General features: G+C 69.4%; 41 protein-coding genes and 3 pseudogenes (2 of these 44 running past the window's edge). 21 read left to right on the top strand and 23 right to left on the bottom strand.

Translation table 11 applies throughout. The features are described from left to right. Together AQI88_RS33795 and AQI88_RS33790 are read left to right on the top strand one after the other, a co-directional pair. Positions 1 to 323, top strand: the 3' portion of a protein-coding gene (locus tag AQI88_RS33795) for an ABC transporter ATP-binding protein (protein ID WP_067006662.1). Its footprint begins 1,411 nt before the window's first position; 323 of the gene's 1,734 nt are visible here — the last part of the coding sequence; its start codon lies off the left edge, out of view; the stop codon is at positions 321 to 323. Continuing rightward, positions 323 to 2,251, top strand: coding sequence for an ABC transporter ATP-binding protein (locus tag AQI88_RS33790; RefSeq protein ID WP_067006659.1), 1,929 nt, complete (start codon positions 323 to 325; stop codon positions 2,249 to 2,251). Before AQI88_RS33795 ends, AQI88_RS33790 begins: the two co-directional genes overlap by 1 nt. 47 nt (positions 2,252 to 2,298) lie before the next feature. Here the strand turns inward: AQI88_RS33790 and AQI88_RS33785 are convergent. The 5 genes and pseudogenes from AQI88_RS33785 to AQI88_RS33765 all read right to left on the bottom strand — a co-directional run bounded on the left by AQI88_RS33785 (position 2,299) and on the right by AQI88_RS33765 (position 9,357). After that, positions 2,299 to 3,541, bottom strand: a pseudogene (locus tag AQI88_RS33785) (RNA polymerase sigma factor). Positions 3,542 to 3,726: 185 nt separating this feature from the next. Further along, positions 3,727 to 5,622 (bottom strand): DNA primase, encoded by a 1,896-nt coding sequence (dnaG, locus tag AQI88_RS33780; protein WP_067006653.1) that lies wholly within the window; start codon positions 5,620 to 5,622, stop codon positions 3,727 to 3,729. 47 nt (positions 5,623 to 5,669) lie between these two features. Beyond that, positions 5,670 to 6,935, bottom strand: coding sequence for an NAD(P)/FAD-dependent oxidoreductase (locus AQI88_RS33775; RefSeq protein ID WP_067006650.1), 1,266 nt, complete (start codon positions 6,933 to 6,935; stop codon positions 5,670 to 5,672). 104 nt (positions 6,936 to 7,039) lie between these two features. After that, positions 7,040 to 8,317 (bottom strand): deoxyguanosinetriphosphate triphosphohydrolase, encoded by a 1,278-nt coding sequence (locus AQI88_RS33770; protein WP_067006648.1) that lies wholly within the window; start codon positions 8,315 to 8,317, stop codon positions 7,040 to 7,042. Between the two features lie 173 nt (positions 8,318 to 8,490). Next, positions 8,491 to 9,357 (bottom strand): sirohydrochlorin chelatase, encoded by an 867-nt coding sequence (locus AQI88_RS33765; RefSeq protein WP_079057977.1) that lies wholly within the window; start codon positions 9,355 to 9,357, stop codon positions 8,491 to 8,493. Positions 9,358 to 9,524: 167 nt separating this feature from the next. Between AQI88_RS33765 and AQI88_RS33760 the strand changes: the two genes are divergently transcribed. The 3 genes from AQI88_RS33760 to AQI88_RS33750 all read left to right on the top strand — a co-directional run bounded on the left by AQI88_RS33760 (position 9,525) and on the right by AQI88_RS33750 (position 13,322). Beyond that, complete coding sequence (locus AQI88_RS33760; RefSeq protein ID WP_067006709.1) at positions 9,525 to 10,202, top strand: SanA/YdcF family protein; 678 nt, start codon at positions 9,525 to 9,527, stop codon at positions 10,200 to 10,202. A 103-nt stretch (positions 10,203 to 10,305) separates the two neighbouring features. Then, positions 10,306 to 12,495: a molybdopterin oxidoreductase family protein gene (locus AQI88_RS33755; RefSeq protein WP_067006645.1), complete on the top strand. Its 2,190-nt coding sequence runs from the start codon at positions 10,306 to 10,308 to the stop codon at positions 12,493 to 12,495. A 95-nt stretch (positions 12,496 to 12,590) separates the two neighbouring features. Next, positions 12,591 to 13,322: an SDR family oxidoreductase gene (locus AQI88_RS33750; RefSeq protein WP_067006642.1), complete on the top strand. Its 732-nt coding sequence runs from the start codon at positions 12,591 to 12,593 to the stop codon at positions 13,320 to 13,322. Positions 13,323 to 13,392: 70 nt separating this feature from the next. On the opposite strand, the gene AQI88_RS33745 is transcribed toward AQI88_RS33750, so the two are convergent. After that, on the bottom strand, positions 13,393 to 14,505 hold the full coding sequence (locus tag AQI88_RS33745; protein WP_067006639.1) for a glycine amidinotransferase: 1,113 nt from the start codon (positions 14,503 to 14,505) through the stop codon (positions 13,393 to 13,395). Positions 14,506 to 14,842: 337 nt separating this feature from the next. Between AQI88_RS33745 and AQI88_RS33740 the strand changes: the two genes are divergently transcribed. Together AQI88_RS33740 and AQI88_RS33735 are read left to right on the top strand one after the other, a co-directional pair. Continuing rightward, on the top strand, positions 14,843 to 15,850 hold the full coding sequence (locus AQI88_RS33740; protein WP_067006706.1) for a methyltransferase: 1,008 nt from the start codon (positions 14,843 to 14,845) through the stop codon (positions 15,848 to 15,850). Next, positions 15,847 to 17,223: a cytochrome P450 gene (locus tag AQI88_RS33735; protein ID WP_067006636.1), complete on the top strand. Its 1,377-nt coding sequence runs from the start codon at positions 15,847 to 15,849 to the stop codon at positions 17,221 to 17,223. The genes AQI88_RS33740 and AQI88_RS33735 overlap by 4 nt, the downstream gene beginning before the upstream one ends. Before the next feature lie 72 nt (positions 17,224 to 17,295). On the opposite strand, the gene AQI88_RS33730 is transcribed toward AQI88_RS33735, so the two are convergent. Next, positions 17,296 to 18,174: an LLM class F420-dependent oxidoreductase gene (locus tag AQI88_RS33730; protein WP_067006634.1), complete on the bottom strand. Its 879-nt coding sequence runs from the start codon at positions 18,172 to 18,174 to the stop codon at positions 17,296 to 17,298. A gap of 91 nt (positions 18,175 to 18,265) precedes the next feature. On the opposite strand from AQI88_RS33730, the gene AQI88_RS33725 reads away from it, so the two are divergent. Beyond that, complete coding sequence (locus AQI88_RS33725; protein WP_067006631.1) at positions 18,266 to 19,051, top strand: aspartate/glutamate racemase family protein; 786 nt, start codon at positions 18,266 to 18,268, stop codon at positions 19,049 to 19,051. Positions 19,052 to 19,099: 48 nt separating this feature from the next. Here AQI88_RS33725 and AQI88_RS33720 read toward each other — a convergent pair whose 3' ends face one another. Then, positions 19,100 to 20,296, bottom strand: a complete 1,197-nt coding sequence (locus AQI88_RS33720; protein WP_067006703.1) for a cytochrome P450 — start codon at positions 20,294 to 20,296, stop codon at positions 19,100 to 19,102. 251 nt (positions 20,297 to 20,547) lie between these two features. Between AQI88_RS33720 and AQI88_RS33715 the strand changes: the two genes are divergently transcribed. Further along, the gene (locus AQI88_RS33715) at positions 20,548 to 21,360 is read left to right on the top strand and encodes a phytanoyl-CoA dioxygenase family protein (RefSeq protein WP_067006629.1); all 813 of its coding nucleotides are present in this window, start codon (positions 20,548 to 20,550) and stop codon (positions 21,358 to 21,360) included. 52 nt (positions 21,361 to 21,412) lie between these two features. Here AQI88_RS33715 and AQI88_RS33710 read toward each other — a convergent pair whose 3' ends face one another. Then, entirely contained in the window at positions 21,413 to 21,781 is a 369-nt protein-coding gene (locus AQI88_RS33710) for a hypothetical protein (RefSeq protein WP_159050456.1), read from the bottom strand. 56 nt (positions 21,782 to 21,837) lie between these two features. After that, positions 21,838 to 22,269 (bottom strand): gamma-glutamylcyclotransferase family protein, encoded by a 432-nt coding sequence (locus AQI88_RS33705; RefSeq protein ID WP_067006625.1) that lies wholly within the window; start codon positions 22,267 to 22,269, stop codon positions 21,838 to 21,840. A 138-nt stretch (positions 22,270 to 22,407) separates the two neighbouring features. On the opposite strand from AQI88_RS33705, the gene AQI88_RS33700 reads away from it, so the two are divergent. Beyond that, positions 22,408 to 24,057 carry a M4 family metallopeptidase gene (locus AQI88_RS33700; protein ID WP_067006622.1) on the top strand — a complete coding sequence of 550 codons (1,650 nt, stop codon included), beginning with the start codon at positions 22,408 to 22,410 and terminating at the stop codon, positions 24,055 to 24,057. Between the two features lie 77 nt (positions 24,058 to 24,134). On the opposite strand, the gene AQI88_RS33695 is transcribed toward AQI88_RS33700, so the two are convergent. From AQI88_RS33695 to AQI88_RS48875, 3 genes and pseudogenes are all read right to left on the bottom strand, one after another. Continuing rightward, positions 24,135 to 24,377: a hypothetical protein gene (locus tag AQI88_RS33695; protein ID WP_067006620.1), complete on the bottom strand. Its 243-nt coding sequence runs from the start codon at positions 24,375 to 24,377 to the stop codon at positions 24,135 to 24,137. Continuing rightward, positions 24,374 to 24,622, bottom strand: coding sequence for a hypothetical protein (locus AQI88_RS33690; RefSeq protein WP_079057981.1), 249 nt, complete (start codon positions 24,620 to 24,622; stop codon positions 24,374 to 24,376). Before AQI88_RS33690 ends, AQI88_RS33695 begins: the two co-directional genes overlap by 4 nt. A 93-nt stretch (positions 24,623 to 24,715) precedes the next feature. After that, positions 24,716 to 25,087, bottom strand: a pseudogene (locus AQI88_RS48875) (ATP-binding protein); the annotation flags it as partial. Positions 25,088 to 25,246: 159 nt separating this feature from the next. On the opposite strand from AQI88_RS48875, the gene AQI88_RS33685 reads away from it, so the two are divergent. After that, entirely contained in the window at positions 25,247 to 26,122 is an 876-nt protein-coding gene (locus AQI88_RS33685) for a helix-turn-helix domain-containing protein (RefSeq protein WP_067006617.1), read from the top strand. A 3-nt stretch (positions 26,123 to 26,125) separates the two neighbouring features. Further along, positions 26,126 to 26,317 (top strand): DUF397 domain-containing protein, encoded by a 192-nt coding sequence (locus AQI88_RS43915; protein ID WP_079057973.1) that lies wholly within the window; start codon positions 26,126 to 26,128, stop codon positions 26,315 to 26,317. A gap of 1,018 nt (positions 26,318 to 27,335) precedes the next feature. Here the strand turns inward: AQI88_RS43915 and AQI88_RS33675 are convergent. The 7 genes and pseudogenes from AQI88_RS33675 to AQI88_RS43910 all read right to left on the bottom strand — a co-directional run bounded on the left by AQI88_RS33675 (position 27,336) and on the right by AQI88_RS43910 (position 44,119). Beyond that, on the bottom strand, positions 27,336 to 33,827 hold the full coding sequence (locus tag AQI88_RS33675; RefSeq protein ID WP_107118741.1) for an RHS repeat-associated core domain-containing protein: 6,492 nt from the start codon (positions 33,825 to 33,827) through the stop codon (positions 27,336 to 27,338). Between the two features lie 154 nt (positions 33,828 to 33,981). Continuing rightward, positions 33,982 to 36,714 (bottom strand): laminin G domain-containing protein, encoded by a 2,733-nt coding sequence (locus AQI88_RS33670; RefSeq protein ID WP_244184446.1) that lies wholly within the window; start codon positions 36,712 to 36,714, stop codon positions 33,982 to 33,984. Positions 36,715 to 38,654: 1,940 nt separating this feature from the next. Then, a pseudogene (locus AQI88_RS33665) lies at positions 38,655 to 39,143 on the bottom strand (HARBI1 family protein); the annotation flags it as partial. Between the two features lie 92 nt (positions 39,144 to 39,235). Then, the gene (locus AQI88_RS33660) at positions 39,236 to 39,805 is read right to left on the bottom strand and encodes a hypothetical protein (protein WP_067006611.1); all 570 of its coding nucleotides are present in this window, start codon (positions 39,803 to 39,805) and stop codon (positions 39,236 to 39,238) included. A 32-nt stretch (positions 39,806 to 39,837) separates the two neighbouring features. After that, a complete protein-coding gene (locus AQI88_RS33655) occupies positions 39,838 to 41,397 on the bottom strand; it encodes a hypothetical protein (protein WP_067006609.1) in 1,560 nt (519 codons plus the stop codon). 12 nt (positions 41,398 to 41,409) lie between these two features. Continuing rightward, positions 41,410 to 42,873: a hypothetical protein gene (locus AQI88_RS33650; RefSeq protein ID WP_067006698.1), complete on the bottom strand. Its 1,464-nt coding sequence runs from the start codon at positions 42,871 to 42,873 to the stop codon at positions 41,410 to 41,412. Between the two features lie 109 nt (positions 42,874 to 42,982). Then, on the bottom strand, positions 42,983 to 44,119 hold the full coding sequence (locus AQI88_RS43910) for a hemopexin repeat-containing protein (protein WP_079057972.1): 1,137 nt from the start codon (positions 44,117 to 44,119) through the stop codon (positions 42,983 to 42,985). Between the two features lie 388 nt (positions 44,120 to 44,507). Between AQI88_RS43910 and AQI88_RS33640 the strand changes: the two genes are divergently transcribed. Continuing rightward, positions 44,508 to 45,044, top strand: coding sequence for a hypothetical protein (locus AQI88_RS33640; protein ID WP_067006607.1), 537 nt, complete (start codon positions 44,508 to 44,510; stop codon positions 45,042 to 45,044). 197 nt (positions 45,045 to 45,241) lie between these two features. Continuing rightward, positions 45,242 to 45,862: a class F sortase gene (locus AQI88_RS33635; RefSeq protein ID WP_067006604.1), complete on the top strand. Its 621-nt coding sequence runs from the start codon at positions 45,242 to 45,244 to the stop codon at positions 45,860 to 45,862. 16 nt (positions 45,863 to 45,878) lie between these two features. On the opposite strand, the gene AQI88_RS33630 is transcribed toward AQI88_RS33635, so the two are convergent. Next, the gene (locus AQI88_RS33630; protein WP_067006602.1) at positions 45,879 to 46,223 is read right to left on the bottom strand and encodes a winged helix-turn-helix transcriptional regulator; all 345 of its coding nucleotides are present in this window, start codon (positions 46,221 to 46,223) and stop codon (positions 45,879 to 45,881) included. Positions 46,224 to 46,321: 98 nt separating this feature from the next. On the opposite strand from AQI88_RS33630, the gene AQI88_RS33625 reads away from it, so the two are divergent. The 4 genes from AQI88_RS33625 to nirD all read left to right on the top strand — a co-directional run bounded on the left by AQI88_RS33625 (position 46,322) and on the right by nirD (position 51,532). Then, on the top strand, positions 46,322 to 47,212 hold the full coding sequence (locus tag AQI88_RS33625; RefSeq protein ID WP_067006600.1) for an NAD(P)-dependent oxidoreductase: 891 nt from the start codon (positions 46,322 to 46,324) through the stop codon (positions 47,210 to 47,212). Between the two features lie 158 nt (positions 47,213 to 47,370). Next, positions 47,371 to 48,585, top strand: a complete 1,215-nt coding sequence (locus AQI88_RS33620; RefSeq protein WP_067006598.1) for an NAD(P)/FAD-dependent oxidoreductase — start codon at positions 47,371 to 47,373, stop codon at positions 48,583 to 48,585. Continuing rightward, positions 48,585 to 51,182, top strand: coding sequence for a nitrite reductase large subunit NirB (gene nirB, locus AQI88_RS33615; RefSeq protein WP_067006596.1), 2,598 nt, complete (start codon positions 48,585 to 48,587; stop codon positions 51,180 to 51,182). The genes AQI88_RS33620 and nirB overlap by 1 nt, the downstream gene beginning before the upstream one ends. Beyond that, a complete protein-coding gene (gene nirD, locus AQI88_RS33610; protein ID WP_067006594.1) occupies positions 51,179 to 51,532 on the top strand; it encodes a nitrite reductase small subunit NirD in 354 nt (117 codons plus the stop codon). The genes nirB and nirD overlap by 4 nt, the downstream gene beginning before the upstream one ends. A 19-nt stretch (positions 51,533 to 51,551) precedes the next feature. Here nirD and AQI88_RS33605 read toward each other — a convergent pair whose 3' ends face one another. Together AQI88_RS33605 and AQI88_RS46190 are read right to left on the bottom strand one after the other, a co-directional pair. Then, positions 51,552 to 52,715, bottom strand: coding sequence for a hypothetical protein (locus AQI88_RS33605; RefSeq protein WP_067006591.1), 1,164 nt, complete (start codon positions 52,713 to 52,715; stop codon positions 51,552 to 51,554). A 9-nt stretch (positions 52,716 to 52,724) separates the two neighbouring features. Beyond that, positions 52,725 to 55,292: a type II secretion system protein GspG gene (locus AQI88_RS46190; RefSeq protein ID WP_067006589.1), complete on the bottom strand. Its 2,568-nt coding sequence runs from the start codon at positions 55,290 to 55,292 to the stop codon at positions 52,725 to 52,727. A 148-nt stretch (positions 55,293 to 55,440) separates the two neighbouring features. Here AQI88_RS46190 and AQI88_RS33595 point away from each other — a divergent pair, with 148 nt between their 5' ends. The 3 genes from AQI88_RS33595 to AQI88_RS33585 form a co-directional block, all read left to right on the top strand. After that, the gene (locus AQI88_RS33595) at positions 55,441 to 56,025 is read left to right on the top strand and encodes a TetR/AcrR family transcriptional regulator (protein WP_067006586.1); all 585 of its coding nucleotides are present in this window, start codon (positions 55,441 to 55,443) and stop codon (positions 56,023 to 56,025) included. Positions 56,026 to 56,096: 71 nt separating this feature from the next. Next, positions 56,097 to 56,864 carry an SDR family NAD(P)-dependent oxidoreductase gene (locus AQI88_RS33590; protein ID WP_067006577.1) on the top strand — a complete coding sequence of 256 codons (768 nt, stop codon included), beginning with the start codon at positions 56,097 to 56,099 and terminating at the stop codon, positions 56,862 to 56,864. Positions 56,865 to 56,972: 108 nt separating this feature from the next. Further along, a protein-coding gene (locus AQI88_RS33585) for an exo-alpha-sialidase (RefSeq protein ID WP_067006574.1) crosses the window boundary here: on the top strand, positions 56,973 to 57,671 show its 5' portion. The gene runs 1,131 nt beyond the window's last position; only the first 699 of its 1,830 coding nucleotides appear in the window; its start codon is at positions 56,973 to 56,975; the stop codon falls past the right edge of the window.

Here is a 57,671-nt window from a genome sequence, read left to right as displayed (position 1 = left end):
ACGTCTCCGGCGGCCAGCGGCAGCGGCTCGCCATCGCCCGCACGCTGGTCCAGCGCCCGGAGATCTACCTCTTCGACGACTCCTTCTCCGCGCTCGACTACGCCACCGACGCGGCGCTGCGCACGGCGCTCGGCCAGGAGACCGCCGAGGCGACCGTCGTCATCGTCGCCCAGCGGGTGGCGACCATCCGGGACGCCGACCGGATCGTCGTCCTGGACGAGGGCCGGGTGGTCGGCTCCGGCCGGCACCACGAGCTGATGGCAGCCAATGAGACATACCGGGAGATCGTGCTCTCCCAGCTGACGGAAGCGGAGGCTGCCTGATGGCCGGGCCCATGGGACGCATGATGGCCGGGGGCGGCCCCGACCAGCGCTCGATGGACTTCAAGGGATCGGGCAAGCGGCTCATCGCCCAGTTCAAGCCCGAACGGGTCACCCTCTACGGCCTGCTGCTGTGCGTGGTCGTCAGCGTGGCCCTCACCGTGATCGGCCCGAAGATCCTCGGCAAGGCCACCGACCTGGTCTTCGCCGGCATCATCGGCAAGCAGATGCCGGCCGGGGCCACCAAGGAGCAGGTGCTCCGGTCGATGCACGACCGCGGCCAGGGCCAGATCGCGGACATGCTGAAGAGCACCGACTTCACCCCCGGCCAGGGCATCGACTTCGGGGCCGTGGGGAACGTGCTGCTGCTCGCGCTCGGCACCTTCCTGGTCGCCGGTCTGCTGATGGCGGTCGCCACCCGGCTGGTCAACCGGGCCGTGAACCGCACGATGTACCGGATGCGCGAGGACGTGCAGGCGAAGCTGTCGCGGCTGCCGCTGTCGTACTTCGACAAGCGCCAGCGCGGCGAGGTGCTCTCCCGGGCGACCAACGACATCGACAACATCGGGCAGACGCTCCAGCAGTCGATGGGCCAGCTGATCAACTCGGTGCTGACCATCATCGGCGTGCTCGTGATGATGTTCTACGTCTCCTGGATCCTCGCGCTGGTCGCGCTGGTGACCGTGCCGCTGTCGTTCGTCATCGCCACCCGGGTCGGCAAGCGGTCGCAGCCGCACTTCGTGCAGCAGTGGCGCTCCACCGGCAAGCTGAACGCGCACGTCGAGGAGATGTACACCGGGCACACCCTGGTGAAGGTGTTCGGCCGGCAGGAGGAGTCGGCCAAGCAGTTCGCCGAGCAGAACGAGGCGCTGTACGAGGCCGGGTTCAAGGCGCAGTTCAACAGCGGTGTGATGCAGCCGCTGATGATGTTCGTGTCGAACCTGAACTACGTGCTGGTGGCCGTGGTCGGCGGGCTGCGGGTCGCCTCCGGCGCCCTGTCCATCGGCGATGTGCAGGCCTTCATCCAGTACTCGCGGCAGTTCTCGATGCCGCTGACGCAGGTCGCGTCGATGGCGAACCTGGTGCAGTCGGGCGTCGCCTCGGCCGAGCGGATCTTCGAACTCCTGGACGCGGAGGAGCAGGAGGCGGATCCGGTGCCGGGCGAGCGGCCGGCCGAGCTGCGCGGGCGGGTGCGCCTTGAGCACGTGTCCTTCCGGTACGAGCCGGAGAAGCCGCTGATCGAGGACCTGTCGCTGACGGTGGAGCCCGGGCAGACGGTGGCGATCGTCGGCCCGACCGGGGCGGGCAAGACCACGCTGGTCAACCTGCTGATGCGGTTCTACGACGTGTCCGGCGGGCACATCGCCCTCGACGGCGTGGACATCCGGAAGATGTCGAGGGACGAACTGCGGGCCGGGATCGGCATGGTGCTCCAGGACACCTGGCTGTTCGGCGGGTCCATCGCGGACAACATCGCGTACGGGGCCTCGCGCGAGGTCACCCGGGGCGAGATCGAGGAGGCGGCACGGGCGGCCCACGCGGACCGGTTCGTCCGTACCCTGCCCGAGGGGTACGACACCGTGATCGACGACGAGGGTACGGGGGTCAGCGCGGGTGAGAAGCAGCTCATCACCATCGCGCGGGCGTTCCTGTCCGACCCGACGATCCTGGTGCTGGACGAGGCGACCAGCTCCGTCGACACCCGCACCGAGGTGCTGATCCAGAAGGCGATGGCCAAACTCGCCGACGGGCGGACGTCGTTCGTCATCGCGCACCGGCTCTCCACCATCCGGGACGCGGACACGATCCTGGTGATGGAGAACGGCTCGATCGTCGAGCAGGGCGCGCACGCCGAGCTTTTGACGGCCGACGGGGCGTACGCCCGGCTGTACAAGGCACAGTTCGCGCAGGCTGTGGCCGAGGTGGACTGACCCTTGGGGGACCTTGGGGGGTCGCTCACGTCAGGTGAGCGACCCCTTCAGTCCAGATATCCCCGCAACTGGTCCGCGAAGGCGTGGTCCCTGAGTTTGTTCAGGGTCTTCGACTCGATCTGGCGTATCCGTTCCCGGGTCACGCCGAACAGACGCCCTATCTCCTCCAAGGTGCGCGGGCGGCCGTCGTCCAGCCCGTAACGGAGCTGGACGACCTTTCGCTCGCGTTCGCCGAGGGTGGAGAGCACGGCCTCCAGGTGCTCCCGCAGCAGCAGGAACGCGGCCGACTCGACGGGGCTCGTGGCGTCGCCGTCCTCGATGAGGTCGCCGAGGGCCACGTCGTCCTCCTCGCCGACCGGGGCGTGCAGGGACACCGGCTCCTGGGCGAGTCTCAGCACCTCGGAGACCCGCTCGGGCGCCAGTTCGAGGTGGGCGGCGACCTCTTCGGGCGTCGGCTCGTAGCCGCGTTCCTGGAGCATGCGGCGCTGGACGCGCACGACCCGGTTGATGAGTTCCACGACGTGCACGGGGACGCGGATGGTGCGGGCCTGGTCGGCCAGGGCGCGGGACATGGCCTGCCGGATCCACCAGGTGGCGTAGGTGGAGAACTTGTAGCCGCGGGCGTAGTCGAACTTCTCCACCGCCCGGATGAGCCCGAGGTTGCCTTCCTGGACCAGGTCGAGCATGGTCAGGCCGCGGCCGACGTACCGCTTGGCGACGGACACGACGAGCCGCAGGTTGGCCTCGATGAGGCGGCGCTTGGCCATCCGGCCCAGGACGACGAGCCGGTCCAGGTCGAGCGCGAGCCGACTGTCCAGGTCCGGGGCGGTGCTCAGCTTCTCCTCGGCGAACAACCCGGCCTCCACCCGGCGGGCGAGTTCGACCTCCTCGGCCGCGGTGAGCAGCGGGATGCGGCCGATCTCGCGCAGGTACTGGCGGAACAGGTCCGAGGAAGGACTGCCGGTCTCGGCCCGGGCGGCGACCGGGACCTCGACGGGCTCGGCGGCTTCCTCCGGCGCGTCGGGCTCGTCCGGTTCCTCCGTGAGCGCCTCGGCGGGCGGCTCCGCCGGTTCGCCGGCCGCCTCGTGGTGTGCCTCCGGGGTCCCCTCCGCGGGCGCTTCCGGGGTCGTCTCCGGATGGCGGAGGGCACGGCTCTGCGGGGGCACGGCCACGAGGACTTCGCTCTCGGCGTCCGCCTCGTCGGCGGTGGTGCTGCTGTCGTTCTGCGTGAGGGTCTGGGTCTGCACGGGGGCGACCTCCAGGATGATCGCTGCTCAAGGTGTGCGGCAGCGGTACTTCGGGGGCGGAGAGTCGACGGTCTGCGCTCCTGGGGCCTGGCTGGCAGTTCCCAGGGACTCGGGCACCGCACCCAGTGTGGGGGAAGACACATCCTCGCCACGAGGGGCGTGCGGTGACTTTTTGCATCCGGTCCGTGACCGGCTGGTGACCAGGACCGGAAATCCCCGGTACGGAACTCAGAGCGCGGCGGCGCCGTTCGTCTTCAGAGCCTGGTCGTACTGCTGGAGGACCCACAGTTCGTTGCGCACGGCAGCCAGCTGGGCCGGATCGCCGCCGACTTCCAGGCGTTTGACCGTGCCCTGGATTTCCTGGATGCGTCGCTCCACAGCGCGTCGACGGACGGTCACCAGCTGTTCGCCCGCGTAGTTCTCGTCCACCGTCCTGCGCATGATCGCCTCGACCGCGAGCTCGGTGACCATCGCGCGGACCGTGTCGTCGGGGGCCGCCTCGCGGACGCGGACCAGGTACTCCTGGGCGTCCTGCATGCCGTACTCCGCGCCGCCCGCGTCCAGGACGGCCTGGCGTACGGCGGCGTAGGGGGCGGCGGTGAACTCGTCCACGCCGTAGGCGTCGAAGGCCGGGGAGACCAGCTCGGGGCGCTGGAGGGCGAGTTTGAGGAGTTCGCGCTCGGTGGCGTAGACGGGGTTGCGGAGCTGGAGCGCGGGGCCGGACGTGGCGGGCCGGGGCGCGGCCTCGTACGACTGCGAGCCGGTGGGGGCGGGGCCCTTGCCGCCGCGCTCGCGGGCCCAGCGGGCCAGCTGGGCCACCCGCTTGACCACGAACTGGGTGTCGAGGATGCCGAGCATCCCGGCCAGCTCGACGGCGACCTCGTGCTGGGCGCCGCTGTTCTTGATGCGGGCGACGATCGGGGCGGCCTCGTCCAGGGCGGCCGCGCGGCCGGCGGGGGTGTCCAGGTCGTAGCGGTCGACGATCTGGCGCAGCGCGAACTCGAAGAGCGGGGTGCGGGGCTCGGCCAGGTCGGCGACGGCCTCGTCGCCCTTGGCCAGGCGCAGCTCGCAGGGGTCCATGCCGTCCGGGGCGATGGCGATGTACGTCTCGGCGGCGAACTTCTGGTCGTCCTCGAAGGCGCGCAGGGCCGCCTTCTGGCCGGCCGCGTCGCCGTCGAAGGTGAAGATCACGCGGGCCGAGCCGTTGTCCATGAGGAGGCGGCGCAGGATCCTGATGTGCTCGCCGCCGAAGGCCGTACCGCAGGTCGCGATGGCCGTGGTGACACCGGCGAGGTGGCAGGCCATGACGTCCGTGTAGCCCTCGACGACGACGGCCCGGCTGCTCTTGGCGATGTGCGGCTTGGCGAGGTCGATGCCGTAGAGGACCTGGCTCTTCTTGTAGATCGCCGTCTCGGGGGTGTTCAGGTACTTCGGGCCGTTGTCCGCCTCGTAGAGCTTGCGGGCGCCGAAGCCGACGACCTCGCCGCTGATGTCCCGGATGGGCCACATCAGCCGGCCCCGGAACCGGTCGATGGGACCGCGGCGGCCCTCCTGGGACAGCCCGGAGAGGATCAGCTCCTTGTCGGTGAAGCCCTTGCCGCGCAGGTAGCGGGTGAGGTGGTCCCAGCCCTGGGGGCTGTAGCCGACGCCGAAGTGGACGGCGGCGGCCTGGTCGAAGCCGCGCTCGGCGAGGAAGATCCGGCCGGTCTCGGCCTCGGGGCCGGTGGCGAGCTGCTCGGCGTACCACTGGGCGGCGATCTTGTGGGCCTCGACCAGGCGGATGCGCTCGCCGCGCTGGTGGGCGGGGTTGTACCCGCCCTCCTCGTACCGCAGGGTGATGCCGGCCTGGGCGGCCAGCCGCTCGACCGCCTCCGAGAAGGAGAGGTGATCCACCTTCATGACGAAGGTGATGGTGTCGCCGCCCTCCTGGCAGCCGAAGCAGTGGAAGAGTCCCTTGCTCGGGCTGACCTGGAAGGACGGCGACTTCTCGTCGTGGAAGGGGCACAGCCCCTTGAGATTGCCGCCACCGGCGTTGCGCAGCTGGAGGTACTCGGAGACCACGGCGTCGATCGGAACCGCGTCCCGAACCGCCTTCACGTCCTCGTCGTTGATCCGTCCTGCCACGAGGTGATTCTACGGGGGTGGTGTGACAGTGCCGGTTCCCGGAGAGGTCAGGAGGCCAGGCTGTCGAGGGGTACGTGCGGGTCCGCGAGCGCTTCGGTGTTCACCCGGACCCCGGAGCGGATGAGGTTCTGGATCGGTTCTGTGACGTCCCACACATTCACGTTCATCCCGGCCAGCACCCTCCCCTCCTTCACCCAGAACGCGATGAACTCCCGCTTGCCCGCATCGCCCCGGATCACCACCTCGTCGTACGACCCCGGGGGCGCCCACCCGCTGTACTCCATGCCCAGGTCGTACTGGTCGGTGAAGAAGTAGGGCACGCGGTCGTAGGTGAGGTCCCTGCCGAGCATCGCGCGGGCCGCCGCCGGGCCGCCGTTCAGGGCGTTCGCCCAGTGCTCCACCCTCAGGCGCGTGTCGAAGAGGGCGAGCGGGAAGGAGGCGACGTCGCCGGCCGCGTGGATGTCGGGATCGGAGGTGCGCAGCCGCTCGTCGACCGCGATGCCGCCGCCGTGCGCCCGGTCGGCGATCTCCAGGCCCGCCGCCTCCGCCAGGCCGGTGCGGGGGGCCGCGCCGATGGCCGCGAGGACGGCGTGCGCCGGGTGCTCCTCGCCGTCGTCGGTGCGCACCGCGAGGACCATGCCGTCCTGGCCGACGATCTCGGTGAGCCGGACGCCGAAGTGGAAGCGGACGCCGTGCCCGCGGTGCAGCTCGGCGAAGACGTTGCCGAGCTCGGGGCCGAGGACGCTGTGCAGCGGGGTCGGCAGCGGCTCGATGACGGTGACCTCGGCGCCGTACTCGCGGGCCGCGGCCGCGACCTCCAGGCCGATCCAGCCGGCGCCCGCGATCACCAGGTGGCCGTTGTCGCGGCCGAGGGAGGCGAGGACGCCCTTGAGGCGCTCGGCGTGGGCGAGGCGGCGCAGGTGGTGGACGCCCGCCAGGCCGGTGCCGGGGATGTCCAGGCGGCGGGGCTCGGCGCCGGTGGCCAGCAGCAGCTTGTCGTAGCGGACGAGGGTGCCGTCGTCGCCGAAGCGGACGGTCTTCGCGGTGCGGTCGATCCGGTCGACGGTCTGGCCGAGGTGCAGCTCGACGTCGTTTCGCGCGTACCAGGCGGGCTCGTGCACGAAGACGCTGTCGCGCTCCTCCTTGCCGAGCAGGTAGCCCTTGGACAGCGGCGGGCGCTCGTAGGGGTGGTCGCGCTCGTCACAGATCAGTATCACCCGGCCGCTGAAGCCCTCGGCACGGAGCGTCTCGGCCGCTTTCGCGCCGGCGAGACCGCCTCCGACGATGACGAATGTCTGATCCGCGTCGACCACTTGATGCCTCCTCGTAAGGGTGCCGCCACAAGCGAGCGTCCCGCACGCAACGTGCTGCGGGAAGAGGGAGTGACCCGATCAGGCCACCCCGGGTCACGTTCCCTTCACATATGCCCCGTCAGTCTCGCGTGCAGCGAGCGGGCGGAGGCGTCGGTCAGCGAGGCGATCTGGTCGACGATCACCCGCTTGCGCGCGTGGTCGTCGGGCGCCGCGTCGAACAGCGCCCGGAACTGCGGGTCCAGACCGTCCGGCGCGCGGGCGGTGAGCGCCTCGGCCAGCTCGGCGACGACCACCCGCTGGTCGGCGCGCAGCCGCTCCTGCTCGGCGCGCTGCATGACATACCGGTCGGCGACCGCCTTGAGCACCGCGCACTCCAGGCGGGTCTCCTCGGGTACGACGAGTTCGGCGTCGTAGCGGGTGAGCCGGCCGCCGCCGTACGCGGCGCGGGTGGCGCTCTCGGCGGCCAGGCAGAACCGGCCGATGAGCTGGCTGGTGGCGTCCTTGAGGCGGGCCTGGGCGACCGCCGTGCCGTCGTAGCCGTGCGGCCACCACACCTGGTCCTGGAGTCGGTCCAGGGCGGCGGCGAGTTCGGCCGGGTCGGTGTCCGCGGGGACGTACCGGCCGATGGCCACCTCGAACACGGCTTGCCGCTCGGGTTCGGCGTGCAGGCAGTTGGGGTCGATGTGGCCGGCGTGCAGGCCGTCCTCGACGTCGTGCACCGAGTAGGCCACGTCGTCCGACCAGTCCATGACCTGCGCCTCGAAGCAGGTGCGGGTGCCGGGGGCGGTCTTGCGGACCCAGTCGAACACCGGGCGGTCGTCCTCGTACACACCGAACTTCGGGGACGCCGGGTCGGCGGGGTGGGCGCCGCGCGGCCAGGGGTACTTGGTGGCGGCGTCGAGGGCGGCGCGGGTGAGGTTCAGGCCGACGGAGCCTTCGGGGGTGAAGCGCTTGGGCTCGATGCGGGTGAGGAGTCTGAGGGACTGGGCGTTGCCCTCGAAGCCACCGCAGTCGTCGGCGAACTCGTTCAGGGCGGCTTCGCCGTTGTGGCCGAAGGGCGGGTGGCCGAGGTCGTGGGAGAGGCAGGCCGCTTCCACCAGGTCGGGGTCGCAGCCGAGGGCTGCGCCCAGCTCTCGGCCGACTTGGGCGCACTCCAAGGAGTGGGTGAGGCGGGTGCGGGGGCTGGCGTCCCATGCGTGGGCGCTGCGCTCGCCGGGCGTGACGACCTGGGTCTTGCCTGCGAGGCGGCGCAGTGCCGCGGAGTGGAGGATGCGGGCGCGGTCTCTCTGGAAGGCTGTGCGGCCTGGGCGTTTGTCGGGTTCAGGAGCCCAGCGGTCGACTGACGTCGGGTCGTAGGCGTTCGGGGGTGCGGTGCCTTCCATGATTCGACAGTAAGCGTCGGCAGTGACAATCGGGGGGTGCGGGGCGCCTAATCGTCTGCCGAGTTGGGTTGTGGGGCGCGTGCGGGTGCATGGTGGCTGGTCGCGCCCACGCGGCGGAGCCGCATGCCGAACACAGCCCCGCGCACCCGAAGGGGTTTCCGTCACCCCTTGTTTCAAGCTGAAGCCAGTTCCACTTCTGTTCTCGCCTGGGTCTGGTCGTAGCGGTGGAGGATCAGACGGGCCATGGCCGGGTGGGCGCCCAGGGGAGCCGCGGCGATCCAGGGAGCCTGGTCCGCGCACTGGGTCGCGAAGCGGCCCGGGGCCGTGAAGTACGAGGCGATCGCCACTCTGTCGCGGCCGCGCGCTGCCAGTGCGCGCAACGCCGTCGCGACCGTCGGTGTCGCCGCCGAGGCGTACGCCGGGACCACCGGAACACCCAGGCGGGCGGCCAGGAGGCGGGCCGTGCGGCGGGTGTCCGTGGCCGAGTCGGGGTCGCGGGAGCCCGCTGCCGCGAGGACGACGGCGCTGGTGCGGCGGGTGGTGTCGTCCGTGGGGGTGCTCCAGCCGGCCTCGGTCAGGCGGGCGTGCAGGGCCTCCGCGAGGAGCGGGTGGGGGCCGAGCGGAGCGGCCACGCGCGCGCGTGCGGGCGATGCGGCGGCCATCTCGGGGATGTCCTGTTTGACGTGGTACCCGCGACCGAGGAGCAGCGGGACCAGGACGGCGGGGGTGTCGCCGAGGGCGGCGAGGGTGTCGGGGAGCAGGGGCTCGTTCAGCTCGATGTGGCCCAGGTGGAGGGGCAGGGAGGGGCGCAGCTGCCGTACCCGGTCCATCAGGGTCCGTACGGTGTTCAGTGCGCGCGGGTCACGGCTGCCGTGGGCCACCAGGACGAGGGCGGGCGGGGCGGGCGGGCGGCGGCGGCCGCTGAGCGAGACGAGCCGGAGCCGGCCGGCGAGCTCGCCGCTGATGCTGTTCATGAGGTGCGCCGCCGTGCTGTCGTGGTGGATGCGGGACTCGTCACGAGAAGGGTTCGACGCCGTCATGCAAGGATCCTGACGGCCGGAGGTTGCGCCGCCGTTGCGGGGCCGTCACGGGTATTTTCCGTGGGTTCACGTCGCACGGATGCTCGATGTGAGGCGAACCGGATCGGCGTCCCCCGCGTCCTCCATGGTCGGAACCGAACCACCGGAACCGGACCATGGGGGACCGCATGAAGATCCGTCGACCGCGACTGCCGCGCACCCGTGGCGGGCAGCGGCGGCTGGTGCAGGCCGTGATGGCCGGGTGTGTGCTGGCGCTGCTGCCGGTCACCTGGCTGTTCGTGTCGACGGCGGACCGGCTGCGGACGACGGCGGACGCCCCGCGCACGGAGGTCGCCGTCGTCTTCGGGGCCGGGCTGTGGGACGGGGAGCCGTCGCCCTATCTCGCGCACCGGCTGGACGCGGCGGCGAAGCTGTACCGGGCGGGCAAAATCAAGGTGGTGCTCGTCACCGGGGACAACAGCCGCAAGGACTACGACGAGCCGGACGCGATGCGCACCTACCTGACGAAGCACGGGGTGCCGGATGCCCGGATCGTCAGCGACTATGCCGGTTTCGACACCTGGGACTCCTGTGTGCGGGCCCGGAAGATCTTCGGGGTGGACCGGGCGGTGCTGATCAGCCAGGGCTTCCACATCCGGCGGGCGGTGGCGCTGTGCGAGGCCGCGGGGGTGGAGTCGTACGGGGTCGGGGTGGACGCGAAACACGATGTGACCTGGTACTACGGCGGCACGCGCGAGGTGTTCGCGGCGGGCAAGGCGGTGCTGGACGCGGTGTTCCGGCCGGATCCCACGTTCCTCGGGCCGAAGGAGCACGGAGTGGCGCGGGCCCTGGCCGAGGGGCGCTGACCGCCGCCTCACGGCAACCGGGCGGCGGCGGGGAGGTCGGCTTCCCGACCGTGTAACAAGGAGCCGTCCCGGGCCGTAACACGCCCGAAGCACGCTGGTCCGCATGGAGACCACCTCGACGCCCACCCACTGCCCGTACTGCGCCTTGCAGTGCGGGATGAACATCACGCCCCTGCCGCAGGGGGGCGTCGAGGTGACCGAGCGGCCGGACTTCCCGGTGAACCGGGGCGCGCTGTGCGGCAAGGGGCGTACGGCCCCGGAGGTGCTGTCCTCGGCGGTGCGGCTGACCTCGCCGCTGGTGCGGTCGGGCGGCCGGCTGGTGCCCGCCTCCTGGGAGGAGGCCCTGGGCCGGATCGCCGAGCGGCTCGGGCGGACGCGGGAGCAGTACGGTCCCGACGCGCTGGGGGTGTTCGGCGGGGGCGGGCTGACGAACGAGAAGGCGTACACGCTCGGGAAGTTCGCACGGGTGGTGCTGGGCACCTCGCAGATCGACTACAACGGCCGCTTCTGCATGTCGTCGGCGGCGGCCGCCGGCACGAAGGCGTTCGGTCTGGACCGGGGGCTGCCGTTCCCGCTGGAGGACATCCCGCGGACCGGGTGCGTGATCCTCGTCGGCTCGAACCTCGCCGAGACCATGCCGCCGTCGCTGCGCTTCTTCAGCGAGCTGCGGGAGAACGGCGGCACGTTGATCGTCGTGGACCCGCGCCGCACGAAGACCGCCGAGCAGGCGGACCTGCATCTGGCACCCCGCCCGGGCACCGATCTGGCGCTCGCGCTGGGCCTGTTGCACCTGGTGGTGGCCGAGGGCCGTACCGACGAGGACTACATCAGGGAGCGCACGGCCGGCTGGGAGGAGGCCCGGGCGGCGGCGATGGGGCACTGGCCGGAGTACGTGGAGCGGATCACGGGGGTGTCCGTTCCGCAGTTGCGGGAGGCGGTACGGCTGTTCTGCGAGCCGGAGGCCGCGATGGTGCTCACCGCGCGCGGGCCCGAGCAGCAGTCCAAGGGGACGGACACGGTGGGCGCGTGGATCAACCTGTGCCTGGCGACCGGCCGCGCGGGCCGTCCGCTGTCCGGGTACGGCTGTCTGACCGGGCAGGGCAACGGGCAGGGCGGGCGCGAACACGGCCAGAAGGCCGACCAGTTGCCCGGCTACCGCAAGCTGGACGACCCGGCGGCGCGGCGGCACGTGGCCGAGGTGTGGGGTGTGGACCCGGACAGCCTTCCCGGTCCGGGACGCAGCGCGTACGAGCTGCTGGACGCGCTCGGCACGGACATCCGCTCGCTGCTGCTGATGGGGTCCAACCCGGTGGTGTCGGCGCCGCGCGCGGCCCACATCGAGGAGCGGCTGCGCTCGCTGGACTTCCTGGCCGTGTGCGATGTCGTCCTGTCGGAGACGGCGGAGCTGGCGGACGTCGTGCTGCCGGTCACCCAGTGGGCCGAGGAGACGGGGACGACGACCAGCCTGGAGGGCAGGGTCCTGCTGCGCCGACAGGCGATCAGCCCGCCGGCGGGCATCCACAGTGACCTGTACGTCCTCCACGACCTGGCCGCCCGGCTGGGGGTGGAGAAGGGCTTCCCGACCGACCCCGAGGAGGTCTTCGAGGAGCTGCGCCGGGCGAGCGCGGGCGGCCCGGCGGACTACTCGGGGATCACCTACCGGCGGCTGGCGCAGGAGAACGGGGTGTTCTGGCCCTGCCCGGCCACCACCGGTGTGACGGACGAGGACGGCGAGGACGGCGAGGACGGCGAGGACACGGTGCTCGACGGCCTGCCCGACGATCCGGCCCGGGACGCCGAGACCGCCGTACCCGCCGTGCCCTCCGTGCACCCGGGAACCCCGCGCCTCTTCCTCGACCGTTTCGCCACCGGTGACGGGCGCGCGCGGTTCGTCGCCGTGGCGCATCGGGCGAGCGGGGAGGAGCCGGATGCCGAGTATCCGCTGCTGCTGACGACCGGCCGGGTGGTGGCGCAGTACCAGTCGGGGGCGCAGACGCGGCGGGTGGCGGAGCTGAACGCGGCCGCGCCGGGCCCGTTCGTGGAGCTGCACCCGCGCCTCGCGGCCCGGCTCGGGGCAGCCGAGGGCGACCCGCTGGCGGTGGTCTCCCGACGAGGCCGGGCGGTGGCCCCCGCCCGCATCACCACTGGCATCCGCCCCGACACCGTCTTCATGCCCTTCCACTGGCCGGGCGAGGGCCGCGCCAACACCCTCACCAACCCGGCCCTGGACCCGACTTCGCGGATGCCGGAGTTCAAGGTGTGCGCGGTGCGGGTGGAGGCGGCGGAGTCGTAGGAGGGTCGCCCGGTGACCGGGCGACATGCTCGACGGTGTCCAATGGCGGGAAGAGACCTGGCGAGCGGCCCGGCGACGGGCACAGAATCCTCTGCATGCCTCCTTCCCTGACCGGCAAGGCAGCAGTGGTGACCGGCGGCTCGCGGGGCATCGGGAGGGCGGTGGTGCGCGCGCTCGCCGGGGCCGGTGCCGGTGTGGTCGTCAACTGGGTCGACGACGGGTGCGCCGCCGAGGCGGTCGTGAACGAGGTCGTGTCGGCCGGCGGCAGGGCCGTGGCCGTGCGCGCGGACGTCGCGCAGGAGGCAGCGGTGCGGCGGCTGTTCGACGAGGCGGAGGCCGCCTTCGGTGCCGTGGACATCGTGGTCGCGAATGCTGCGGTGGTGGTCACCAAGCCCTTGACCGACAGCACGGAGGACGACTTCGACCTGGTCTTCGGCACCAACGCCAAGGGCGTCTTCCTCACCCTGCGCGAGGCCGGCCTCCGGCTCCCGGACGGCGGGCGGATCGTCGCCGTGTCGACGGTGGGCACTCGGCTCTACCTGCCCAACACCCCGCTCTATCTGGGCAGCAAGGGCGCGGTGGAGCAGTTCGTCCGCTCGCTGTCCCGGCAGCTCGGGCCGCGTGCGATCACGGTGAACGCCGTCTCGCCCGGGTTCACCGAAACGGCGCTCTTCCCGGAGCATGACCGGGCCTGGGCCTCGGGCCTCGCCTCGCTCGGCCGGGTCGGCACCCCCGCGGAGGTCGCCGAGGCCGTCGTCTGGCTCGCCGGTCCGTCGGCCTCGTGGGTGACCGGGCAGAACATCGGCGCCTGCGGAGGAGTCGGGTGAGGACACGGCGCAGGAAAGGCACGGACGGCCGGCGTCCGTGCCTTTCGGTGTCGGCGCGACGGGACGCCGGTCAGCCGAAGTAGTCCTCGGCCTGCCCGGCCCGCACGGTGTCGAGGGTGAAGCAGTGGAATCCTCCGCCGAACAGGCGCCGGTGCCGGTGGCGCACCGGGGCGACCGTGAAGCCGTTCTCCTCCAGGACCTTGATGAGTTCAGGGAACAGCGAGTTGGCGATGACCGTGTTCTCGTCCACCGACAGGACGTTCATGTCGATGTACCGGGTGGTGAGGATCATGTCGTCGTCCTCGTACTGCGGGAATATGTGGTCGGTCGGCTCCGGCGGGTAGATCCGGTCCCATGACTTGAGCGGATCCGGCAGTCTCTCGGCCACCTCGGGATTCCGCACCAGCAGGGTTCCGGGGCGCAGCGGAAGTACGAGACTGTCGATGTGGTTGTCCGAGAAGCGGTACATGACGTGGAAGCGGAACTTGCCTTCAAGATGACGTTCCAGCCAGCGCACCGCCAGCGCGTGATTCTCCGTCGCGACATTCACGATCACGTCCCGGCCGAAACGGACGCACTGTGCCGCGTCCAGCAGCATCTCGAACCCGACGTCGAATTCCGAGGGCTCCGGGTCGGAGATCTCCTGAAGCGCGGGAGCATGCTGACCATTGACATACGAAATGTCGAACGACTTGTCCGTCATCACCGGGCGCGGCATGGTCGTCCATTTGGCACCCTGGGCGAAGTACCGGTAGAACACGGGTTTCAGGAGATCATTCTCGAAGTACCTGGCGCGCACCTGGGGCGGTGTTTCGATGATCTCGTCCCCGAAGACGATGGCCTGATCCCGCACGTTGAGCGCGGGTACACAACTGGCCTGCCAGTACGGCGTGCGGAAGTCGACGGACCGCGTGAGGGTCGTCGGCCGGTGCACCTTCACGGACAGGCTCTCCAGCGCTGTGACCAGCTCTTCCACATCCTCGTTGAGCTCGTCCACATACCGTTTCTTCAGCTCTTGGCGCCCGGAGACCGGAGTTCCGTACGAGGGGTAGTAGAAGGCGCCGGCCACGTCGTGGAAGAAGAGCTTGAAGGAGAGCTCCACTTCGTGGGCGTCATAGCGGACTCCGGAGCCCACGATGACCTCTTTCAGGGGCGACCATTCGTCGTAGCTGTGCACGGACATACCGGATCAGCCCTTCTTGACGGGTGAAGTGTGCCACTCAACGAGTGAACACGCCGACCGGTGACGATATCCATGGCGCCTGCCGACAATGGCCTGAAGGCAGTGGATAAATACGGTCAGGCTCGACTGGAACAGGTCATGATTCCCAGGCCACCTTGACGCTCGCACATCCCGAAGGCGACGCTCTCACAGGCCCATCCGGATGGTCTTCAGCGGGGTCCGACCGGCACGCCTAGGAGGCGCAGTGACAGCCGATCAGGTCAAAAGCACCGCTCTCTCGGGAACCGAATCCGCCGCGCGCGGTTCGGTGTACCCGGAGAACTCGGACAGACTTTCCATGATCCTGTTCGGGCATGCCGCGTTCCAGTATCTCAACGCGGCATGCGAACTCGGCCTCTTCGATCTGCTGGCGGAAAAGGGGCCGCTCACCGGAGAGGAGATCCGTACCGCACTCGACCTGGAGGAACGTGCCTGCGACATCCTGCTCCTCGGCTGCGCCGCGCTGCGTCTCATCCACCGCGACGGCCCCGTGTGCCGCCTGTCGGCCGAGATCGGCGAGCTGATGGACCGCGGCGAGTGGACCCACATCGTGAACACCGTCGCCTTCGAGCAGCACATCGTCTACGAGGGCCAGGCCGACTTCACCGAATCGCTGCGGCGCAACACCAACGTCGGGCTGCGGCGGATCCCCGGCGAAGGAAAGGACCTCTATCCCCGCCTGGCGCAGACCCCGCGCCTGGAAGAGGTCTTCTACCGCTACATGCGGTCCTGGTCGCAGCTGGCCAACCGACACCTGGTGCGCCACCTCGACCTGTCCCGGTCCCGTACGCTCCTGGACTGCGGCGGCGGAGACGCCGTCAACGCGATCGCCCTCGCCACGGCCAACCCACAGCTGCGCGTCACCGTCCTGGAGATCCCCTCCTCGGTTCCCGTGGCCGAGGAGAGCATCCGGCAGGCGGGCCTCGAGGACCGCATCACCGTACGCGGTCTCGACCTCTTCGCCGACCCCTTCCCGACCGGCTTCGACTGCGTCCTCTTCGCCCACCAGCTGGTCATCTGGACGCCCGAGGAGAACACGGCGTTGCTGCGCAAGGCCCACGACGCCCTGGCGCCGGGCGGGCGGGTGGCCGTGTTCAACTCGATGTCCGACGACAGCGGGGACGGACCGCTGATCGCCGCGCTGGACAGCGTCTACTTCGCCGCGCTGCCGGCCGAGGGAGGCATGATCTACCCCTGGTCGCAGCACGAGGCGTCGCTGCGCACCGCCGGCTTCACCGGCCTGCGGCGGATCGAGCTGCCCACCTGGACCCCGCACGGCATCCTGATCGGCACCAAGGCGATATGACGGGCCACGCGACGGCCGTCCGGACCATCCCCACCGTCGGCTCCTGGCCCGTCCTCGGCTGCCTGCCGGACCTGATACGGCGAAAGGAGTCGTTCTGGGCCGACGCCCACCGGGAACACGGGGACATCTTCCATCTGGATCTCGGTGTCACCGGCCTGGTGGCGGTCAGCCATCCCCGCCACGCCCAGCACGTCCTGATCGAGAACGCGCGCAATTACGTCGACAAGGGCGGTCCCACCGGATTCAGGGCAACGCTGCTGCCCCTCACCGGGCAGGGGCTGTCCACCATCGACGTCGAGGACGGACACTGGCGCAGCCGCCGCGATCTCGTCGGCCCCGCGTTCCGGCAGGGAGCGCTGAAGTCGATGACCGACCACATGGCACAGCTCGTCGACGCACACACCGCTGCCTGGCCCGCGGCGCCGGACGGAGCCGGCACCGGCCTGGACGTGGTCCCCCACGTCACCACCGCGGTCACCACGGCACTTGCCGAGCTGCTCTACGGGGCGCCGATCACCGGCCACGAGATACGGCGGGTCTCCCGGGCGTTCGACCAGATCATGAACTACATGTGGGTGGGGATGCTCGCCTCCGTCGTGCCGTCCTGGCTGCCGTTCCCCGGCCGCCGCCGGCAGCGGCAGGCGATCGGGGTCATCGAGGACGTCGTCCTCGGCGTGGTCGCCCGCCGGGACCGCTCCCGGGCGGCGCACGCACCGGAACTGCTCGACATCCTGTCGGCGGCGGAACGGGAGCTGGACGCGGAGGGGCTGCGGGACGAGGCGGTGTCGCTGCTGCTGGGTGCGGAGCCGCTGGCGATCTCGGTGAGCTGGGCGCTGCACCTGCTGGCCCGTCACCCGGAGGTCCAGCAGGCCGCCTTCACCGAGGTCGACGGCGTGCTGGCCGGGAGGTGTCCCCGTTTCGAGGATCTCTCCGCCCTGCCGTACGTCCGTATGGTTCTCAAGGAGGCGCTGCGCCTGTGCCCGCCCACGTACTGGGTGCAGCGCCGGGCCGCCCGCGACGACGTCATCGACGGGGTCGCCGTCCCCGCAGGCACCAACGTGGTCGTACTGATCCACCGGATCCACGCCCACCCGGGCATCTGGGAGGCGCCCGAACGCTTCGACCCGCAGCGGTTCGCCCCGGAGCGTTCGGCGTCCCGGCACCGTCAGGCATGGATACCGTTCGGCAGCGGCAGACGGGGCTGCGTGGCCCGGGAGTTCTCGATGACACTCGGACACCTGATCCTCACCGAGGCGCTCCAGCGTTATGAGTTCGCCCCGCATCCGCAGCGCACACCGGCGCTGACGGTGGCGGCGAATCTCCGGCCGCGCTCCGGTGTGTGGCTCGCCGCGCGCCGGCGCGCGGCCGGCTGACGGCGGCCCCTCGTCATGCGTGGATACGGCGGCACCGGCCGGGCCGCAGCCGGCTCGGCCGGTGCCGAGGCGTCAGCGCACGAGTCGTTCCGCGCCGACGGACATCCGGTCCTTCAGCCGTTCCAGGTCCGCCTCCTCCCCCACCTGCAGAACGATCCGGTGCACGCCGAGCGCCGCCAGCCGGGCGGCTTCCTGCTCCGTCAGCTCCGTGAGCCCGCGGTACAACGTCACCTCCAGGGCGTCGGGATCCCTGCCGTACCGCTGCGCCTCCCGGCGCATGACCCCGATCAGCCGCAGCAGTTCCGGCTCGTCGACCCCGAGGGGCTGGAACCCTTCGCCGTACCGGCCGGCTCGTCGTGCAGCAGCGGTGCTGTGCCCCCCGAAGTGGACGGGGACGCCCGTGGCCCGCCACGGGCCGGGGCGGCACAGCGCTCCCCGGAACCGGAAGAACTCCCCTTCGTGGGCGGCCCCCTCGGGGCCGGTGTCCGCCCAGAGCACGCGCATCACTTCGACCTGCTCGGCCGCCCGGCGCCCGCGCGTGGCGAAGTCCGCACCGCACGCCTCGATCTCCTCCCGGAGCCAGCCGACCCCCACGCACAGCCGCAGCCGGCCCCGGGACAGGGTGTCGAGGGTGGCCGCGCGCTTGGCCAGCACGACGGGGTGGTGGTTGGGCAGGATGAGCACACCGGTCGCGAGCCCGATGCGGGTGGTACACGCGGCGAGGTAGCTCAGCAGCTCCAGCGGATCCGGAACGGGGCTGTCCGCGGCGACCGAGAGACGTCCGGTGGGGCTGTAGGGATAGCGGCTCGACGTGCCGCTCACCATGACGGAGTGCTCGGCGGCGACGAGGGATTCGAACCCGCAGGACTCGGCATGCCGGGCGAATTCGCACACCCAGTCCCCGTCCACCACACCCTGCCCGCCGAAAGGTAACGCGATGGCGTAATCCATGCGGCCAGCGTAAGGACCGCTTCCGGCCGCCGCACAGTCTCGTTTCTCGCCGATCACACGCATTTCTTTCCGCCCACCGAAAGGTGAAGTCATGTGGCACGGAGCCCGCGACCCCGGCCTGTCCGAAATACGGTCCCGGAAACAGCACCGCGCGTACGGCATGGGACTGGGGATCATGCTGGTCGATGACGTGTATCCGGGCTTTCCCGGTGATATGCGCAATCCCAGCGCGTATCCCTTTCCCATCCAGTACGACATCGTCCGCGGAGTCGGCTTCGACGAGCTGATCTTCGCGGAGGACAAGTCGGCCTGTCTGGAGCCGGTCATCGCCTCCGCGCGCCGGCTCGAGGACCTGGGCTGCCGGGCGATCGCCGCCGAGTGCGGTTACTTCGCGTACTTCCAGCGGGAGGTGGCGGACGCCGTCGACGTGCCCGTGTTCATGTCGAGTCTGCTGCAGGCTCCGCTGGCCCGGGCCGTCGCCGGGGCGCACCGGACGGTGGGCCTCATGGTGGCGTTCAGCGGCCACCTGACAGACGATCACCTGAAGGCGGTGGGCATCGCGGCGGACGGCGGCCACCCGGTCACCGGCATCTACGAGTCCGGGCACTGCCCGACCCTGGTCCGCCTGTACGACGAGCCCGATCCCGCCTCGCGGCACGCGGAGTACGCGGTGGTGGAGGCAGAGCTGGTCACCTTGGCCGAGGAGTTCGCCCGGCAGCATCCGGACATGGGCGCGATGCTCCTGGAGTGCGGGGCGGTGCAGCCGTTCGCCCGGGCCGTCCAGCGGCGCATCGACCTGCCGGTGTTCAGCTGGGGCACGCTCCTGGACTACGCGTACTCGGTGGTGGTGCACCGCGACTACTTCGGTCACGTCTGAGGCGGCCGCCCGCCAAGGTCCGGGCCGGCGGGCGGCTTGGCCGACCGGTCAGGCCGCGGTCCAGGCCACGGGCAGCTCGCGCAGGCCGCGCACCACCAGGCCGGTCCGCCATTGCAGCTGGTCCTCGGGGACGGCGATCCGCAGGTCCGGCAAGCGGGTCACCAGGCGCCCGATGGCCACCTGGAGTTCCAGCCGGGCGAGATGAACGCCCAGACAGTGATGGATCCCGTAGCCGAACGCGAGATGGGGATTGTCGGCCCGGTCGAGGGCGATCTCGTCCGGGCGGGAGAAGACGGCCCGGTCACGGTTGGCCGAAGGCCGGGACACCATGACCGTGTCTCCCGCCCGGATCAGCTGCCCGCCGATCTCCACGTCCTCGGTGGCCACCCGGGGCAGCCCCGCGTCGGATCCCAGAGGCACGAAGCGGAGCAGTTCCTCGACGGCCCCGGGGACCAGTGCCGGATCGTCCCGCAGCCGCCGCCACAGGTCGGGCCGGCTCAGCAGGACATAGCTGAAGTTGGTGATCTGGCTGGCCGTCGCCGGAAACCCGGAGACCAGCAGGCTCACTCCGAGATGCACCAGCTCGTCGTCGGTGAGGGGGTCGTCGCCGCGCTGTCGCGGATCATGGACGAGGGCGGACAGCAGGTCGTCGGCCGGTTCGGCCCGGCGCTGCCGGAGCAGCCCGGCCATGTACGAGTCCAGGCCGGCGCAGGCCGAGTCGATCTCCTCCTGGCGGTGAGCCGTCAGCGAGAGCAGCACCTCCGACCACGGGTGCAGCACCGCGCGGTCCTGGGCGGGGACCCCCAGCATGTCGCACATCACCGTCAGCGGCAGGGGCTGGGCGAACCGCCCCACGAGATCCGCCGGTTCGCCCTCCGCCACCAGCGCGTCGAGCAGCTCGTCCGCGATCCGCTCGGACTTCGGCCGCAGCTGCTCGATGCGCCGGTGGGTGAACGCGCGGGTGGCCCTGCTCCGTATGCGGGACTGCGTGGGCGGGTCCATGTCGAGCATGAAGGTCGGTTCGACACCCTTGTCCCGCAGACCGGTGGCCAGGGTGCGGCTGAAGGCCGGATGGGTGAACACCTGACGGGTCTCCGCCCACCCCGTGACCAGCCACGCCGGGCGTCCGTCGGACAGTGTCGTCCGGCCGACGGGCTCCGTGCTGTTCTTCGCCACGAGGGCGGGGTCGACGTCCAGCCGGACCCCCTCGATCTCCTCCTGGTGCTGCCAGCGTGAATTCGTCACCCAGCCCTCCGGGATTCCCTGGACTTCTTCCACGGTTCGAGTTCCGTGACCCTGCCCGAAATCCTTCGGCGCCAACCGTCCAGGACCGTGACACAGAGGAAAGGAGCCGGAAAACGCGACCCGCCCACACACATTCGGCCATTCAAGGAATCCCTCTGTAATTATCGATGCTCGCCTCTATAGTGATTCGGGCACCGCATCACTTTCCGCCGGACGAAACGTGAAAGACGGATGTCGACGGGAGATCGGCCATGACCAGCACGTCGATCAGGCAGACGCCCACGCTCGCGGAACACGGCTACGAGGTGATTCCCGACGCCCTCACACCCGAGCAGGTGGAACGGCTCTCCAAGACGGCAGACCTGACGCAGGAGAGGTTCCGGGACCGGGCCCGCGACTACTACACCCCGCGCCGCCGGGTGCTCTTCGCGATCCAGGAACTGGAGCCCGCCTTCCTCGAACCGATGGCGCTCGCCACCACCATGCCCGCCGTGTGCGCGGCGCTCGGCTGGAACATCTTCGTCTACCACTCGCACCTCGACCGGAACGAGTCCCTGCCGGACGACGTGGTCTTCCCCTTCAACTGGCACCGGGACCTGCAGGGCATCACCTACACCCTGCCCTTCCCGCTGCCCCTGCTCTCGGTGAAGGTGTCCTACCCGCTCACCGACATCACCTGCGTCGAGGACGGCGGCCCTCTCGTGATCCCCGGCTCCCACACCGGCCCGGAAACGCCCAAGCCCACCGGACCCGAACCGTCTGGATCCGTGCCCGTCCTCGCCCCGGCGGGCTCCGCGATCGTCATCGACTCCCGCCTCTGGCACACGGTGGGGGCGAACCGCTCCGGCACCACCAGGTCGACGCTGTTCTACGCCTACGCCTACCGGTGGATCCGCCCCGTGGCGAAGTACGACCTGTCCCCGCGGCGACTGGCAGACCTCTCGCCCGTACAGCGGCAACTGCTCGGCGCCGGAGACCGGTACGAGGGGTTCCACCTGCCCGAGACCGACGAGGAGGTGCCGCTGCGGCGGATCGTGGAGAGCGGTGACTGGTCCGCACTGTGAGCCTCCACGCGGCCCGTATCACGAACGGCTGCGGGAGCAGTTCGAGGCGGTGTCAGAAGATGCTGGGCTCGACAGTGGCGTGAGCCATCGCGGGCTTGTACTTCCTGTTGCCGTAGTAGACGGCGTCGTAGCCGTTGCTGAGCGCCTTACCCCAGAGCAAGGGGTCGCCCACGTGTGATCCGGAGTCGATTAACACGATCGTCTCGCCCACGATCGGGGTGCCGAACTTGTCGAGGAGGGTCGCCCGTCCCTTGCCGCTCATCTGGCCGCCGACCGAGCCCTTCGTCGACGACGCGGTGAGCCGGGCGGGTTCCATTTCGCCCGGCGGGGGCGACTGGCCATTGCCCGACTGGCCGTTTGTCCCTCCTCGCTTTCGCGCATCGCGCCTTGCGACGACACCATCAGGTTGCCTGTGATCCATGCGCGCGTCATATGCAGCTGCGCCGATCGGGGTTGCGTGAGAAGCCGGGACGCCGGTCAGCGCCGGGTGAGCCAGTCGCCGCTCTCTATGCGCCTGCCCCGGGCGCGGAGCCGGGCGGCGACCGGCGGGGCGGCCACGTACACCCAGGCCCGGACGGCCGTGCCGTCGGTGCGTACGACGTCCCGGGCGACCCGCTCGTAGAGGTTGCGCGGGTCGCCCGGCACGTACTCCTCCAGCCGGTCCAGTTCGCCGAGCAGGCGGCCGTACGCCTCCGGGAGCGCGGTGACCAGTTCGCCGCTGATCGTCCCCGCCCCGGGTTCCTCGACGGCGTAGGGGTAGCCGGGGCCGTCGTAGAGCACGGCGCCCTGGAGGCGGGCGGGCGCCTCGGTCCGGATGCGGCCGCGCAGGAAGAGGTCATGGTTCGCCTCGCCGGGGCGCAGGGTGCCGTAGACGAAGAACGGCAGTTCCGAGGGGTCCGGAGTGGTCACGGAAACGATTCTGAACCCCCTCTGGCTCGTTACACATCTCCATGTCGGCGCTATGGACATGACATGTCAGGGGCTCTTAAATCTCAGTCAACTTCAGCGCCGCCCCCACGCCTCGAAGGCGCCTCCCCAAGGAGACAGATGAGCCGGATACGTCCGCACGTCCGAGGATCCCGTCGTCTCGCCACCGCCGGTGTCGCCGTCACCACCGCGACCCTGCTGGCCGCCGCGCTCTCCCCCGCCGCCCACGCCGACGGCAGACCGACCCCGGCCACCGCGATCGAGAACGCGGCGTCGGCCCTCGTCGCCCATGCCGCGAGTCTGGGCCTGACCTCCGCGCAGGACACCAGCGTCCGCGACGTGATCGTGGACAAGAACGGCATCCAGCACGTCCGCTACGACCGCACCTACCACCAACTCCCAGTACTGGGCGGCGACTTCGTGGTTCACCTGACGCCGAACGGCACGTACCACGGTGCCGACCGGGCGACGAGGAACCTGATATCCCTGCCCTCGATCACCCCGAAGCTGTCGGCCCCCAGGGCCGCCGACCTCGCGGTGAACGCCCTGCGCGCCGCCAACCTCGGCGAGACGCTGAGGCGGATCAAGGCCAGGCCGGAGCTGGTGGTCGACGCCCTGCACGGCACCCCGAAGCTGGCCTGGCGCACCAACGCCGTCGGCCAGGACTCGCTCGGCAACCCGGTCGCCCGCACCGTGCTGACCGACGCCCGCACCGGCGCCCAGATCGACGCCTGGGACAGCATCGAGACGGCCACCGGCGACGGCAAGTCGCTCTACAGCGGGACGGTACCGCTGGAGACGACCCAGTCCGGATCGTCGTACCAGCTGAAGGACCCCACCCGCGGCAACACCTACACCGGTGACGCGGAGAACAAGACCGACCTGTGCTTCTTCGGCATCTGCTTCAGCCGGGCCCCCGCGACCCTGTTCACGGACGCCGACAACCACTGGGGCACGGGCAGCAACTCCGACCGCTCCTCGGCCGCCGTCGACGCCCAGTACGGCACCAACGAGACCTGGGACTACTACAAGAACGTCCAGGGCCGCAACGGCATCGGCAACGACGGCAAGGGCTCGTACAACCGCGTCCACTACGGCAGCAGCTACAACAACGCCTTCTGGGACGACAGCTGCTTCTGCATGACGTACGGCGACGGTGACGGCACCACGTTCGGTCCGCTGGTCGCGCTGGACGTGGCCGGCCACGAGATGACGCACGGCGTGACGTCCAAGACGGCCGCGCTGACGTACTCGGGCGAGTCCGGCGGCCTGAACGAGGCCACGTCCGACATCCTCGGCACGATGGTCGAGTGGTACGCGAACAACCCCTCCGACCCCGGTGACTACCTGATCGGCGAGAAGATCGTGAAGTCCGGCTTCGGCAAGCCGGCCCTGCGCTTCATGGACAAGCCGTCGAAGGACGGCAACTCGGCGGACTACTGGAGCTCGTCGGTGGGGAACCTGGACGTCCACTACTCGTCGGGCGTCGCCAACCACTTCGCGTACCTGCTCGCGGAGGGCAGCGGCGCCAAGACCATCAACGGCGTCAGCTACGACTCACCGACCTACAACGGCTCGACGGTCACCGGCATCGGCCACGACAAGGTCGGCAAGATCTGGTACCGCGCGCTGACGGTCTACATGACGTCCTCCACGAACTACAAGGCCGCCCGCACGGCCACCCTCAGCGCGGCCAAGGACCTCTACGGCGCGGGGAGTGCTGAGTACAACGCGGTGGGGGCGGCTTGGAGTGCGGTGAACGTGAACTGAGCCTGCCTTGGCACGCGACAGTGGCCGCCTCGGAATTCATGCCGGGGCGGCCACCTCGCGCACCCTGTGCATACCGGTCAGAGTCCTGGAATGAGCCTGACCACGGTCACGGTCAGCACGGATCCGGAGACGTAATAGAGCACGATGGCACCGAGGACCGTGACCTCGCGTCGGTCGCGCTCACCTCTGACGGCGGTCGACCCGTGCCCGTACGGATCCCGGCCGATGGTGCCCGCCATCGCCTCCCTGAACGCATCGGCGTTCCGCATCTTGGCCAGGGTGTCGTCGGCGGGCGAGGCATAGGCGATGCGGTAGCTCAAGCGACACCCCGCCTCTCGGCCTCGTCCGCCGCGAGCCTCTGAAGCAGCGCCTCCGCCTCCGGGTCGGGGACGGCTTCGAGCATCCAGTGCCGCATCACCGCGTGGATGTCGTGCACCCCGGCCTCATTGATGGCCTGGTCGAACTCCTCGCGCCGCCCCTCGGGGAGGGCTGCGCGGATGTCGGAGATGCTGTTGGGGACCTCGACCTCGACGCCGTTGACGAAGGTCTTGAGCGGTTCGGCCATGGTCGTCCTCCTCGGTCGCGGTGGTTCGCTGCCGTCACCGTAGCGGGCTGGAACCGTCTGGCGTACGACGTCCAGCTCGGCCCAGACGACCTTGCCGGCGGTCAGCTCGCACACTCCCCAGCGGTCTGCCACCTGCCCGACGATCAGCAGCCCACGCCCGAAACTCTCGTCCGCGGTCGCCTCCCGCAGGTTCGGCCATAACTCCCCCTTCGGATCCGACACGGAGATCCGCAGCGCCCACTGCGTGAGGGCGAGCTCGACCCGGAAGAGCCGGTCGCGGAGGCACCCGTGGAGTACGGCATTGCCGCCCAGCTCGGATACCAACAGGGCGGTGTCAGCCGCGAGTTCGGGGTGTCCCCACTCGGTGAGGAGGCGACGGGCTCTTCGGCGGGCCAGGGTGACGCTCTTCGAGAACGGGGCGTAGTCGACACGGTCGTGACGCAGGGGCGTATCGGGGGCGGTCATGCCGCGCACCTCCACTGCTCTGTGATTGGTACGTCACTGAAGGTAGGGGCTCGCCGAGTTGCGGACAAGTTAGTCTCGGAAAAATTAATCCCTACGAGTTGCAGGGCGGATCGCGATCACGCCAGACTGGCAGCGCACTGACGCCAGGAGGAGCACAACATGACCACAGGTCAACCGATGTTGGGCAACAGCACATCCTCGGTATTGGGGCGTCGCCTGGGCGGCGAGCTCGTCAAGCTGCGCACCGCGGCCGGACTGACGCAAAGTCATGCCGCCAGGGCTCTGACCTCGTCCATCACAAAGGTCACGAAGATGGAGCGCGGCTGGGTACCCATGCGTGACCCGGACATCCGCGCGCTGTGCGAGCTGTACGGCGTCCGCGACCCTGGAACGGTCGGCGGCCTCTTGGAACTGGCCAGGGTCGACCGCGATCGACGCAAAGCCAAAGGCTGGTGGAACGACTACACGACCCTGGGCGACATGCAGGAGTACGTGTCACTGGAGAACGCCGCCACCGCAATCAAGGCATGGCAGCCGGCGTTCGTACCGGGGCTGCTCCAAACCCCTGACTACGTTGTTGCGTTGAGAGGCGGGGCGTCGGAGAGCACGGCAGAGGACGAGGAGTTCGTAGCGGCACGCCTGGCACGGCAGCGTCGCCTCACGGAGGATCCTCCCCTCACGCTTCGAACGGTGATCTACGAGGCCGTCCTGCGGAACCTCCCCGGCGGCCCGAAAGCCGCTCGCGGACAGCTCGACCACCTTGCGAAGATGGCCGAACAACCGAACATCACGCTGCTGATTTACCCCTTCAGCGCAGGCCCGCACAGGGGGTTGAACAGCTCGTTCAACATCATCTCGTTCGCCGAGCCCGGAGCCATGGACGTCGTATACCTGGAGATCCCCTTCACCCGCCTGTGGATCGAAGGCGGTGAAGGCACCGCGGCCCACGACGAGTTGTTCGAGACGACCGCTGGATGTTCCCTGAGCGAACAGGACTCCGTCTCGCTCATCCACCGACTCCGTAAGGAATTCTGAGCCGTGCCCGACTTCCAGTACCGCAAGTCCAGTTACAGCAACCCTGATCGAGAGTGCGTCGAAATAGCCACCAACATCCCCACCACAGTCGCCATCCGCGACTCCAAACACCCCACCGGCCCGTCCCTGCATGTCACCCCGTCCACTTGGAGAGCCTTCCAAGAATCGCTTGCAAGCGATCTAGGCTTGGTCTGACGCAGCAAGCGGCTGGGCCGGTCAGCCGAGTACGGCGTCCAAGCGTGAACGAACTTGGCTTTGTGCTGCGGGGAGGGCAGCGGCGGCCCAGCGTACGCGGCACCGAGGTCGCCGTGACCGATCGCGGCTTGCTGAGCCGTGAGCAGCAGCCGGGTTATGAACTCAGCCCTGGTCTGCCGCGAGCAGGCAATCATGCGCCACGGTCGGCGCCCTGATGAGCACATCCCCCGGAGAAGGAGGGCCTCGGCTCTGCCCTGAACTGCACCGTCCAGCAGACCAGCGCGGCCTCCTTTATCGCAATTCTCGGCTCTCTGCCGACGAGCGGTCATACGGACAAGACACCCGCCAATACCCCCGCCACCGGCCCGCCCGTCCATCACCGGCGCGTACGCGGCCGCTGCCCCGGGCCTCCTCCACATCCCCGCGAGGCCTTCACGACGCACGCGGCAGAGACAGGACTGGCCCCATACGACGTGGAAGGCGCGCTCCGGCAGACCCTGCGACACCCGCAGCCGGCGGAAGAGCTGGCGGACGGTTAACGATCCGCCTCGCCGAACACAAAGGGCCAGCGTGCCAAACTCACGGACGATAAACGCCAAGAAGCCCTCGCTTGCTCAGATACAAGTAAGCTTCCGGCGACCAAGGACTTCTTCACCTCGATCGCCGGAAACCATCTCACCCTGCCTAGATAACTCGGGATTGAAGCTTGGACAGTGAAGGAATTGAATCCATCTTCTCCTCCACCTCCCGAGGAACCTCGTTTACGTAAACGAGGACCGAGCACTGCGGAAATTCCGGCTTAGCCAAAATTCCGTCCTCATCACGCCAGTGAGACTGGATGGAGATATCCCACCCCGCTTGGTCAACGTATCGATAATATTCCCCCCCCTTATAGGAACTCTCTCTCACTTCGAATGCAACGCCCAGTACTCGACTGACGAGAGACATCGCATCCGATATCACTGCGGATTGCATTCCGTACACAAGGTACTTCACTTACGCTACTCCTGAACTAACGCTATGGCTTCATGATGATACTCGGCGCTCGGCTCGTTGCACCTCCGATTGTTCCGTACACCATGAAGTGAACATCACGTCCACCTGCTTGCTTACTGAGAGATTTACTCAGATCGCGAAGCCCCAGCGCGGCCAGATCGCCGGGCTCAAGAGGGCCGGTGCGGGTACCTTGTGAGCGCAACGGAATGCCTGCCTGCTTGGCGCGATCCAGCAAATCCGAACTCGCCAAAGCCACATCGAAGTCGCTGTGCGATCCAAATGGCCGCCCGCTCTTGAAGCTCTTACCTGTAACGGAGCTTCCCTGCATGATCGGAGTTACATCTTCATACCCGGCCTGTTGCAATCCCCCCGCAAGCTCAGACTTGAAGGCTTGGAACTCTGCGGAATTTGAAAAGCCCATGGGCATCCTGCGAGGACCCGGCATGGGAGGGCGACCAAACGGCCCTTCAGGAACCAGCGGAACTATGCCGATCTTTCCATTTTCGCACGGATACCCGGGGTTACATACGGGACCATCGATGATCTGCCTAATCAGCTCTCTAAAGCTAATCTCCGGCTGCGGTCCATACCACCCTGTATCAGGGAAATATAGGGTGCCCGTGTTTTGTTTGCTGTCACCAGGACCCGTAACCGGGCCGCTGCAGTACTGCGGCAGGCCAGTTCGCGCACAGAGCATGCCGTTGTAGCCGGAGCCGACATCTCCAGAGCTGGTCGTGGGCGCCGTACCGCCTTGATCAGTGGTCCCGCCGTAATTCGTGTGCCCGTGGCTCCGTTGCGCGCGCTTCTTTTCCCACTCTTCGACCGACTTCGTGCCACCGCACATCCCGTCCATCGTGCAAACGCCCTGACCGGAGGGGTCGCTGGAGGTGACCGGTGTGTTGTTGGCGTAGGCGTAGCCGTTGAGTGACTGGTGCTGGTCCAGGGTCAGGAGCGGGTCGACGCTGATGAACTGGCCGATGGTGGGGTCGTATTCGCGAGCCCCGACGTGGGTCAGGCCGGATGCATCGTCGGCTGGTTTGCCCAGGAAGGCCTTGTCGTCGGGCCAGGACGTGGGTTTTGTGCCCCGTGGGGCGCCGAACGGAGTGCTGTAGCGCTTGGTGATCGCGTACGTGCTCGCGTCGAGGGCGATACTGGAGGTGCCGTGGTGGTCGGCGGCCAGGAAGCTGAGCTTTGTACCGGAGACTCCGGCGACGGCTGTGCGGACGGCGATGGTCTGGCCGTTGGCCGTGTAGGAGCGGGTGCCGGACGCGGTCTTCGTGGTGCCCTTGGTGGTGAGGTGGAGTTCCGTGCCGGCGCCCAGGTAGAGGACGGTTTCGCCGTCTCCCTTGGCTCGGCGGATCAGCAGCTCGCCGTTGGCGTCGTAGAGGTAGCTGGTCTCCTTTGTGCCCTCGGTGAGCTTGGCGAGGTCGCCCTCAGTGTTCCACACCAGGCTCTGCTGGGCGGTCGGGCCGGGGCGGGAGGTGGTGTTGCCGCTGCTGTCGTAGGAGTAGGTGGCCGAGCGGGCGCCGGTCGTCTTGTCCAGCGTGTGCGGCTTGTTGTCGGTGGTGTCGTTGTAGGTGTACGTCGTGGATTTGTCGCCCGACGTGGTGTGCTGGGTCTCGGTCTTGCGCTGCCCGGCGTCGTTGTAGGTGTACGACGTCCAGTACGGGGCTGCGCCGTCGAGGTTGGAAGCCGTGCGGCCGGAGGCCGAGCAGTCCGCGGTCTTCGGTGTCCAGGCCTCGCTCATGCGGCGGTTGCCGTCGTAGGCGAAGCACTGGTTGTCGGCCTTGGCCGTGCCGCCCTGGGTGGTGGCGTCGAAGATGGAGGTGACGTTGCCGGCGTCGTCCTGGGTGAACTTCAGCTCCTGCGGCATGTAGCCGTGCACGTCGTCGGTGACGTAGGAGCGGGTGAGGCGGCGGGTCCCCTCTTCGTAGTCCCAGGTCAGGTACGCCTTCTTCCCCGAGAACGAGCCGTCCTTGCCCAGGGTGAGCTGGCGCAGGTCGCCCTGAGGAGAGAAGGCCGCGCCCTGCAGGTAGCCCGTCGTGCCCTTCGAGGTCAGCTGCTGGCCAAGGGCGTTGAAGGTGTAAGAGACCGCTTCGGCGGGCAGGCCGCCCGCTGCCGGTGCGGAGTACTGGCTGATCGCCCCGTCGAGGTTGTAGCCGGTGATGAACGACAGCGTCTTGGGCACGTAGCCGCCCGAGACGAGGGGTTCGGTGTCGGGCAGGATGAGCTTGCTGCCGGTGGCGTGGTACATCGCGTCGAAGGTGGTGACCTTCTCGGTGTACGCCTTTCCGGTCACGCCGCCGTCGTAGCGGGTGGCGGTGTCCTGCTGGCCCTTGGCCACTTCATCGAAGCCCCAGGCGGCGAGCTTGTTGGCGTCACTCTTGTCGGCCTGCCACATGCCCGTCTTGCGGCCCAGCTCGTCGTACTCGTACAGCAGTTTCTTCGAGGCGTCGCTGCTCGGGGTGGTGCTGACGACTTGGTCGAGGTCGTTGTACGCCGTCGCGGTCTTCCCCTTGTCGGGGTCGGTCGCGGTGACCTGGCGGCCGAAGAGGTCGTAGGTGTACGACCACTTGGTCTGGTCGGGGCCGGTGACCGTCTCTTGCTGCCCGGCCGGGGTGTACGTGTAATCGGTCGTCGTGAAGTTCGTGCCGGTCGGTGTGGGGCCCGCGTATTCGCGGCGCTGGGTCGTCTGGCCGAGCGCGTTGGTGACCACTGCGGTCGCCTGGCCGCCGGTCGGGGCAGTGGTGGTGACGGTGTCACCTGTGTAGGTGGTGTCGGTCGTCCAGCGGGTGTCGCCGTGGACCTTCGTCACCGCCTTCGTCGGCCGGCCCGCCCCGTCGTAGGTCGTGTCGGTCTGGACGGGCGCCTGACCTCCGGAGACCTCCGCGTCCTTGGAGCTGGGCAGTGAGGTGCTGTCCCAGATGTCGGACTGCTGGCTGACGGCGAGGCCTCGTGCGTCGTAGAGCGTCAGCGAGATGAGTCGGCCGCCCTGCGGGGTCGGCGTCTGGATCTGGCGCGAGCGGAGCAGCGAGTCGTAGAACTCGTAGGTGGTGTTGTAGCCCGAGCCGTCGTTCTTGACGGTCTGGGTGGAGACCCAGGACATGTCCGAGCTGGTGACGTTGTAGTTGTAGACGTAGTTGGGGTTTTGGCTCAGCACCTTGTAGCGGTTGGGCAGCCACAGCTTGGTGATACGGCCGAGGCTGTCGTACTCACTCTCAGTGACCTTGTTATTCGGGTCGGTGACCTTCAGCGTCGCGCCGGTCGCGAAGTCCAGGGCCGTGGTGGTCTTGTACGTCTTGGCGTCTGCAACCTCTGTCGACGTCAGCGGGCCCGAGTCCGCCGGCACGTAGGTGCTCGAGGACACCGGGCGGTCGTTGGTGTCGGTGACGATCTTGGGACGTCCAAGGGTGTCGTACGTCGTCTTGGACACCTTCTGCCAGACAGGGGCGTTGTCGCTGCCGTAGCCCTTGGCGCGTCCCTTCCAGGTGGCGTCGCCCTTGGTGGGCTTCTGCGATGCCGACCACGTGGTGGCTGAGGTGTCGTCGTAGACGGTGGCTGTGTCGGAGATGACGTCGCCCGCGCGCTTGGAGTCGGCGGGCAGGTCAAGCGCCGAGTCCGCGGTCGCGCAGGATGCGGCGACCGTACGGGTGCGGGAGACAAGGGAGTTGATGTTGATGCCCTTGTCGTCGTTGCGGGCGTACCAGGTGCGGGTGCACTTCTCGTCACCCGTGGCCGCGTCGTCGCCCTCGTCCTCGACGGTCTCGGCCATGCCGTAGTCGTCGTAGGTCGTCTTCACCGTGTGCACCCGGTCGAATGGGGTGAGCTTGCTGGTGATGGCGGTGCGGGTGCGGGTGGCGGCGGTGCGTACGTAGTACGCCTCGGTGTCCGCGTACGACTTGTGCTGGGTCGCCGTCCGCTTCGACCATGGGTCATTGATCGTGCCGCTGACTTCGGTGTCGCCGTTGTAGGTCACCGACTCGCGGGGGAAGCCCGCGTACTGCTCGGAGTCGGTGATCTCGGCGGCCTTGATTCCGGAGACCGTGACGGTCTTGCGCTTGTCACGGTCGAGTGTCTTGCCGTCCGGGCCGAGCACGCGGTCGCCGTTCATGCCGCGCAGGTAGACCGTGGTCTCCTTGCTCTGCGTGCCGGTGGAGATGCCGGTGAGGTGGGTGACCTGCCGGTAGCCGCGCCAGATGGACCAGGTGCGCTCCTTGGCGGGAGTCAGCGGGTCCTCGTCGTAGTGCCAGGCGCCGCCGCCTGTGTACCGGTAGCTGTGCTGTACGGCTTCCGAGCCGCCGTGGGGGTCGGTGGTGGATACCGAGCTGACCGGGTACTTCTGGAACCAGTCGAGCGTCGGTTCCTTCTCGCCGTTGGGCGACCAGTACACCGGGTAGCAGCGCTTGGTGTTCTCGTCCAGCTTGGGCTTGGTGCCGCCTGCGGTGCAGTCGGCGTCCATGTAGGTGACGATGGTCTGAGCGCCGGTCTCGGAGGTGACGGTCTTCAGGCGGGGCTTGTTCAGCGGCAGGATGTTGTCGGCCTTGCCGTCGACGCGGTTGGGCAACATGTCGTGGTCGAACTTGACCGGGTCGAGGGAGAGGTCAGTGCCCCGCTTGCCGGTGTGCCGGATCTCGTCCAGCCACAGCGACTCGTCGGTCGAGTCACCGGTGTCGCCTGGGTCCAGGTACTCCTGCTTGAGGGACCAGACGTCGACCGGCTCGAAGGCGGGAGTGGAAGCCGCCGCGTTCCAGGCGGAGGTGGTGATCGCCGTCATGCGCTTACGGGTGAAGAACGTCGGGCCGACGTTGCCGGTGCACTTGTCGCCGTCCTTGCAGATCGCGTCGAACGGCACGTCCGGCCAGTTGTCCCGCGTGTCCTTGGTCAGCGAGTCGCACTTGGCAACCGTGGGATCACAGCGCTCGTCGTAGGAGAAGACGACCTTGTCCGAGGCTGCCGGCGTGCCGGAGAAGAGGGAGCCGGCACGTTGGCCGTAGCGGATCTCCTTCAGGTAGCCACCGCGGACGTAGTCAGTGCCGGTGTTGTCGTCACCGAGCATGTCGTAGTTGTTGTGCTCGGCGGTGTACCAGTACGACTCGGCGTTGCCGTGGGTGTCCTCGACATAGTCGAGGTTCCAGCGCCAGGCCTGCTTCTTGTGCCGGCCGGAGAAGGAGTCCCCGCTGGTGTAGCCGGGTTCGCCCTCGTCGTCGCCGAAGACGGGCACCGTCCACACCGACTGCGTGCGGTCGTCCGCGCCGGCCCCGTCGAGCTTGTTCAGGCCGAACACGTACTTGGTGCCGTCTCCGGTGATGACCGTCCAGTACTCGCCGTCGTCGTCACCGTTGTCGGCACCGGTGGAGTGGGTGACGGTGGAGGCGTCGTCGTCCTTCAGCCGCCACGTGCCCTTTTCGTCGTCCTTGACCAGCTCGGTGGCCTGGCCGTTGAGGACGAGCGAGGCGTTGTCGTACTTCCAGCACAGGTCGTACTTGCCGTCCTGGCCGTCGTCGTCGCAAGAGCCGTACTTGCGCTCGACGTAGGACGAGGTCAGGTCGAAGCCCGTGCCAACCTGGCTGCCCTGGTTGTTCGAGTTCGCCGTCTGGCCGTCGACACTGCCCGAGTCGTACGAGATCGACAGGTCCGGCTGCGGGCCGGCGGCAGCCGGTGGCACACGAAGGGGGTACGACCAAGTGAACGAGCCGGAGGAGCCGCCGGCCTCCCATGTCGAGGAAACAGAAAGCGGCGTCGCCTTGTAGTCACCGGCGCCGGACTTGGTGCCCGCCGCGACGGCCAGCAGCATCGGCTGCCCGCCGGACGCGAGGGCCACCGGGGCGGAAATGCTGTCCTTGTCACGGTTGTTGACGGAGTCCAGGACCACGCGCTTGCGGCACTTCGCAGCAGCCGGATCCTTCGCGGCGCAGTTCGGCAGACGCGTCAGTTGCAGACGGCCGGCCCAGTCACCGCCGTACGCTGCGGCGAAGGCGGAGTAGTCGATGCCGAAGCGGGCCCTGCCGCCGGTCTCGGGGCCGGTGAGCTTGAGGACCACTCCCTTGACGCCGAGCTTGGCAGCAGTCTTCTGGTCGAGGACCTCGACCGTGACGGACTTGGCCGTTTCTCCCTTGCCGGGAGCGGTCACAGTGACGGGCAGGGAGCCCGGGTGAGCCTTGGCGGTTCCCTTGTCCGGGACGGTCAGCGACGCTTTGCCGGCGTTCGGCCAGGTGACCTCGCGCTGCTGATCGTGGCGAGCTCGGGCGGCCGCCGTCCGGTCGGCCTCGGCGGCCTTGCGTGCTTCGGCTGCTGCCTTCTTGTTCACCTTGGCGGTGAAGGGGCTGACCTTGGTGGCCTGTGATGCCTTCAGGTGCGGACGTCCCAAGGGGTCGGTGTCCGCGGCGAAGGCGACGGGAGTGAGCAGGCCGGGCAGGAGTGCCAGGCCCGTGGTCGCGGCGATGGAACGGAGCCAGCGTGTTCTGTCTCTGCCCCTGCGGCCTGGTGTCGGCCAGGGTATGCCAAAGGATTTCATGGGGGGTCTTCCTACGCGGCGCCTGGCTGTGTCACGCCGGGCGCGTGCCGTTGAGAGAAGGTGAAGGAGATGAGGCGGCGTTTTCAAACGCCAGGTGTCGGGCGGCCCGCTCAGAGAGCGGGCCGCCTACAGTCTGGTGACTGTGTGTCAGGCGTCAGGCGGCCGGCGTGTCCAGCACCTGGGAGCGGATCTGGTCGGCACTCATCGCGCCGGTCCATACTCTGAGTGATTCCAGCGAGCCGGGCAGGTAGTACCCCGTGGACCCGCCGGCTGCTCCCCTGCCCGCGGACAGCGCGCCGGTGCCCTGCTGGATGGCAGAGAACCCGGACTTGTCCTCGCCCTTGTCCTCGCCGTGCTGCTCAAGGCCACCCACGTACAGGTGCAGTCGGCCCATATGGTCCTCGGCCTTGGAGGAATCGGCCGGGTCGGTCTGCTGCCACGTCTCCTGGGCGTCGAACACACCGGTGACGTCCACCCCGGTGTTCACCTCGGCGGGATCGCCGGCTGCCACCTCCGCGCTCTGAGTGACCTTGCCGTCCGGTCCGACGGCGGTGCGGGTGAACTTCCACTGGTAGGTGCCGGCTGCGGACTTGACCACCCACAGGGCCCACGAGGACTCGTCGCCGATCGCCTGTCCCGCCACTTGGGCCTGGTAGCCGACCGGTTTGGACGCCAGCTTGTCGGCATCCAGCCTCACGTGGGCGGAGACGGTGAATGAGCCGGTCTCGTCAGTCACCGGGCCGGCCGCCGAGGCGTAGCCCGATGTTCCGTCCAGGACGAGGGTGTTGTTGTCCTCGTCCAGCACTGCACCGGTGGACGACAGCGCCAGCGCCGGCGCGGGGTAGGGGGAGATTTCCTTGACCTGGGTGCCGGTGGAGGAGGAGGCATCCCAGTCCGCAACGAGTTCGTTGGCCACCGCATCGTCCTGCATCAGCTGCGCCTCCTGAGCAATCTGCTCAGGGCTGAGCGCGTACTGCCACACCGAGACCTCATCGATGCGGCCGCGGAAGTTCTCTCCCCAGTCGCCGCCGACCCGCGAGCGGCCGAACTGCAGGCCGGCCGAGGATGTCCACGGCTGGTATGAGGTGGACAGATCGTTCAGCACCACCGGCTTGCCCTGCGGACGGCCGTTGACGAACAGCTGGATGGTGTCGTTCGTCTTGTCTGCATCACCCTTGGTGTCGAAGACGGCTGCCAGATGCGTCCACACATTCAGCGGCGGCGGCCCGGCGTCGGCCACGGACCGGAAATAGACCGGGTTGTCCTTGACGTCGGCAGCAGTGCGGTTGAACACCCACTTCTTATAGCTCGGTGAGTAGTACAGCGTGAAGGCCGAGGCGTTCGTGCCCGGTGCCGACAGCACCACATGGTTCTGCGAGGCGTCGGTCAGGTAGACCCAGGCCGAGGCGGTGAAGGAGTCCTTGGTGTTCACCGCCGGTGCTGAAGTGGCCGCATAACCGTCCCGCGTGGCGTCGGTGCTGCTGTCGTTGAGGTACAGCGAGTAGTCGGGCTCTCCCCGGCGTCCGAGAGTCGACCAGCCGGCGTGTGTGGTGTAGAGCGTGGCGTCGTGCCGGGTGCCCTCCGTGGCAGTGTCCTTGGCCACCGTGGCTTGCGAGCCGGGTGCTGCGTCGTCGAAGTGCCAGCGGCCGACGGCTCCGGCGGCCGGAGTCACCTTGAAGGTGAACTCCGCGTACGCTCCCCACCGTTTGTAGACGTCCTTGGCCCGCACTGACAGCACCTGTGTCCCCGAGAGCGGTGGTGTCACGTCCTTGACGTCGGCTTTGATCCCGCCTGTGACCTGCCGGGCAGGTGTGGACAGCAGCTTCCACTCATAGGCCGTGACGTCGGTGTGCCCGCCTTTGACGTCAGCGGTGTTGGGCTGGAAGGTGAAGGCACCCGGCACCCCGGGTCCACCCTTGCCCTCACAGACGGTGCCGCATTCGGTATAGGGGGAGCCTGCAGTGATGCGGGGTGCCTTGGGCGCACTTGAGTCGACCTTGAAGTAGCACCAGGAGCTGTAGGGCGACCACAGATCACCGCTCTTGCCGTCGTACGACCAGTGAGACTGGGTGCGGGCCCTGTAGCGGTACAGACCGCCCTCGGCGCGCTCACTGATCCGCGTCTTCTCCGGCGTCCCGTCACCATGCCAGCCCGTATCGGGCATGTGATCCGTCCACACCTGATGCCAGGCCGCGTCATCACCGCGCTCAACCACATACTCGGCCTGAAGCGCGGCTGCCGGTTCACCCTTGTGTGGCTGCACCAACGTCTGTATCCGGGCCTGCATCATGGGATCCTTGCGGGTCACGATGAGGGGATCGGTGGAGGATTTCTCGCAGTAGGTGGTGGCGCTGTCGCCGGGAAAGATGCTGACGTCGGTGGGCACGCCGGGCTTGTAGGCGAACTTGACCTGTAGCTCGGCGCTGTCGTCGAAGCGTTTCCAGGCTCGCGTGTCGCTTTCGTCCTTGGCCCGCAGCATAAGGGTGAGCCGACTGATCTTGCCGTTGGCGAAGGAGCGGACGGTACCTGTGAGGTTCTCGTCCGATTCCTTGGCGCTGTCGTTGAACTCGATCCACTTGTCGGGCTGATCCGGGCTGCACAGCTTGCCACGGCCCGCCGCGACGTTCTGGTCGCCCATCAAGTCCAGCTGCTTGGGGCCGGGCCATCGGGTGCCTTCGGAGATGTTGTCGGTGCGGACCAGGTCCAGCCAGTGGGGTTCGCAGTTGAACGACCACGTCTCATGGGCCCGGAAGGTGGCGTCGAGGACGTGCTTGCCGGCCAGCTTGGTCGGGGCGAACTCGAAGTACATGCGGTCGACGTAGCCATCGCCGCAGTAGTAGCCGTCAGCATTGCCGCACTTGCCGACACCCTTGTCCCCGTCGAACATCCAGAACTTGTCGCCGTCCGAGGAGATCTTCGTGCGTTCTGAGACGCCCAGGCCGACCGAAGGGTCGATGTAGACGGGGTAAACGGTGTTCTTGCCGCGCAGGAGGCCCAGGTCGGGGTGCACGGCGACTGTGCCGTCATCGACCTTCACGGGCAGCACCGCAGTGGCATCGCCGTCCCCCGGCTGCGACGGATCATCGTGCGCCTGCCCCTGCGCGGGTCCCCCAGCGTCAGCACGCATCAACTGGGTTTGCGGGCCTGATCCGCTGTCACCAGCCGAGTCCCACATCTGGCCGGCCGGGCCACGGAAAACGGCATTGCCGTTTTCATCGATGGCTCGTAGACCGCCGCCGGCCCCCGACACCACGGACAGGCCGTCCCCGGACGCGGTCAGCCTGACCTGTTCCAATGCCGGGTTCTGCGCCGCCTCGGGCGTCTTGACGACAAGAACTTCCCGGTAGCTCTCAGCCGTGGCTGTCAGCTGCAGGTTCACCCCGTCGAAGACATTGGCATAAGTCGCTGTCGCACCGTTCAGGGTCGGTGCCGGCAGGGCTCCAGGCCAGCCGAGGGTGACCGATCGTCCGTCCTTGCCTAGCAGGATCATGTCCGATCCCGACCCACCGCCGGAGAAGGACAGGTCCACTACCGCACCCTTGGGAGCGACCCGACCGTCCGCATGACGCTCCAGTACCGGATCGACAGCGCCCCACCCGCCGTCCTTCTCCTTCACCCGCTGAGGGGTGGTGGACTGCGTGAGCGTGAACGAGCCGTCCGGGTCCGCCCTAGTCGTGGTGTACTCGGTGCGGTCCGCCGTCACCTCCACCGGCGAACCCGACGCCTGAGCCCGAACAGACGCGGTGGGCTCGTCCACCGGCCCGGTCACTCCTGCCGTCCTCGACATCGGCAGAGCCGCCGCAGCAGGCAACCCGGGCAGTACCGACAGTACGAGCGAGGCCACGGCACCGCCCAGAAGGCATGTGCGCGCTCTTCGTGCCCTCCGCGCCGACGAGACGCCGGCCCACTGAGGCTTCACGAAATCCCCCTGTATATGAATCTTGTAAAGGTCTCGGAAAGTAAAAGACCAGTGACCGTACGCGGTCAACAGAGTGTGAGACTGCTCACGCAAAGGCACTGACCTGCACAGTTGAATCCAGCCACAAGGTCCGCGCCCGCAAACCCGGGCACCTCGAATGACTCACACGACGAGGTGGATCGGCCCTGATCGCCCCGTCCAGGGCGGGAGTTGAGCGTTCCTTAACCACCTGGTAGTGGACTCCTCTTTGACTGAGGATTTTCTCCTCGTGGCGGGATGGTTCAGCTGCTTCGGGGGCGGGCGCGGCACGGTGGTGTTACAGGCACGGCCGAGCCGTGACGAGAGCGAGAAACGGCTCGTGCATCGGCTGTCGTGGGCGCGCAAGGCGCCTCGTAATCTGGCGCTGCGAGCACGGATGGTCGAGCTGAATCGGCGACCGCCTGGCCGTCGACGTCGCCGAATCCTTCTACACCCACCTGACCACAGGCCCGGCCGGAACACTCGACCCCGATCAAGCCGCAACCGCCCTGCACCACACCATCCGGGCGCTACGCGACCGCTACCCAGCGACCCCCTCCCTGTGGGCGTCCTGCCTCCATGCCGGCGCGTAGAGGCAGCAGACAGACGCCGCCCCGGAGACCGCTGTTTACGACCCCGGCGCCGACGAGGTGGTCCGGGCCAAGCTTGCCGCCGAGGCGGCTGCTGCCGCCCGCACGGGAAGCGGAGCTGCGCCAGGCGGCGTCACCAGCGGTGTTGAGACGGTCACGGATGTCCTCCAGCGTGCGCCATTCTTCGCGTCTGGTGTGTCTCAGAGACATCGACGAGGACGAGACTCCCCAGCTCGGACTTTGATGTGACCCATCCAGCACTCACAGCCAAGGCAAGCGATGCTGAGACATTGAGCTCTTTCAGCGGTGCCGCTCCAGGGTGAGGATGGCCTTGGCGATTGACGTCATGCGGTTTGGGCTGCATCGGGCTCTGCGGAAGATTCGCCAGGATTTGAGGCGGGCGATTCCTCGTTCGACGGGTGCACGGGCCGCGGACAAAGCCCGGTTGGCCGTCTGCTCGGTCGGGGTGAGTTCGCCCTGGGGTGGCCGACGTTTGGGAGTGGTGACCCACTCGCCCGCACCGATGTAGGCCATGTCGGCGAGGACGGGGACTCCCTGGCGCTCGCAGATCCTGATGATCTTGTGGGTGCGGGCGGCGGTCAGGTCGTGCGTTCGGCCGGGCAGGGCGGGTGAGAGCCACAGGGTGCGACCGGCCGGATCCGTGATGACCTGCACGTTCACGCCGTGGCGTTTGTGCTTCGTCGAGTAGTCCGCGCGCCCGTCGCCGACCCGGTCGCACTCGGCGAGCGTGCCGTCCACGGTTATCTGGCGAAGTGGGTTCAGCACCCCTTCCCTGTCGCCGCACTGCAAGACCTCCGCCGACTGCACCTTCAGCATGACCGGTGTGAACGCCGGCACGACATGACGGTCCCGTAGAAGAGTCAGTCCCGGGTCTCCAGGTACACCTCCGCCAGCACCTGCAGCCCGGCCCCCTCTGTCGTCGTGATCTGCTCGCCCGGCCGGAGTCTTCCCGTGAGGTCGTTCGGGCGGCCGGGGAGTCGCACCGTGGTGCCCTGCTCGGCCGGCTCGCCGGTGAACTGCGCGGTCAGCAGCTGGTCGAAGTCCGGCGGGCCGGTCAGCCGGTGGGCGAGGAAGACTTCGTCGGTGCCGAACAGGACGTATTCGAGGGTGGGTTGCGGGGCGGGGTCCGGTTCCAGGCGGTGGGCCCACACCCGTTGCCGCACCCGCACGGTCACCTCGCCGAGCGGATCGCCGTCGCTTGCGAACGGCCCGAAGAAGAGTTCTCCGGGGATGTCCGCACCGGCCGCGGGGCCCTGCGGCCGGACCGTGAAGAGTGCCGAGGTGCCGTAGCGGGCCCGGGCGCGCTGGTACGTGTCCGTGCTCAGGGTCACCCGGGCCATCGCCTGAACGTCGTACGGCGGGGTGAACAAGGGCATATGGACGGCGTACACGGGGTCCGAGCCCAGCAGGATCAGGCCGTGGATGTCCATCTCCCCGTCCGTTTCCCCATCCGCTTCCCCGCTCACCACGTCAGGTCCGGGTCGGGGTCCGGGGAGCGTGGCAGTCGGCGGCAGACGAGCGCGGCGAGGAAGACGTCGTCCGGGCCGGTGACGGAGTGCTCCTCGCGCGGGGACGTCCAGCGGTACGTCACCCAGCGGATCAGCATGTTGTAGCCGTACTTGACGACCAGGACCTTGGCGAAGTTCCCCTCGCTGGTCGCCACCGCGAAGACGTCGCCGTCGACCAGTTGGTTGGAGGCGTCCGGGTTGCCGGGGATGGCGTTCTTGCCATAGGTGAAGGCCGCCAGCTGGTCCACCGTGAGGGAGTCGAAGTCGCGCACGCCCAGGTTGACGATGCTCGCCCGGCCGCTCGGCACCATCTGCGCGGACGTCTCGGTCATCCACTCCCACCAGACGTCGGCGTAGAACATGTCGCCGCCCTGCTCGCCGGTGTCGAAGTCGAAGGTCCAGGTTCCCTTCAGTGCGGTGTCGCCCTGGCCCGCGACGGCTGAGTCGGTGACACGGCGGGTGAGGTCGAGGTTGCGGGCCAGGGCCACGGACTCGACGTACGACGGGCAGCGGCCGCGCGGCGGGGTGCCGCCGTCACTCAGTGGCGCCACGCCGGCCGAGAGCTTCCACGCGCGGGAGCCGAAGAGTTCCATCGGCGGGTCCAGCCAGGGGCGGACCACCGACACCACGCGGTAGTCGAAGGCGAGGGACTGGACCGTGGGGTCGATGCCGCCGCCCAGGGCCGCCGTCAGTTCCGGTGGTGCCTGTTCGGCCAGGGAGAGAAGCACCTGCCGGGTCAGCACCACCCGTGACCAGGGGACATCGAGTGCGCCCGCCGGTGAGTAGTACGTCGGCGCGTACCGGATGCCGTTCGGCGCCGTCGAGAACTGGTCGGGAAGGTTCGGGTTGAAGGTGTCGCGGTGACGTTTCCAGATGCTGGAGGGGGCCTTCGACGCCAGCTCCGAGGTCTCCCGGAGCGCGTCCTCGACCTGGCTCTTGTGGCCGGCCGTCTGCCACGCCTCCATCGCGTCGTCCCGGACCTGCCGCAGCCGGGGCTCGTCGACGTGGGTCCAGTGGTCGCGGACGGCGAGGTCGGCGGACATGCTCGCCGTCTGTTCGCCCTGGTGGTAGTCGGTGTCGGCCTGGAGCCAGGCCTGGCGGGCGGTGCGGTAGTCGCGCAGCGCCTGGGTCGGGCCGGGGACGCCGTTCGCGTCCGTCACGTAAAGGTAGGCGGACGCGGCGTCGTAGCGCTGCCGTTCCTCCGGGGTCAGGCTGCTGTGCGCGAGGTCTGCGGAGAGCACCTCGCCGTAGACGTCCCACAGGTGCAGGGTGCTCGGAGGTGACCACACGGGCTGGGTGGGCACCCGGTTGACCAGCTCGGAGAACTCGGCGAGGGTGCCCGCCCGGGCGGTGTCCAGCGGACCGTTGAAGCGGAACTCGGCGTCCCGGTAGACCAGCGGAGTGGTCGGTACGGCGACCAGGTGGTCATCGTCGGTGAGCAGTTGCCGCATGCGGGTGGCGAGGCCCAGCAGGGCGGTGGCGTCGACGGAGGACGCGGCGGCGATGTCGGTCATGTCGGTGCCCGCTCAGACCAGTTGGCCGGGGTCGATGCCGTCGAGGAGGTTGGGGGTCTTGCCGAGCAGGTGGTTGACGAAGCCGATGATCTGCATGCCGGGGACCTTGATGGTGACGCCGTCGTTCTCCGAGTGGAAGTGCTGGTCGGACTCGGAGTGGCTGTAGCTGCCGTTGACGCTGAAGGGGCCGAAGCCCACGCTCGCATGGACGGACACGGAGCTCTGGTGGGCCTGGAAGGCCTGGGCGAGCGAGGCCGAGCGGATGGTGAGGTTCTTGATGAACAGGGCCTGGAGCGGGTAGCCGATGAAGCGCCCCTTGGGCGGGGTGCCGCCGTCGGAGGGCATGTCGTCGTAGTTCCAGCCCTCCCCCTTCCTCAGGTCCCAGCCGCGGTTCTCCAGGAACTCCGGGTAGAACCAGGGGCGCACGATCTGCACCTGGGTCATGTCGAAGGACATCTCGAAGTCCTCGAGCTGGAAGTTCTCGCTGTAGTCCGAGGAGTTCGAGGTGACACCCGCGCTGGCGCTCCACAGGCCCCAGCTGAGGCCGCCGCCCGCCGACCAGGACGTCGTCTCGTAGTGGCTGTGGGAGTCCACCATCTGGTGGTACATCGTGTAGTTGGTCCAGCCGGCGGAGGTGGCGAAGTCACCGGGGGCGACGGTGGTGTAGCAGAAGGACTGGCCGGGGCCCAGGGCGCTGGTGAGCGCCTCCTCGTAGAAGCGTTCCAGGTTCCGCTTCCACAGCAGCATGGACTTCTCGGTGGTCTGGTCGATGTAGGCGTTGATCTCCTCGACGTCGTTGCGGTAGCCGCTGGAGGTCCAGTCGTCCGCGGCGGCAGCCACCTGGAGGGAGTACAGCTGGGCGTTGGCGGCCCAGTCCGCCACCGCCTGCTTGCCCGACTCGCCGACGGCGGCCTGGGCGGCGATGCGCTTGTTGTTGTACGCGAGCGCCGCGGCGACATAGGCCTGCATGCCGGCCTTGTACGCCTTGAGCATGGGGCTGTCCTCGGTGACCTGCTTCTCCTCCTCGGTGACGATGTCCTTCACGGTGCGCGTCACCCGCAGCAGCCCGCGGAACCGCTCCAGTTTCTTCTTCTGGTCGTCGGTGAGCTGGTCGTCGATCACCTTGGAGAACTTCAGGATCTGGCCGTAGATCTCGCTCAGCCGCGCCCCGCTCGCGTTGCGCCACACGCCGTCCTGGCGCTCCGAGGAGTACGCCGAGGTCACATCCGGAATGAAGTCGACCAGGGAGGCGAAGTTGAACGCCTGCTGGAGCAGGAGTTTGTCCTCCTGGGCCGTGGCGCCGGTGCCGATGCCCTGGGCGGCGAACATGAAGTCCGCTTCCTGGTAGGGCAGTCCTGGCATGCACCAGGTGATGAAGCTCGACTTGGCCGGCGGCACGCTGCCGTCGCCGCCGGTGAGCACGTTGTACATCTGATCGCGGAAAGTCCGCCCGAGTTCCCCCAGTTGATACCCCATGGCGCTGTGCTGCCCGGGCCGCTCGGTCCCCACACGGGCGATCCGGGCTGTTCGCACTAATAGGTGAATTCCCTGTGATTTCAGGGCATTTGGGGTGACTGGGGAGACTTCAGTTGCTCGCCTCGATGGTACGCATGACCCGGGCGAGGGCGTCGTAGTAGTTCGTAGCGGTGGCGTAGCCGGCGTCCGCGACGGCGCGCGCGAACGCGTACGGGTCGTCGGTGTGCTGGAAGGCGGAGGCGTACCGGCCGTTGTCGCGCAGGAAGGTGCCGTGCGCGGTGAAGGAGTCCTCGGGGGTGGCGTAGACCCGGAACCAGTCGCGGACGACGTACACGTACTTCCCGTCGGCGCGTTGGGTCACGGAGATGACCTCGGGGAAGGTCGCGTCGGGGCGGTCGAGGACCTCCGTGGTGCGCAGCAGCTGACGTGTCTCGGGCGGGTCGGAGGCCCTGGCCTTGATGCCGAAGAAGTTGTTGCCGGGGGCGTGGGCGCCCCAGCCCGACTCCAGGGCGGCCTGGCCGAGGGTCACCAGGGCGGGCACCTGGGTGGCCGTCCGGCTGGCGTCGGCGTAGGTCCCGTAGCGGCGGCGGAAGTCGGCGGCGGTCGCCGAGCCGGTGGCGGGCGGTGCGGAGGCGGCGTTGGACCACACCGCGTCGTAGGGTCCGGTGAGGCCGGGCCACTGGTCGGCGATGGTGAGCGGGTAGCCGTCCGCCTGGCGTTTGGTCTGCCAGTCGAGGGCGACGTACTCGGTGCCCTTGAAGAAGTACGCTCGCCCGTTGCCGGGGTTCAGCGCCCCGTCGATGCCGTCGCCCGCCCAGTCGGCGGGCACGCCGGTCCAGCCGGCCGCGATGTCCTTGGGGTAGCCGGGGTCCTGGCGGTCGGCGGCGATGTCGTAGCGGACGTACTGGGCGCCGCTGAAGAAGTACAGCTTGCCGTCGCCCCAGTTCATCGCCGCGTCGACGGCGGCGAAGGACAGGCCGGTCCAGTTCTCCTGGATCGTCAGCGGGTAGCCGTCGTCGACGGTCTGCGTGGCGAACGGGATCCGTACGTACTCGGTACCCCGGAAGACGTACAGGTTCTGCTGTCCCAGGTCGACCGCCGCGTCGATGCCCTCCTCCCAGCCGGCCGGCAGCCCGCTCCACGCCGTGCCGAGCTGCCACTCCTGACCGGAGTCGGCCGCGTCCTTCTCGAGGTCGTACGGGGTGACGGTGCCGCCCACGGTGAAGTACGCCTTGTCCACGCCCATTGCCGGGTCCCCCTCGCGCTCGTCGTGTTCCTGGGGGATGGATGCTCCCGGGCCGGGCGTTCACACCTCGGGAGCGTGTCCCGTGCGGGTGGCGCGGGGGCGTGCGGACGGATGTGGATCACCCGTTCACCGGCGCCCGCCGCGCCATTCGTGTTCTCTTCGCACTTCTCTTCGTCCGTGGCCCGGTGTACGCCCTTGACCTGCCGGAACCCGGTGGCCACTAGGCCGTGTGGGGGCCGCCTCCGACACCCGTTCACCCCATTTCTGACGGGTCATCAGGAAGCGGGCGGTCCCGAATGCCACTTACCTCGATAGGGCAGGGGCGCGCCCCTGGACGAGTGGGACGAACGAGTCGATCGAACGAGTCGGACAAGCTCTGGGGAGCACCATGCCACGCACTGCCCGTCTACTGACCGGTACCGCACTCGCCGTGGCCACGGCGGGTCTCGCCGCGGCACCGGCCTACGGCAGCAGCACCGGCAGCAGCACCGGCAGCAGCCTGCAGGTGTACCCGTCCACCACGGTGCCGGACAGCCAGGTCACGGTGAACACGGCGGCGTGCGGGGACAAGGGCGCCGCGGTCGGGGACGCGGGCGCGGTCGGCGCCGGGACCTTCCCGCTGGCGCCCAGCGCGCACGAGGGCGAGGCGATCGGCCAGTTCCGGGTGCCGCCGAGCGCGCAGCCGGGGACGTACGAGATCGTCGCGAAGTGCGCGGAGGGCACCAAGCAGGTCACGGGCGACCTGGAGGTGGTGTTGAGCGCGGCGCACGAGCAGGTGCAGCCGCGGGGAAGCGTGAAGACGGGGGTCGGCGGCGCACTCGGCTCCGACCCCGTGCAGACCACGGCGGGTGTGACGGCGCTGGCCGTCGCCGCCGCGGGCGGTACCTGGCTCCTGCATCGCCGGGCGAGAGGCGACGGGATCTGACGGACACCCTCCGCTGTCCGTCCGCCGGTACCGCATTGCCCCGCCCCCTCCGGGTCCGACGCCCCTCGCGGCCCGGAGGGGGCTGGGGGTCCGCCCATCGGGCCCAGGGATCAGCCTCAGGGACCCGCTCGGGTCCCGCCTCAGGGACCCGCCCCAGGTCCCGCCTCGCAGGAGTCCGCCTCCGGAGAGGGGTTCGTATGCGCAGGATCGGGGACACCGCCATAGCTGCCGTCACCGTCGTCGCCCTGGGCGCGGGGGTGTGGCTGCTCGGCGGCGCGAGCAAAACACACGCCCCGCCGCAGCCGGCGGCCGCCGAGGGCCGGCCCGAGCCGGGCGAGGAGCGGCTCGCGAGCCCCGCGCTGGAGCCGTCGCCGCCCACCCGTATCCGCATCCCCGCGATCCGCGTGAACGCCCCGCTGATGGGCCTCGCCCTCACCCGCAGCGGGAGCCTGGACGTGCCGCCCGCCGAGAAGAAGAACCTGGCCGGCTGGTACGAGGCCGGCACCATGCCCGGCGAGACGGGCACCGGGATCGTCGCGGGCCATGTCGACAACACCGAGGGCCCGGCCGTCTTCTACAACCTCGGCGCCCTGAAACGGGGCGCCGTCATCGAGGTCGACCGCCAGGACGGCTCCGTGGCCGTGTTCACCGTGGACGCGGTGGAGGTGTACGCGGCCCGGAACTTCCCCGACGAGAAGGTGTACGGCGCAGCCAAGCGCCCCGAGCTGCGGGTCATCACCTGCGGCGGCGGCTATTCGAGGGCCACCGGCTACCAGGGAAACGTGGTGGTGTTCGCCCATCTGACGGGCGGCCGCTGAGGTACGCCGCCGAGGCTCAGTGCGCCGGCACCTCCCCGCCGAGGACGTGCTCCCTCCCCCACACACCGAGCGGCGCCAGCGCCTCGTTCAGCAGCGCGCCCCGCCCGGTCAGCGAGTACTCCACCCGGGGCGGCACCTCGTCGTACTCCTCGCGGTGCACGATCCCGTCGCTCTCCAGTTCCCTCAGCTGCGCGGCGAGCACCTTCTCCGTCACACCGGGCAGCTGCCGGCGCAGCTCACCGAAGCGGTGCGGGCGCTCGTGCAGGGCCCACAGGATCAGCACCTTCCACTTGCCGCCGATGACGTCCATCGCCGCGTCGATCCCGCAGACGTACGCCCCCGGCCGCCGCCCGATCGGCATCCTGTCCCCCTCCGTCACCTGCACCCTTCCCTGCGGGTAACCACCCACTTCGAAGTAGGTACTTACGGCGGGCGGCTCCCTGGGCGAGCCTAGTCGCCATGACCGACAACTCCCTTTCCCGCAGCCCCCGTACGCCCCTCACCCTGCTCGGCGCCGGCGCCATGGGCACCGCGCTCGGCCGGGCCTGGCTCGCCGCCGGGCATCCGCTGACCGTCTGGAACCGCACACCCGGGCGCACCGGGACGCTGGCCTCCGAGGGCGCGGCGGTCGCCGGGAGCGCGGCGGAGGCGGTCGCGGCGAGCCGGCTGGTCGTGGTGTGCCTGCTGGACGACGCGTCGGTGGGCGAGGCCCTGGCGGCAGCCGAGCTCACCGGCCGGGACCTGGTGAACCTCACCACCGGCACCCCCGGCGAAGCCCGGGAGCGGGCCGCCTGGGCGAAGACGCGCGGCGCCCGCTTCCTGGACGGCGGGATCATGGCCGTACCGCCGATGATCGGCGCGCCCGGTGCCTATGTCCTCTACAGCGGCGACAGGGGCCTGTTCGAGGAGCACGAGGACGTCCTGGCCGCGCCGGCCGGCACCGAGTACGTCGGCGCCGACCCGGGGCTCGCCGCGCTGCACGACGTGGCGCTGCTGAGCGGCATGTACGGCATGTTCGCCGGGATCACGCACGCCTTCGCGCTGGTGCGCGGCGAGGACGTGGCGCCCAAGGAGTTCGCCGCGCTGCTCGTGCCGTGGCTGACCGCGATGGCGGGCATGGCCCACGGGGCGGCCGAGCGCCTGGCGAGCGGCGATCTGACGACCGGGGTCGTCTCCCACCTGGCCATGCAGGTCGCGGGCAGCGGGACCCTGCTGCGCACGGCCGAGGAGCAGGGGGTGAGCACCGAGCTGCTGACCCCGTTCCTGGACCTGATGCGCCGCCGTCTGGCCGACGGGCACGGGGACGAGGACACCACAGGTCTGGTCGGCCTGCTGCACGCGCGGCCCTGAGCCGCGAAGGCCGATGGCCGAGTCACCGCACCTCACAGCCCTCCCCGGCGCCCGCGCGGGACCCTCACACCCGCGGCCCGCCCCCGCTGAGGGCAGCGTTCCTCGCGAGAAACAGGAGTGATGCGGCCGGGTAACGTCGGGGCCGCACGCTCCTTTGCATGACCTCGAAAACGCGTGTGGTGGTGATCGGCGCCGGCCTCGCGGGCGTACGGCTCGCCCGGCGGCTCGGCGAGCTGGGCACGCCCGCGCTGCTCGTCGGCGAGGAGGAGCACCGGCCCTACAACCGGGTCCTGCTCGCCGAGGTGCTGGCCGGCCGGTACGCCCCGGAGGTGATCGCCCTCCCCGCGCCCGGCGGCCTGGTGCGCACCCGGGTCACCGGCATCGACCGCGCGGAACGGCGACTGGACTGCGCCGACGGCTCGTCGATCGCATACGACACGCTGGTGCTGGCCACCGGCTCCAACCCCGTGCTGCCGCCGCTGCGCGGCCTGTTCACCGCCGACCACCAGCTTCCCGAGGGCGTCCACGCGTTCCGCACGATGGACGACTGCCTGGGCCTGTCCAAGGCGGTGCGTCCGGGCGTGCGGGCGGTCGTCATCGGCGGCGGGCTGCTCGGGGTGTCCGCGGCCCGCGCGCTCGCCGTGCGCGGCGCGCAGGTGGTCCTCGCCCAGCAGTCGGAGCGGCTCATGGAGCGCCAGCTCGACCCGAACGCCTCCCGGCTGGTGCTGCGGCACCTGAGGGACCTCGGTGTCGAGGTGCACACCGAGTGCCGGGTGCGGGACGTGCGCTCGGTCGGCGGAGCGGTCCGCTCGGTGGAGATGGCCGACGGCTACGCCCTCGACGCCGACCTCGTCGTCCTCGCCTGCGGGGTGCGGCCGCGCACGGGTCTGGCGGAACAGGCGGGACTCGCCGTCCACAAGGGCATCCTCGTCGACGACGAGCTGCGCACCTCCGACCCGCACATCCACGCCATCGGCGACTGCGTCCAGCACGACGGCACGGTCTACGGCCTCGCCGCCCCGGCCCTCGAACAGGCCGACGCCCTCGCCGAGTTCCTCGCGGGCGACGCGGACTCCCGCTACACCGGCACCCGTTCCCTGACCCGGCTGACCCTCACCGGTCCCGGCTCCCCCTTCGACCTCGCCGCGTTCGGTGAGACCGAGGCCCTCCCCGGCGACGACGTCGTGCAGCTCGCCGACGCCACCCGGGGCACCTACCGCAAGGTCGTCGTCCGCGACGACCGCCTGGTCGGCGGGGTCCTCGTCGGCGAACTCGGCACCGTCGGCGCACTCGCCCGCGCCTGGGAGGGAGCAGAGCCGCTCCCCGACGACGGCCCCCTGCTCCACCTGCTCACCAACGACGGAGGCTCCTGATGACCGCCACCCCGGGGGCCACCCCCACCATCGTGCTCGTCGGCCACGGCATGGTCGGCCAGCGCTTCCTCGAAGCGCTGGCCGAGCGCGGCCTGACCGCCACGCACCGCGTGGTCGTCCTGTGCGAGGAGCCGCGCCCGGCCTACGACCGCGTCCAGCTCACCTCGTACTTCTCGGGCCGCACTCCCGAGGAGCTCTCCATGACCGACATGGAGTTCATCAAGGACCACGGCATCGAGCTGTACGTCGGCGACCCGGCTGAGACCGTCGACCGTGCGGCGAAGAAGGTCACGGCCAAGTCCGGTCAGGTCTTCGAGTACGACACCCTCGTCCTCGCCACCGGCTCCTACCCCTTCGTACCCCCCGTCCCCAACAAGGACGCCGAGGGCTGCTTCGTCTACCGCACGATCGAGGACCTGCTCGCGATCGAGGAGTACGCGAAGTCCAGGGCGACGACGGGTGCGGTGGTCGGCGGCGGTCTGCTGGGCCTGGAGGCCGCCGGCGCGCTGAAGGGTCTCGGACTCACCTCCCACATCGTGGAGTTCGCGCCCCGGCTGATGCCCGTCCAGGTCGACGAAGGCGGCGGCGCCGCGCTCCTGCGCACGATCGAGGACATGGGCCTGACCGTCCACACCGGTGTGGGCACGCAGGAGATCGTGGTCGGCGAGGACGGCGCGGTCACCGGTATGAAGCTGTCCGACGGTTCCGAACTCGCCACCGACCTGGTGGTGTTCAGCGCCGGTGTCCGCCCCCGCGACCAGCTGGCCCGCGACTCGGGTCTGACGGTCGGCGAGCGCGGCGGCATCACCGTGGACGAGCAGTGCCGTACGGTCACCGACCCGCACGTGTTCGCGATCGGCGAGTGCGCGCTGGCGGCGGACGGCCGGGTGTACGGCCTGGTGGCCCCCGGCTACGAGCAGGCGGAGACCGCCGCGGCCACCATCGCCGCCGACGAGGCCTCCTTCACGGGCGCCGACCTGTCCACCAAGCTCAAGCTGCTCGGCGTGGACGTGGCCTCCTTCGGTGACGCGCACGGCACGGCCGAGGACTGCCTGGACGTCGTCTACTCCGACTCCCGTGCGGGCCTGTACAAGAAGCTGGTCATCGGCCGCGACGGCACGCTGCTCGGCGGCATCCTGGTCGGCGACGCGGAGGCGTACGGCACCCTGCGCGCGCTGACCGGTTCGGTCCCGCCCATCTCCCCCGAGTCGCTCGTCCTGCCCGCCCAAGCGGGCTCGGGGGCCCAGCTCGGCCCGTCCGCCCTCCCGGACGAGGCGATCATCTGCTCCTGCCACAACGTCAGCAAGGGCACGATCCGCGGCGCGGTCACCGAGCACAGGTGCACGACCGTGCCCGAGGTGAAGAAGTGCACCAAGGCCGGTACCGGCTGCGGCAGCTGTGTGAAGGTGCTCGGCCAGCTGGTCACCGCCGAGCTGGAGGCGTCCGGCGTCGAGGTCGACAAGGGCCTGTGCGGCTGCTTCTCGCAGACCCGCGAGGAGCTGTACGAGATCGTCCTGGCCCTGCGCATCAACACCTACCAGGATCTCCTCGACCGCTACGGTCGTGAGGACGCCCGGGGCGGCGACGGCTGCGAGACCTGCAAGCCGGCGGTGGGGTCGATCATCGCCTCCCTCGCCCCGACGATCGGCGCCAGCGGCTACGTCCTGGACGGCGAGCAGGCGGCCCTCCAGGACAGCAACGACCACTTCCTCGCCAACCTCCAGAAGAACGGGTCGTACTCGGTCGTCCCGCGCATCCCCGGCGGCGAGATCACCCCCGATGGCCTGATCGTGATCGGCGAGATCGCCCGGGACTTCGGCCTCTACACGAAGATCACCGGCGGTCAGCGCATCGACATGTTCGGCGCCCGGGTCGAGCAGCTCCCGCTGATCTGGACCCGTCTGGTCGACGCGGGCTTCGAGTCGGGCCACGCGTACGGCAAGGCGCTGCGCACGGTGAAGTCCTGTGTGGGCCGGACCTGGTGCCGCTACGGCGTCCAGGACTCCGTCCGCATGGCGATCGACCTGGAGCTGCGCTACCGGGGGCTCAGGTCCCCGCACAAGCTCAAGTCCGCCGTCTCCGGCTGCGCCCGCGAGTGCGCGGAGGCCCAGTCGAAGGACTTCGGCGTGATCGCCACGTCGAACGGCTGGAACCTGTACGTCGGCGGCAACGGCGGCGCCACCCCGCGCCACGCGGACCTGCTCGCGCAGGATCTGACGGACGCCGAGCTGATCCGCCTGATCGACCGGTTCCTGATGTTCTACATCCGCACCGCCGACCGCCTGGAGCGCACCTCCACCTGGCTGGAGCGGATCCCCGGGGGCCTGGACCACGTGCGCGACGTGGTCGTGGAGGACTCCCTCGGCATCTGCGAGGAGCTGGAGTCCCTGATGGCGGACCACGTGGCGCACTACGCCGACGAGTGGGCGACCACCATCAACGACCCCGAGAAGCTGGCCCGGTTCGTGTCCTTCGTCAACGCGCCGGACACTCCCGACCCGGTCGTCGGCTTCGTTCCCGAGCGCGGGCAGATCAAGCCCGACCTGCCGCTGCTGACCATCGGCCACCGTCCCCTGGAAGGAAGCGCCCAGCGATGACCCTGGCACCCGAGACGACCGACCTGAAGATCCAACTGCGACTGGAGGACGACGACTGGTTCACGGTCTGCGACCTGCACCGGCTGGTGCCCGGCCGGGGCGTTGCGGCCCTGCTGCCGGACGGCCGCCAGGTGGCCGTCTTCCGCGACCGCACCGGCCGGCTGTACGGCATCGACAACCGCGACCCCTTCGGCGGCGCGGCCGTCCTCTCCCGTGGCCTGACCGGCACCCACCAGGGCCGCCCGTTCGTCGCCTCGCCGCTGCTGAAGCAGCGCTTCGACCTGGAGACCGGGCAGTGCCTGGACGACGAGTCGGTGCGGGTGGCGGCGTACGAAGTGCGCACGCAGTAGACGCAGTAAGCCCTGTGCGTCACATGACGGGCGCCATCCCCTTCGTGAACCTGACGCCCGTGATCGACGCGAGCTTCACCGCGGCGAGGTCGATCACGGAGTCGTCGTCCGCGGTGGTGCGCATCTTGCGCGATCCGTCCGGCCAGACCATGGCCAGCTCGCACCCGAGGTTGGCCATGACGGCGAGCCGGGCGGGCAGGATCCGCTGGGGGTCGTCGTTCTGGGTGCCGAGGGCGGGCCACGTGGGGAGAGTGATCTCCAGGGCGTCCAGCTCGCCCTTGTTGTATCTGCCGGACTTCTTGTACGCCTCGAACTCGCCGTCCGTGAGCGCCGCGAACTCGCCGAGGAAGGGCGCCGGCGGCGTGGAGACGGGCTGCAACCGGTCGCCGGGGAGATACCACTTCGCGTAGTAGTGGTACTGCGGCTTCGTGACTCGGCTGTCCTTGAAGTAGCCGCTGAGGTCGGACAGCAGGCGGTGGCCCACGGTCGACGGAAGCCCCGCCGCGTTGACCGCGGCCACGCAGTCGCTCAGGAAGCCGGCGACCGCCTTCGCGTCCAGGTGCGGCCCGAACAGGCCGCCGGTGACCGGGGCGACGCACCAGTACGGCTCGTTGAAGACGTCGAAGGCATAGATCGACTCCTTGAAGTCCTTGGCGACATCCAGCAGGGGCTTCAGCGTGCCTTCGATGAACGTGGCGCGGTATGCGGGGTTCAGCGCGATGGCACTGCGGCCCCCGGCGAAGTTGCTGTTCGTCGCCACGGGGACGTCCGGATAGGGGATGGTCTGGAGCAGCCCGCTGTAGCGCTTGGGCTGGTCCAGGAACGCGAAGTCGATCAGGACCGGGACGATCCGCATCTCCGCCTGCCGGAACACCGTCAGCATGGCCCGGAAGTCGTCCAGGAACCGCTGGTGCACCCGGGCGGGCGGTGCGAAGTCCCAGAACATCTTCCGCCACGTGCCGTCGTAGGCGGCCATGACCGTACCGTCGTAGTTGTTGCCGTCCCCCATCAGCCACATCCGTACGACGCTGATGCCCGCCGCCTTCAGGTCCGCCAGGTTCTTGGCGAGCTGGAGCTGCTTGCCGTCGGCGGTCATCCGCTTCAGCCACGGCTGGGCGTCGCCGTTCGGCCCGATGGTGATGTACTGGTTGCCGGGCCACGGGTAGTTGAAGCCGACGAGCATCGGCCCGGCCTAACCCATGGCCGGCAGGCTGGTGTTGACCTGGATGTCGGTGCCGTGCGACGCGGTGTACTCGTACCACTCGGCGACCAGGGAGGCCGGGGCCCAGCTGGTGATGTCCGCGTCGTCGCCGTCGCCGCCTGCGACACCGTTCGCGCCCAGGGACGAGACCTCGTAGTCGTTGCGCAGCCCGGGTGACCGGTAGACGTAGGGCCGGTTCCACGGGTCGAGCAGCGGCACCTGGCCGAGCGGGGCCAGCACGGCCAGGCCCTGGGCGGTGGTCGGGTAGGTGCCGTGGGCGTCGTGGTACTTGTCGAGCAGGCCGATGATCTTCTGGATGTCCGTCCAGGCCCGGCGCTGCGCCGGTGACAGCAGCGGACGGTAGGCGCTCTCCGGGTTCGCGGGCGGGATGCCCGGATAGTTGGCCTGGTCGTACGCCCGGATCTCCTGGCCGATGGTCAGATACGGGTGCCCGGGGGGCAGTACGTCACCGAAGTTGCCCCGGTCGATGAAGGCCGCGAAGGCGTCCTCGTAGCCCGGCCGGATGGTCACCACGACCCGTGCGCTGCCCGCCCGCAGGAACTGCTGGCGGATCGGGTCGGGGTGGCGGATCGTGCGGACGAACTCCCAGGCCTGGGGGTGGTCCCAGAAGTACGGGTAGTGGAAGTACAGCAGGTTCTCCCACTCGATGGCTTCCTGAAGGAACTTGACCATTTCCTGGTAGCGGAACATCGTCGCCCATCCGGCGGCGTCGAGCCCCAGCTCGTTGCCCGTGAAGGCGGTGCCCGGGATGCCGCCGCTGCCGAAGAGGTCGCGTACGTCCTTGGGCATGAAGTCGAACCCCGGGCCCAGGAGCCAGCGCAGCACGCCCTTCATGACCTCCTCGCGCTCCTCCTGGCGCAGCGTCAGGGTGTCCACATCGCCGAGCTGGGCCCGGATCTCCTCCCGCCGGGCCACCAGCGCCTGGATCCGCTCGGCGTACCGGTCCCGTGCCGCGTCCCGCAGGGCCTGCCACACCGCGAAGCGCCAGGCGGCCATCGACTCCTCGGTCGGGACCATGGTGATCTCGAACTGGACGTCCGCGACGTCGACGTCCTGCAGCATGTACGAGATGACCTGGCGGCCCGTGCGGCCCTGGAGGAAGCCGGGCAGCTCCTGGTGGTAGTCGCCGGGGCTGTTCGTGGTCGGCCACAGCGGCGGCTGGATGCCGATGATGACGAAGGTGCGCCCGTTGCCCTGGGTGACCCCGAGCATCGCGTCGATGAAGACCTTGTCGATGCGGTAGCCGTCCGGGACGCCGATCTCGACCTGGTAGAAGCGCCAGCCCCGGTCGTCCTTGGAGGTGGGCAGCCCCGAGACCGGCCCGCCGATGGTCTTCTTGTCCTCCGCACCGGGCGGCTCCGGCACCGAGGCGCCGTAGAACGCCGCCTTGTCCTGGTAGTTCGCCCGGGTGATGGCCGAGGCCGGCAGGTCGAACACGAAGGGCTGCCCGATCTGCGCGTCCAGGTCGTGCAGTTGCGTGAACACCGTCCGCAGCGTCGCCCCGGGCTCGGGGATCGCCAGGTCGTAGGTCAGCCGCAGCCCGTACTGGAGCAGCCGGACCCGCCACTTGCGCATCATCGAGTAGTAGTCGATGCGCATCGCCTGCGGGGTGTTGTTGACCAGCGTGCGGGTCGTCGTCTCCTGCTGCCCTGACTCCGTGCTGGTCTGGATCGTGACCTTGCGTTCCTTGCGCACCCGCGAGGCCGCCTTGGCCGTCACCTCGGACGCGTGGGTACGGCTGTCCTTGACCGACTGTTCCGTCTCCAGCGAGGTGGAGAACTTCATGCTGGTGGCGAAGGTCACCATCCCGTACGACCCCGACAGCGAGGCGTCCAGGCCCAGTTGCTGGTTCCGCTTGGACTGCGACGACGTCGCCTCGGCCAGTTCGGACTTCTCGGTGACGCCCTTCTCGCTGACGTTCTCCAGCGAGTCCGTGACGATGGTGGAGAACTCCTCGTCGGTGACGGACCACTCCTTGTGCACCACGCTCGTCTGCTCGCCGGGGGCGAGGGGGATCGTCGCGAGCAGTTCGCCGCGCTCGATCCCGGCGGGGGCCATCTCGATCCGCTCCAGGTGCAGCATTCCGATCGGCGCCACCTTCACGGCGTTCTCGAACGCCCCCACCGCCGCCGACGCGGACGCCACCATGGTCTGCCGTACGGCGTGCGCCCGCGGGTCCTCCTGCGCTGCCGGCGCTCCGGCTCGCTCCAGCTCCTCGGTCCGGTGGGCGAGTACGGCCTTGCCGACCGCCGCGATGTGGTCGAGATCCACGTCCGCCACCTCGGCGGCGCGCGGTGCGAGCAGCCCGGCCGCCGGTGGCTCGAACCGCCGCGCGACCTCCCAGACCTCCCCGGGCGCCGCCACGTCCTGCTGCGTCCGAAGCACGGCGTCCACCTCGCCGGGCCGCAGCTGTAACGCGCGCAGCAGCGCCGCCTTCTCATGCGCCCGGCTGAGCTCGCCCTGGGCGGCGTCGGGCAGGTCCACGGACGTGTGCGTGGCCTTGTTCAGGCTGCGCGTCGAGTTCTCCAGCACCGTCATGAAGTTCTCCCCCGTCGCTCCGTCCGGGTGGTCTGTCCGGACGGCCTGAGACCAGGGTGAGGGCTGCACCCGGCGCCGTGTATCACTCGTTCGAGTGAATACGACGAGATCTTGACTGATCGTTTCAGAAAGGCATAGCCTGTCGACCATGGCCAGGACCAAGGAGTTCGACCCCGACACCGCACTGCAGTCGGCCCTGGAGCTGTTCTGGCGACGCGGCTACGAGGCGACGTCGATGACCGACCTGGTGGAGCACCTGGGCATCGGCAGGGCGAGCCTGTACGCGACCTTCGGGAACAAGCACGAGCTGTACCTGAAGGCACTGGACCGCTACGAGCAGGCAGGCCTGACGCGGATCGTGCACGAGCTGTCGCAGCCGGGGCCCGCACTGCCCGCCGCACGAGCGGTCGTACGGCGGTTCGCGGCCGAGGCTGCCGACGAGCACCTGCGGCTGAACGGCTGCCTGGTCACCAACACGGCGGCCGAGCTGGCCCCGCACGACCCGGCCGCCGCGCGGCACGTCGAGCGCAACTGGGACCACATCGAGACCGCACTGCACTCGGCACTCGTGCGCGCCCAGGCGCAGGGCGAGCTGCCCGCCGACCGCGATCCGCTCACCCTCGCCCGCATGCTGCTGGTACTGATGCAGGGCCTGCGGCTCGTCGGCAAGGCGTCGTCGGACCCGGCCCGGGTCCGGGACGCGGCGGAACAGGCGCTGGCCCTGCTCGACTGATACACCCCTCCACCGAGGGTCGCATTTCACGGTCCCATACTGAACTGATCGGTCAAGAAAAGGGGAGATTCATGACCACCACCCGTTTCACCGGCAGGACCGCCCTGGTCACCGGCGCCGGCTCCGGCATCGGACGCGCCGTGGCGCTCGCCCTCGCGGCGGAGGGCGCCCAGGTGGTCGTGGCCGGGCGCCGGCCGGAGCCGCTGGACGAGACCGTCCGGCTGATCGAGGAGCAGGGCGGCAAGGCCCTCGCGGTGACCGCCGACGTCTCACGGGCCACCGACGCCGAGGCCCTCGTCCGGGCCGCCGTCGAGCGCTTCGGCTCGCTCGACGTGGCCGTCAACAACGCCGGTGTCCTCCGGGGCGGGCAGCCCCTCGCGGACCTGCCGGAGGACGACTGGCACACCCAGCTCGCCATCAACGTCACCGGAGTCCACCTGGCCCTCCAGGCCCAGATCCGCCGGATGCGCACCCAGCCCTCGGGCGGTGCGATCGTCAACGTGTCCTCCCATCTCGGCCGGCACACCACCTCAGCCGGAGTCGCCGCCTACGCGGCGACCAAGGCCGCCGTGACCGCCCTCAGCCGGGGCGCCGCCCTCGACCACATCGGCGACGGCGTCCGCATCAACGTGGTCAGCCCCGGCGCCACCGCCACCTCCATGTCGCTGCGGTCCGGCGAGAGGGACGAGGACCGGACCCGGCGCGCGAAGGCCACGCTCCCGCTCGGCCGGATCTCCACCACGGAGGAGGTCGCGGCCGCCATCCTCTACCTGGCCTCGGACGACGCGGCCTCGCTCGTCGGCACCGATCTGGTGGTGGACAGCGGCGGCTCCCTGTGAGCCGTGTGCACCCCCGTTCCCTGAAAAGGCCCCCGGACGCCGGTCCGTCCGGGGGACGCGTCCGTGTGTCGCCCCTCGGGCCGCGGCCCGCTCGATGACGATCCGGTCGTGCTCTCCCTCTCCGCCCTGCGCACCAAGGGCCTCTTCGCTCTCGCCGCCACGGCCGTCTTCGCCGTCCCGCCGGTCCTGCTCGCTCCCCCGGCCTCCGCCGCCGTGTCCAACGGCGGATTCGAGACCGGCACTCTGACCGGCTGGGTCCGGGACGGCCAGGCCGCGGTGGTCGGCTCCGGCGCGCACAGCGGCAGGTACGCCGGACGCGTCGGCGGAGCCGGCCGCACCAAAGGCGACTCATCCCTCGCCCAGACCTTCGACGCGCGCACGGGAGAACGCCGGCTGTCCTTCTGGTACGACGTCAGCTGCCCCGACGGGGCACCCCACAGCGGGGCGACGGCTGGGCTCAGGGACAACACCACCGGCGTCACCACGACCGTCCTGCCGATGACCTGCACCGAGGGACACGGCTGGCAGCAGGCGACCGCCCCCGTCAGGCCGGGCCACAACTACACCCTCCGCCTGGCCAGCCGCAGCGACGCCCAGGCCGACCCCACCGTCACCCTCTACGACGACGTCCGGCTCACCGACGCTCCCGTCCTGACGCAGATCGACACGGACCCCTTCACCAACTCCGCCAGCCAGCACGCCACCGTGGTGGAGCCCGACACCTTCGCCGCCGGCAACACCGTCATCGCGGTCGCCCAGAACGGCCGCTTCTTCAGCGGCGGCGCCTCCGGCCTCGGCTGGGCCCGG

It is taken from the genome of Streptomyces cellostaticus (genome assembly GCF_001513965.1).
GTDB classification, from domain to species: Bacteria; Actinomycetota; Actinomycetes; order Streptomycetales; family Streptomycetaceae; genus Streptomyces; species Streptomyces cellostaticus.
Note: the sequence above shows the minus strand (reverse complement) of the source record. Positions and strands in the feature narration are given on the sequence as shown.

Coding starts and splice junctions, on each gene's coding strand:
- AQI88_RS33790 (WP_067006659.1), top strand. CDS start 323: ATGGCCGGGCCCATGGGACGCATGATGGCCGGGGGCGGCCCCGACCAG.
- AQI88_RS33770 (WP_067006648.1), bottom strand. CDS start 8,317: ATGGAAGGCACCGCACCCCCGAACGCCTACGACCCGACGTCAGTCGAC.
- AQI88_RS33765 (WP_079057977.1), bottom strand. CDS start 9,357: ATGACGGCGTCGAACCCTTCTCGTGACGAGTCCCGCATCCACCACGAC.
- AQI88_RS33760 (WP_067006709.1), top strand. CDS start 9,525: ATGAAGATCCGTCGACCGCGACTGCCGCGCACCCGTGGCGGGCAGCGG.
- AQI88_RS33755 (WP_067006645.1), top strand. CDS start 10,306: ATGGAGACCACCTCGACGCCCACCCACTGCCCGTACTGCGCCTTGCAG.
- AQI88_RS33750 (WP_067006642.1), top strand. CDS start 12,591: ATGCCTCCTTCCCTGACCGGCAAGGCAGCAGTGGTGACCGGCGGCTCG.
- AQI88_RS33745 (WP_067006639.1), bottom strand. CDS start 14,505: ATGTCCGTGCACAGCTACGACGAATGGTCGCCCCTGAAAGAGGTCATC.
- AQI88_RS33740 (WP_067006706.1), top strand. CDS start 14,843: ATGATCCTGTTCGGGCATGCCGCGTTCCAGTATCTCAACGCGGCATGC.
- AQI88_RS33735 (WP_067006636.1), top strand. CDS start 15,847: ATGACGGGCCACGCGACGGCCGTCCGGACCATCCCCACCGTCGGCTCC.
- AQI88_RS33730 (WP_067006634.1), bottom strand. CDS start 18,174: ATGGATTACGCCATCGCGTTACCTTTCGGCGGGCAGGGTGTGGTGGAC.
- AQI88_RS33725 (WP_067006631.1), top strand. CDS start 18,266: ATGTGGCACGGAGCCCGCGACCCCGGCCTGTCCGAAATACGGTCCCGG.
- AQI88_RS33715 (WP_067006629.1), top strand. CDS start 20,548: ATGACCAGCACGTCGATCAGGCAGACGCCCACGCTCGCGGAACACGGC.
- AQI88_RS33710 (WP_159050456.1), bottom strand. CDS start 21,781: ATGGATCACAGGCAACCTGATGGTGTCGTCGCAAGGCGCGATGCGCGA.
- AQI88_RS33700 (WP_067006622.1), top strand. CDS start 22,408: ATGAGCCGGATACGTCCGCACGTCCGAGGATCCCGTCGTCTCGCCACC.
- AQI88_RS33690 (WP_079057981.1), bottom strand. CDS start 24,622: ATGGCCGAACCGCTCAAGACCTTCGTCAACGGCGTCGAGGTCGAGGTC.
- AQI88_RS33685 (WP_067006617.1), top strand. CDS start 25,247: ATGACCACAGGTCAACCGATGTTGGGCAACAGCACATCCTCGGTATTG.
- AQI88_RS33675 (WP_107118741.1), bottom strand. CDS start 33,827: ATGAAATCCTTTGGCATACCCTGGCCGACACCAGGCCGCAGGGGCAGA.
- AQI88_RS33670 (WP_244184446.1), bottom strand. CDS start 36,714: ATGTTCGACGGGGACAAGGGTGTCGGCAAGTGCGGCAATGCTGACGGC.
- AQI88_RS33660 (WP_067006611.1), bottom strand. CDS start 39,805: ATGGACATCCACGGCCTGATCCTGCTGGGCTCGGACCCCGTGTACGCC.
- AQI88_RS33655 (WP_067006609.1), bottom strand. CDS start 41,397: ATGACCGACATCGCCGCCGCGTCCTCCGTCGACGCCACCGCCCTGCTG.
- AQI88_RS33650 (WP_067006698.1), bottom strand. CDS start 42,873: ATGGGGTATCAACTGGGGGAACTCGGGCGGACTTTCCGCGATCAGATG.
- AQI88_RS43910 (WP_079057972.1), bottom strand. CDS start 44,119: ATGGGCGTGGACAAGGCGTACTTCACCGTGGGCGGCACCGTCACCCCG.
- AQI88_RS33640 (WP_067006607.1), top strand. CDS start 44,508: ATGCCACGCACTGCCCGTCTACTGACCGGTACCGCACTCGCCGTGGCC.
- AQI88_RS33635 (WP_067006604.1), top strand. CDS start 45,242: ATGCGCAGGATCGGGGACACCGCCATAGCTGCCGTCACCGTCGTCGCC.
- AQI88_RS33630 (WP_067006602.1), bottom strand. CDS start 46,223: ATGCCGATCGGGCGGCGGCCGGGGGCGTACGTCTGCGGGATCGACGCG.
- AQI88_RS33625 (WP_067006600.1), top strand. CDS start 46,322: ATGACCGACAACTCCCTTTCCCGCAGCCCCCGTACGCCCCTCACCCTG.
- AQI88_RS33620 (WP_067006598.1), top strand. CDS start 47,371: ATGACCTCGAAAACGCGTGTGGTGGTGATCGGCGCCGGCCTCGCGGGC.
- nirB (WP_067006596.1), top strand. CDS start 48,585: ATGACCGCCACCCCGGGGGCCACCCCCACCATCGTGCTCGTCGGCCAC.
- nirD (WP_067006594.1), top strand. CDS start 51,179: ATGACCCTGGCACCCGAGACGACCGACCTGAAGATCCAACTGCGACTG.
- AQI88_RS33605 (WP_067006591.1), bottom strand. CDS start 52,715: ATGCTCGTCGGCTTCAACTACCCGTGGCCCGGCAACCAGTACATCACC.
- AQI88_RS46190 (WP_067006589.1), bottom strand. CDS start 55,292: ATGACGGTGCTGGAGAACTCGACGCGCAGCCTGAACAAGGCCACGCAC.
- AQI88_RS33595 (WP_067006586.1), top strand. CDS start 55,441: ATGGCCAGGACCAAGGAGTTCGACCCCGACACCGCACTGCAGTCGGCC.
- AQI88_RS33590 (WP_067006577.1), top strand. CDS start 56,097: ATGACCACCACCCGTTTCACCGGCAGGACCGCCCTGGTCACCGGCGCC.